Annotated in this window: 44 protein-coding genes (1 of these 44 running past the window's edge); 16 read left to right on the plus strand and 28 right to left on the minus strand. The window is 55.4% G+C overall.

Features of this window, described 5'->3' with window-relative positions; all coding sequences use genetic code 11:
- From tkt to CHB83_RS18290, 5 genes are all read right to left on the minus strand, one after another.
- Positions 1-663: the 5' end (the start) of a transketolase gene (gene tkt / locus CHB83_RS18270; RefSeq protein WP_045687902.1), read on the minus strand. Its footprint begins 1,389 nt before the window's first position; 663 of the gene's 2,052 nt are visible here — the first part of the coding sequence; it begins with the start codon at positions 661-663; its stop codon lies off the left edge, out of view.
- Positions 664-864: 201 nt separating this feature from the next.
- Positions 865-1,860, minus strand: coding sequence for an arabinan endo-1,5-alpha-L-arabinosidase (locus CHB83_RS18275; RefSeq protein WP_045687901.1), 996 nt, complete (start codon positions 1,858-1,860; stop codon positions 865-867).
- 104 nt (positions 1,861-1,964) lie between these two features.
- Positions 1,965-4,124, minus strand: a complete 2,160-nt coding sequence (locus CHB83_RS18280; protein ID WP_089333646.1) for an alpha-galactosidase — start codon at positions 4,122-4,124, stop codon at positions 1,965-1,967.
- Positions 4,125-4,299: 175 nt separating this feature from the next.
- A complete protein-coding gene (locus CHB83_RS18285; RefSeq protein ID WP_245855384.1) occupies positions 4,300-5,307 on the minus strand; it encodes a glycoside hydrolase family 43 protein in 1,008 nt (335 codons plus the stop codon).
- 12 nt (positions 5,308-5,319) lie between these two features.
- Entirely contained in the window at positions 5,320-7,395 is a 2,076-nt protein-coding gene (locus CHB83_RS18290; RefSeq protein ID WP_052695091.1) for an alpha-L-arabinofuranosidase C-terminal domain-containing protein, read from the minus strand.
- A 365-nt stretch (positions 7,396-7,760) separates the two neighbouring features.
- Here CHB83_RS18290 and CHB83_RS18295 point away from each other — a divergent pair, with 365 nt between their 5' ends.
- From CHB83_RS18295 to CHB83_RS18315, 5 genes are all read left to right on the plus strand, one after another.
- Positions 7,761-8,819: a LacI family DNA-binding transcriptional regulator gene (locus tag CHB83_RS18295; protein ID WP_055562193.1), complete on the plus strand. Its 1,059-nt coding sequence runs from the start codon at positions 7,761-7,763 to the stop codon at positions 8,817-8,819.
- A 6-nt stretch (positions 8,820-8,825) separates the two neighbouring features.
- Positions 8,826-9,536 (plus strand): 3'-5' exonuclease, encoded by a 711-nt coding sequence (locus CHB83_RS18300; protein WP_052695089.1) that lies wholly within the window; start codon positions 8,826-8,828, stop codon positions 9,534-9,536.
- Complete coding sequence (locus CHB83_RS18305) at positions 9,529-11,433, plus strand: DUF294 nucleotidyltransferase-like domain-containing protein (RefSeq protein ID WP_045687898.1); 1,905 nt, start codon at positions 9,529-9,531, stop codon at positions 11,431-11,433. The genes CHB83_RS18300 and CHB83_RS18305 overlap by 8 nt, the downstream gene beginning before the upstream one ends.
- A 130-nt stretch (positions 11,434-11,563) precedes the next feature.
- Positions 11,564-12,946, plus strand: coding sequence for an NAD(P)/FAD-dependent oxidoreductase (locus CHB83_RS18310; RefSeq protein WP_089333647.1), 1,383 nt, complete (start codon positions 11,564-11,566; stop codon positions 12,944-12,946).
- Positions 12,947-13,120: 174 nt separating this feature from the next.
- A complete protein-coding gene (locus CHB83_RS18315; RefSeq protein WP_089333648.1) occupies positions 13,121-15,175 on the plus strand; it encodes an alpha/beta hydrolase family protein in 2,055 nt (684 codons plus the stop codon).
- Positions 15,176-15,278: 103 nt separating this feature from the next.
- On the opposite strand, the gene CHB83_RS18320 is transcribed toward CHB83_RS18315, so the two are convergent.
- Entirely contained in the window at positions 15,279-15,683 is a 405-nt protein-coding gene (locus CHB83_RS18320; protein ID WP_143437185.1) for a hypothetical protein, read from the minus strand.
- Between the two features lie 74 nt (positions 15,684-15,757).
- Positions 15,758-16,132, minus strand: a complete 375-nt coding sequence (locus tag CHB83_RS18325) for a PH domain-containing protein (protein ID WP_045687894.1) — start codon at positions 16,130-16,132, stop codon at positions 15,758-15,760.
- Positions 16,133-16,574: 442 nt separating this feature from the next.
- On the opposite strand from CHB83_RS18325, the gene CHB83_RS18330 reads away from it, so the two are divergent.
- A complete protein-coding gene (locus CHB83_RS18330; protein WP_089333650.1) occupies positions 16,575-19,760 on the plus strand; it encodes a TonB-dependent receptor in 3,186 nt (1,061 codons plus the stop codon).
- A 92-nt stretch (positions 19,761-19,852) separates the two neighbouring features.
- Here CHB83_RS18330 and CHB83_RS18335 read toward each other — a convergent pair whose 3' ends face one another.
- The 3 genes from CHB83_RS18335 to CHB83_RS18345 form a co-directional block, all read right to left on the minus strand.
- Positions 19,853-20,482 (minus strand): Yip1 family protein, encoded by a 630-nt coding sequence (locus CHB83_RS18335; RefSeq protein WP_089333651.1) that lies wholly within the window; start codon positions 20,480-20,482, stop codon positions 19,853-19,855.
- Positions 20,483-20,649: 167 nt separating this feature from the next.
- Positions 20,650-23,016: a M1 family metallopeptidase gene (locus tag CHB83_RS18340; RefSeq protein WP_089333652.1), complete on the minus strand. Its 2,367-nt coding sequence runs from the start codon at positions 23,014-23,016 to the stop codon at positions 20,650-20,652.
- A gap of 207 nt (positions 23,017-23,223) precedes the next feature.
- Complete coding sequence (locus CHB83_RS18345) at positions 23,224-23,835, minus strand: HupE/UreJ family protein (protein ID WP_089333653.1); 612 nt, start codon at positions 23,833-23,835, stop codon at positions 23,224-23,226.
- A 444-nt stretch (positions 23,836-24,279) separates the two neighbouring features.
- Here CHB83_RS18345 and CHB83_RS18350 point away from each other — a divergent pair, with 444 nt between their 5' ends.
- From CHB83_RS18350 to CHB83_RS18360, 3 genes are all read left to right on the plus strand, one after another.
- A complete protein-coding gene (locus CHB83_RS18350) occupies positions 24,280-25,104 on the plus strand; it encodes a hypothetical protein (RefSeq protein WP_089333654.1) in 825 nt (274 codons plus the stop codon).
- Between the two features lie 262 nt (positions 25,105-25,366).
- Positions 25,367-25,789, plus strand: a complete 423-nt coding sequence (locus tag CHB83_RS18355; RefSeq protein ID WP_045687889.1) for a patatin-like phospholipase domain-containing protein — start codon at positions 25,367-25,369, stop codon at positions 25,787-25,789.
- Positions 25,790-25,996: 207 nt separating this feature from the next.
- A complete protein-coding gene (locus CHB83_RS18360; RefSeq protein ID WP_394340157.1) occupies positions 25,997-26,986 on the plus strand; it encodes an acyltransferase in 990 nt (329 codons plus the stop codon).
- Between the two features lie 192 nt (positions 26,987-27,178).
- On the opposite strand, the gene CHB83_RS18365 is transcribed toward CHB83_RS18360, so the two are convergent.
- A complete protein-coding gene (locus tag CHB83_RS18365) occupies positions 27,179-28,390 on the minus strand; it encodes a YncE family protein (protein WP_089333656.1) in 1,212 nt (403 codons plus the stop codon).
- A gap of 543 nt (positions 28,391-28,933) precedes the next feature.
- Positions 28,934-31,555 carry an ATP-dependent chaperone ClpB gene (gene clpB, locus CHB83_RS18370; RefSeq protein WP_089333657.1) on the minus strand — a complete coding sequence of 874 codons (2,622 nt, stop codon included), beginning with the start codon at positions 31,553-31,555 and terminating at the stop codon, positions 28,934-28,936.
- A 199-nt stretch (positions 31,556-31,754) separates the two neighbouring features.
- Here clpB and CHB83_RS18375 point away from each other — a divergent pair, with 199 nt between their 5' ends.
- Positions 31,755-32,657 carry a hypothetical protein gene (locus CHB83_RS18375; protein ID WP_089333658.1) on the plus strand — a complete coding sequence of 301 codons (903 nt, stop codon included), beginning with the start codon at positions 31,755-31,757 and terminating at the stop codon, positions 32,655-32,657.
- A 253-nt stretch (positions 32,658-32,910) separates the two neighbouring features.
- Here CHB83_RS18375 and CHB83_RS18380 read toward each other — a convergent pair whose 3' ends face one another.
- The 6 genes from CHB83_RS18380 to CHB83_RS18405 form a co-directional block, all read right to left on the minus strand.
- Positions 32,911-33,834 carry a DUF808 domain-containing protein gene (locus CHB83_RS18380; RefSeq protein WP_089333659.1) on the minus strand — a complete coding sequence of 308 codons (924 nt, stop codon included), beginning with the start codon at positions 33,832-33,834 and terminating at the stop codon, positions 32,911-32,913.
- Between the two features lie 340 nt (positions 33,835-34,174).
- Entirely contained in the window at positions 34,175-34,924 is a 750-nt protein-coding gene (bla, locus tag CHB83_RS18385) for a subclass B1 metallo-beta-lactamase (protein WP_089333660.1), read from the minus strand.
- A 508-nt stretch (positions 34,925-35,432) separates the two neighbouring features.
- On the minus strand, positions 35,433-35,897 hold the full coding sequence (locus CHB83_RS18390; protein WP_143437186.1) for a hypothetical protein: 465 nt from the start codon (positions 35,895-35,897) through the stop codon (positions 35,433-35,435).
- Between the two features lie 49 nt (positions 35,898-35,946).
- On the minus strand, positions 35,947-36,510 hold the full coding sequence (locus tag CHB83_RS18395) for a hypothetical protein (protein WP_045689659.1): 564 nt from the start codon (positions 36,508-36,510) through the stop codon (positions 35,947-35,949).
- Positions 36,511-36,995: 485 nt separating this feature from the next.
- On the minus strand, positions 36,996-37,397 hold the full coding sequence (locus CHB83_RS18400; protein ID WP_089333662.1) for an NUDIX hydrolase: 402 nt from the start codon (positions 37,395-37,397) through the stop codon (positions 36,996-36,998).
- Between the two features lie 24 nt (positions 37,398-37,421).
- Complete coding sequence (locus CHB83_RS18405) at positions 37,422-37,997, minus strand: hypothetical protein (protein ID WP_052695412.1); 576 nt, start codon at positions 37,995-37,997, stop codon at positions 37,422-37,424.
- A 271-nt stretch (positions 37,998-38,268) separates the two neighbouring features.
- Between CHB83_RS18405 and CHB83_RS18410 the strand changes: the two genes are divergently transcribed.
- Positions 38,269-38,991, plus strand: a complete 723-nt coding sequence (locus CHB83_RS18410) for a DUF72 domain-containing protein (RefSeq protein ID WP_089333663.1) — start codon at positions 38,269-38,271, stop codon at positions 38,989-38,991.
- 80 nt (positions 38,992-39,071) lie between these two features.
- On the opposite strand, the gene CHB83_RS18415 is transcribed toward CHB83_RS18410, so the two are convergent.
- The 4 genes from CHB83_RS18415 to CHB83_RS18430 all read right to left on the minus strand — a co-directional run bounded on the left by CHB83_RS18415 (position 39,072) and on the right by CHB83_RS18430 (position 42,206).
- Positions 39,072-39,749, minus strand: coding sequence for a hypothetical protein (locus tag CHB83_RS18415; protein ID WP_089333664.1), 678 nt, complete (start codon positions 39,747-39,749; stop codon positions 39,072-39,074).
- On the minus strand, positions 39,749-40,522 hold the full coding sequence (locus CHB83_RS18420) for an LVIVD repeat-containing protein (RefSeq protein WP_089333665.1): 774 nt from the start codon (positions 40,520-40,522) through the stop codon (positions 39,749-39,751). Before CHB83_RS18420 ends, CHB83_RS18415 begins: the two co-directional genes overlap by 1 nt.
- A gap of 19 nt (positions 40,523-40,541) precedes the next feature.
- The gene (locus tag CHB83_RS18425; protein ID WP_143437187.1) at positions 40,542-41,057 is read right to left on the minus strand and encodes an LVIVD repeat-containing protein; all 516 of its coding nucleotides are present in this window, start codon (positions 41,055-41,057) and stop codon (positions 40,542-40,544) included.
- Between the two features lie 204 nt (positions 41,058-41,261).
- The gene (locus CHB83_RS18430) at positions 41,262-42,206 is read right to left on the minus strand and encodes a D-2-hydroxyacid dehydrogenase (protein WP_317044810.1); all 945 of its coding nucleotides are present in this window, start codon (positions 42,204-42,206) and stop codon (positions 41,262-41,264) included.
- Positions 42,207-42,331: 125 nt separating this feature from the next.
- On the opposite strand from CHB83_RS18430, the gene CHB83_RS18435 reads away from it, so the two are divergent.
- Positions 42,332-43,384, plus strand: coding sequence for a methyltransferase domain-containing protein (locus tag CHB83_RS18435; RefSeq protein WP_089333668.1), 1,053 nt, complete (start codon positions 42,332-42,334; stop codon positions 43,382-43,384).
- Positions 43,385-43,519: 135 nt separating this feature from the next.
- Here the strand turns inward: CHB83_RS18435 and CHB83_RS18440 are convergent, their stop codons facing one another.
- The 5 genes from CHB83_RS18440 to CHB83_RS18460 form a co-directional block, all read right to left on the minus strand.
- Complete coding sequence (locus CHB83_RS18440; RefSeq protein ID WP_045689651.1) at positions 43,520-43,801, minus strand: YMGG-like glycine zipper-containing protein; 282 nt, start codon at positions 43,799-43,801, stop codon at positions 43,520-43,522.
- 182 nt (positions 43,802-43,983) lie between these two features.
- Complete coding sequence (locus CHB83_RS18445) at positions 43,984-46,443, minus strand: alpha/beta hydrolase family protein (protein WP_089333669.1); 2,460 nt, start codon at positions 46,441-46,443, stop codon at positions 43,984-43,986.
- A gap of 202 nt (positions 46,444-46,645) precedes the next feature.
- Positions 46,646-47,356 carry a pirin family protein gene (locus CHB83_RS18450; RefSeq protein ID WP_089333670.1) on the minus strand — a complete coding sequence of 237 codons (711 nt, stop codon included), beginning with the start codon at positions 47,354-47,356 and terminating at the stop codon, positions 46,646-46,648.
- Between the two features lie 3 nt (positions 47,357-47,359).
- Positions 47,360-47,938, minus strand: coding sequence for a nitroreductase family protein (locus CHB83_RS18455; protein ID WP_045690225.1), 579 nt, complete (start codon positions 47,936-47,938; stop codon positions 47,360-47,362).
- 40 nt (positions 47,939-47,978) lie between these two features.
- Positions 47,979-48,698, minus strand: a complete 720-nt coding sequence (locus CHB83_RS18460; protein ID WP_089333671.1) for a pirin family protein — start codon at positions 48,696-48,698, stop codon at positions 47,979-47,981.
- 155 nt (positions 48,699-48,853) lie between these two features.
- On the opposite strand from CHB83_RS18460, the gene CHB83_RS18465 reads away from it, so the two are divergent.
- Positions 48,854-49,192 carry a winged helix-turn-helix transcriptional regulator gene (locus tag CHB83_RS18465; RefSeq protein WP_089333681.1) on the plus strand — a complete coding sequence of 113 codons (339 nt, stop codon included), beginning with the start codon at positions 48,854-48,856 and terminating at the stop codon, positions 49,190-49,192.
- 116 nt (positions 49,193-49,308) lie between these two features.
- Positions 49,309-50,229 carry a glutamate--tRNA ligase family protein gene (locus CHB83_RS18470; RefSeq protein ID WP_089333672.1) on the plus strand — a complete coding sequence of 307 codons (921 nt, stop codon included), beginning with the start codon at positions 49,309-49,311 and terminating at the stop codon, positions 50,227-50,229.
- A 62-nt stretch (positions 50,230-50,291) separates the two neighbouring features.
- Here CHB83_RS18470 and nfi read toward each other — a convergent pair whose 3' ends face one another.
- Positions 50,292-50,978, minus strand: a complete 687-nt coding sequence (nfi, locus tag CHB83_RS18475; RefSeq protein ID WP_089333673.1) for a deoxyribonuclease V — start codon at positions 50,976-50,978, stop codon at positions 50,292-50,294.
- A gap of 190 nt (positions 50,979-51,168) precedes the next feature.
- Between nfi and CHB83_RS18480 the strand changes: the two genes are divergently transcribed.
- Both CHB83_RS18480 and CHB83_RS18485 read left to right on the plus strand, forming a co-directional pair.
- Positions 51,169-51,738: a hypothetical protein gene (locus tag CHB83_RS18480; RefSeq protein ID WP_089333682.1), complete on the plus strand. Its 570-nt coding sequence runs from the start codon at positions 51,169-51,171 to the stop codon at positions 51,736-51,738.
- Entirely contained in the window at positions 51,731-52,459 is a 729-nt protein-coding gene (locus CHB83_RS18485; RefSeq protein WP_089333674.1) for a DUF1990 domain-containing protein, read from the plus strand. Before CHB83_RS18480 ends, CHB83_RS18485 begins: the two co-directional genes overlap by 8 nt.
- The last annotated feature ends 341 nt before the right edge of the window (positions 52,460-52,800 follow it).

Raw genomic sequence — 52,800 nt, forward strand, 5'->3', positions numbered from 1 at the left:
GGTTACGCGCTGGGTGTGCCAGCCGTAGGCCTCAAAACGAGCCAGGGCATCCTCCGTGTATGAGAGATTGGTGGGGCCGTCGAGGCAGATGTCGTTATCGTCGTAGAGGTAGATCAGCTTGCCCAGCTTCAAGTGGCCGGCCAGCGAAGCAGCCTCGGCCGCAATGCCTTCCATCAGGTCGCCGTCACTCACGATGGCGTAGGTGTAGTGGTCTTGCAGCGTGTGGCCTTCCTTGTTATACACGGCGGCCAAGTGCGCCTCGGCCATGGCCATGCCTACGCCGTTGGCGAAACCCTGGCCCAGCGGCCCCGTCGTCACCTCTACGCCTGGCGTCAGGTTCGACTCGGGGTGGCCTGGCGTCTTAGAGTGCATCTGGCGGAAGGCCTTCAAATCATCCAGGCTTAGGTCGTAGCCATAAAGGTGCAGCAGGCTATAGAGCAAGGCCGAACCGTGGCCCGCCGACAGTACGAACCGGTCGCGGTTCGGCCACTTCGGGTCCTGGGGGTTGAAGCGCAGGAAGCGCGAGAAGAGCACGTAGGCCATGGGCGCCGCGCCCATGGGTAAACCTGGGTGGCCAGAGTTGGCGGCCTGCACCATGTCTACCGACAGCAGACGAATGGTATTAACGCTTAGGTCAGCGAGGGAGGAAGTCGGCTTGGTCACGAAAGGACAAGTAAGAGTGGGAAATGATGCTAAGCTAAGAGACGAAGGCACTGCTTCGGCCGCATCAAAAGGAGTTGTGCGCGAGAAAAAGGACCGTAATCGGTGCCGATAGTCGAACCTGGGAAGTTGACAGCGGAAAAGTAGAACTTATTACTGCAATACACAATCGTTTGTGTAAATATTCTGCTTCCCGCCAACCAGCTAAGGCTGTACTACAGGCCAGCCAGTAGCGTCCCAGTTTAGCTTTTCAATGCGTAGTTTGGGGTGGCCTTTGTCGCTGGCATCATACCCGTGGAAAACAAGATAATCGGCCTTGTCAAAGGTGTACACGGAGTTATGACCTAGGCCAAACCAGTTTTTGTCGCCGGCTAGCACCTGCGTGCCACCTCCTTGCTCAAGAGCTACACCAGCTTTGTCTACGTAGGGACCCATCACGTTTTTAGCGCGGCCTACCATAATCTTATACGTGCTTTGGGGGCCGCGGCAGCAGTAGTCAAACGACGTGAATAGGTAGTAGTAGCCGTTTTTACGAAACACAAACGGAGCTTCAATAGCGCCGTCGCCGGGCATAGAATCGTTGAGCTGGGGGCTGCGAGGGCGCTTGGCAATGGTGCGCCACTGTTCAGGCTGAGCGGGGGCCGTGAGGTCGGGGCGTAACTGAACCAGCTTAATGCCCTCCCAAAACGAGCCAAACGTCAGCCAGGGAGTGCCCGCGTCGTCGCGGACGAGGTTGGGGTCAATAGCATTCCACATGTCGCGCCCCGGTACTGATTGGAGCACCCGGCCGTGGTCTTCCCACTTGAAGTCCTTGGAGGTAGGATCGAGAGTCTTATTCGTGGCTAGGCCAATGCAGGAGGTGTTTTTGCCAAAGGCGGAAACAGAATAAAACAGGTAGTATACCCCGTTGTGAAAGGAAATATCGGGCGCCCAGATATGGTTCTTGAAGCCTGGTACGGCCTGCACGGCCCAGGCGGGAGCGGTAGCAAAAATGGGCTTCTCAGGTTTCCAATTCTGCCGGTCCTTTGATGACCACACGGAGATGCCAGGGCCAGTGCAGAACATATAGTACGTGCCGTTCTGTTGCGCCATCACGGGGTCGTGAGCCGGAATAAGGGGTACTTTGGATTGCGCTTGGGCGCCTAAGCTACCTAAGGCGAGGGCAAGCGCCACGCAGTGCTTTCGAAGAGAAGGATACATAAACGATTGTGTTGAATGTAGTAGGGAAGGTAGAGCCCACAACGCAGCCAAAATGGGGGGTAAGCAACTGGCGCAACTCAGCCTAGTTACCCTTCATCTGGTGATTACTCCGCTGTTAGTTCCAGCACGTGGCTAGTAAGGGCCGGGGCATTAGTAGGCGAAACCATAATGCCAATGCGCATCAGGTAGTCGCCGGAGTAGGTTTGGTTGTGCGCGGGCAGTTGCGATGTGGCACCGGGCATTAGGTTGATTTCCGTGACGCGGTAGCGTTTAGTGATGTCGAGGCCCTGTAGGCGCACGGGAAGCACGTTTTCGTTGGTGCGGGTGTGCAGGTTATAGCCAAACACAACGGCCTTGCGCTGCTGGTCCTCCACGTACATCACCGAGGGCTGGTTGCTCTCGTAGGGGGAGCGGAGGCGGTATTGCTCGCCCTGCCAAATGATGGAGCTCAGGCGCTTGTAGTCCTTCACGGCCTGCTGGCTAAACTGTAAGTCTTCGGGCGTCATTTTCTCTACCTCAATATCGTAGCCCAACTTGCCCATCATGGCCACATCCGTACGGAACTTGATGGAGTGCTGGCGATTCCAGTTGGTAACGTGGCTGCACAGCGTATTGGAAGGAAAGAAGTTGGAGAAGCCCCACTGAATAAACACGCGCTCAACGGCGTCGGTGTTGTCAGAAGGCCAAAACTCGGTGAAGTACTTCAGGCCGCCGTAGTCGGAGCGGGCACCGCCGCCGGAGCACAGCATCATGGGTACGTGGGGGTACTTCTGGCGTACCCGGGCCAGCACCTTATACAGGCCCCGCACGTAGTCAATATACAAGTGCGACTGATTCTTGCCCAGGTACTTGGAGTAGCCGTTGGTGATCATGCGGTTGCAGTCCCACTTGATGTAAGCCACGTTCTGCTTAAACTGCTCATCTACCACGCCAAAGACAAAGTCCTGCACTTTGGGGTTGGTCAGGTCGAGCACCAGCTGGTTGCGGTAGTAGTCCTCGGGGCGGTTCGGGAGCTTAAGTACCCAGTCGGGGTGTTTCTCATACAGCTCACTTTTAGGGCTTACCATCTCGGGCTCAACCCAAATCCCGAACTTAACTCCATTCTTACTAGCCGTTTGCACCAAGTGACCTACGCCGTTAGGTAGCTTGGTTTTGGCCGGTTCCCAGTCGCCGAGGCTGGTGGCGTCGTTGTTGCGCGGATACTTGTTGCCGAACCAGCCGTCATCCAGCAAGAACACGTCCACACCCAGCTTGCCCGCATCAGCAATCAGCCCATCCAGCTTCGGTTCGTTGAAGTCGAAAAACGTGGCCTCCCAGTTGTTGAGCAGGGTTAGGCGGGGTTCGGTGCCATCGAGCACGCCAAAGCGGCGGGCCCAGTTGTGCAAGTTGCGCGAGGCTTGTCCTTTGCCCTGGGTGCTATAAGTAAAGATGAACTCGGGGGTAGTAAAAATTTGGTTGGCGGGTAGCGTGTACTCAGAAGCGTAGGGGTTGATGCCCGCCGATACGCGCAGGGCGTTGAGATTATCCAGCTCAAATGCCAGCCGGAAATTGCCCGTCCAGGCCAGCGTGCCCGCCAGCACTTCACCGCTCGTTTCGGTAGCAGCTTGGTCAAAAGCGAGTTGGAATGCTGGCGTTTGGTACCAGTGGGGGCGGGTACCCAGCTTGGTATCAATCACCTTCACACCACTAGTAAGCGGTGCTTCCTCCATGCCTGCTTCCTTCGCCCAGTCGCCGTGAAACTGGGTTAGCCAGTACTGGTGGGCGTTGAAGTGCAGCATCGCCGACGCGTAGTTAGTCAGCACTACCGGCTTCTTCTCCCGGTGCCGGATTTCCGTCCAGGCTTTAATAACATCCTCGCGGTAGTAGGCAGCAAAGTGCAGCAGCACCTCTACCGGATACTGCGGGTCGCGCAGGCGGATAACGGTTTCCGTGAGGTCGTCGCCGATTTTACTGGTTTGTTTGTCGGCGAAGACTAAGCTCAGCCCCGGATTACCATCGGAGTGAACCAGCCGAATGGCTGGCTCAAACAAGTTGTCGGTGCCAGCGGGTACGTAGGCCTCGTGTTGCTTGGGCAGCGGGCCGTAGTCGGCGGGGTTGTTGAGTTTGGCGCCCAGGTAGGTTTGGTACAGCTTCTGGTTGTCGCCAACGGCTAGCACAAGACTTACGTGCTGAGTTTCGACGACGATGGGCAGGGTAGCAGGAGCCATGGCAGATGCCACGCCACTAAGGAGTAGCAGGCAGTAGCTTAGTACGGATTTCAGCATGGGCAGGGTGGGAACGGAAGAGCGGCGGACGGGAGCAGAAGATTGGCTAAAAAGCCAAAACGTCATGCTGCACTTGCTGAAGCTCTCTGCCCGGTAGCTTCATCGCTACAACGAAGCGGGCGAGATGCTTCGGCAAGCGCAGCATGACGTTCATAGTAAGACAGTGGCAGGGAGGTTACTTGGCGGCTTTAATGCCTTCCGTAGTCATGGCCACGCGCTTCATTGTGCCATCCTTGTTGTAATACAAGTAGTCGATGCAGACGGAGCGGCGGAAGCTTCCCCCATCGGTGGGGATGCTGCCGTTGTGGTAGATAAAATAGCTCTGCCCCTTGAAGTCAATGATAGACTGGTGGTTGGTGTTGGAGTTGCCCGCTACCTCGTTCAGAATACCTTTAAATTCCCAGGGCCCTTCGATGCTGCGGCTCATGGCGTAGGCAATCTTCTCCGGGAACTGGTAGGCGTAGCTGAGGTAGTACCAGCCGTTGTGTTTGTGCACCCAGGGAGCCTCCGTAAACTTAGGCAGGGTAGTTACCTTGTTGATGGGGCCATCGAGCTCCGTCATGTTTGGCTTCAGCTTCGCCCAGTAGCAGTTGGTGTTGCCCCAGTACAGGTAAGCTTGGCCCTTGTCGTCTATAAAAACGGTGGGGTCGATGTCGTCCCAGCTGATGGGACTATCGGTCATGTTATTGGTGATGATGGCCGAACCCCGGGCATCCTTGAACGGACCCGTTGGGCTGTCGGACACTGCTACCCCAATAGACTTGCCCGGAATGGTGCCATGCTCCACGGCCACGTACCAGTAGAACTTGCCGTTGCGCTCAATCACCTGCGAAGCCCAGGCATCGGCCTTGGCCCAGGCAAAGGCTTTCACATTCAGCGGCGAGGGATGCTCCTTCCAGTTTACCATGTCCTGGGAGGAGTAGCACAGCCACTCATTCATTACGTAGCGCTCCTGGCGCGCAGGGGCTTCGTCGTGGCCGGCATAGAGGTACACCGTACCCTTATGCACGAAGGCGGCGGGGTCGGCGGTGTACTTGTCTTTGATGATGGGGTTACCAGCCACGGGTTCCGGGGCTGCCTGCCCTAGCGCCGTCGTGGGCGCCAGGGCAGGAGCCGCAGCCAGTAGCAGCATACCAGCGAGTAAGGAGCGGGTAGCGGGCAAAAAAGAGAGTTGCTTAGTCATGACGGCTACCGCTTAGCGCTTACCAGGAATGCGTAGCACCGTGAAGGAGTTGGGTGCCAGCGTGTACGTCACATTCGACGACGATACTTTGAACGACTCCTCCTTGGGCGCCACGTTGGTGGGTTGCTCCAGCGTGTTCACCGCGTTGAGGTCATTGCTGGCCAGCACGGTTGCTTTGCCGGCTTTGCCCAGCTTCTTCACGCCCTGTAGGTTAATGGCTACCGGACGAGCCTCGGTGGAGTAGTTCACCAGCTTCACAATGATTTCGCCGGTTTTGTCGTCGGCCACGGCACTGCTGAAGAGGTTGTCTTGGCCATTCTTGGCGTTGCCAGCGCGCTGCACGGGCAGCATGGTGGTGCCAGGGTTGGTAGAGTACATCTTCTGCACGTAGTAGTTGGGCGTGCCGTATGCTTTCAGGTTGTCAAACCAGATCATGTCGGGCGTCCACTGCCAAGCTTCCACGTGGGCAAACAGCGGCGCGTAAGAAGCCATAACTACCTTGTCGGCATTGCGTTCCAGGCCCGTCATAAAAGCGGCCTCCGAAATGGCACAATCCCAGCTGTTTTTGTTGTCGGGGCTGCCAATGGCAACACTCTGGGCGGCGTACTCGCCGGCGAAGATCTTGGTGCCGGTGGTGGGGTAGTTGTCGTAGCGGCCTACGTTCTGGCGGAACCAGTCGGGCTTGGCGTAGTAGTGCTCGTCAATTACTTCTGCCTTCAGCTCCCGCAGGCGCTTGCTAGCTTTGTCGAATAGCTCACCATCGGGGCTGGGGCCCGCGCTCGAAACAATGTTGATAGTGGGGTACTTGGCCTTTATGGCTTTCATAAAGGGCTCGTAGCGCTCCAAGTACTGAGGACCCCACTGCTCGTTGCCGATGCCAATGAACTTCAAGTTAAACGGAGCAGCGTGGCCCATGGCTACGCGCTTGGCACCCCAGGGGGAGCTGGCGGGGCCATTGGCAAACTCAATCAGATCTAGCGCGTCCTGAATGAAGGTGTCAAGCGTGGGGTCGTCGGCGTGGTTGTGACCTTCGCCGGCGTTGGGGCCGCTGGTAGCAGTGCTAGTGGTGGGGGCTAGCTCCGCCGAGTTAAACTGGCACGCCATTCCCACGTTCAAAATCGGCACAGGCTCGGCCCCAATGTCTTCGGATAGTTGGAAGTACTCAAAGAAGCCCAGACCGAACGACTGATAATAGTCGGGGGTAGAGCGGTGCTTGAACTCCATGTTCCAGCGGTTGATCAGGGGCACACGCGAAGCCACGTCGCCAATGGTTTCTTTCCACTGGTAGCGCTCATTCAAGGTGCGGCCCTCCACAATGCAGCCACCGGGAAAGCGCAGGAAGCCGGGGTTCATATCCTTTAGCAGCTGCACCAGGTCGGTACGCAGGCCGTTCTCACGGTTTTTGTACGTGTCCTTCGGGAACAGAGAAATCACGTCGATATCAGCCGTGCCCGCGCCGTTGAGCGCCAGCCGGAGCTGCCCTTTGGCTGCCGTAGCCGATGGCTTCATCACAACCGAGTACTTCTTCCATTCGTTGGTGAGACCCGAAACCTGGCTCTGCGCCAGCATTTTGCCTTTCTCGTCTTCCAGCGTTACGGTGAGACCGGTTACGTTGCCTGGGCCGCGCCGCGCGTACACCGAGAAAGTGTACTCGTCGTTCTGCTTCAGCCCCATACCCCGGAAGCCTTCATTAATGAGGCCGGCGTCGGGGCTGGCAGTAGCAGCCGTGAGGCGCGCGAAGTGGTTGTTGGTAGCGCTAATGGGCCGGTCGCTGATAACGGTGTACGTCTTCAGAGCGGCTGCCCCGTTGATGCCTTTCCAGCCGGTTAGATAGTTGTCAGCAATTTCAAACGACTTGTTTTTTACCAGCTCAGGATATAGCCCGCCGTCGGCGGCGAAGTTGATATCCTCGAAAAACAGGCCATACATCGTTTTGGCGATGGGAGCACCCGGCTTATTTACTTGCACAGTAATGGTGTTAGCCGCAGTAGGTTTATTTTGGGCTACTGCTGGGGCTAATCCCAGGCTGCTGAGGGCCACTAGGCCGGTCGTCAGCTGCGCAAATCGGGTGGGAAAATACGTGGGCATAGGTAGATGAAGAGGGAGAAAGGGAAAGTAAGGAACCCTAAAAAAACAAGGCGTATTCGGGAGCAGATGAGCTGCTAATGCCAAGTAAGTCATAACTCACCAGGCACAATCGATTGTGTAAAGTAATGAGAAATTTCTAACATCTTACCTATTTAGTATAAAAAATACCCGGTTAATGAACGTGGGTGCGCATTCGGGAAAAGGTATAGAACCCTGTTTTCACCCCAAATAATAAGCTAGTGAGTAAATACCTCTGCTCAGATAATAGATAATGCTATCTTTACACAAAGCATTGCGTAGCGAACCGCCATATGGCCCCACGAAAAAAACAAGTCCCGGCTCCCAGTACGACCAGCCCAGTATCCATGGCCGACCTCGCCCGGGAGCTAGGGGTTTCCATGACGACCATTTCGCGGGCCCTGAGCGACCACCACAGCATTGGGCCGGCTATGAAGCAGAAGGTCCTCAAGCTGGCGAAGAAATACAACTACCAGCCCAACCGCTTGGCCTCTGCGCTACGCAAAGGCAAAAGCCAGCTTTTGGGTATTATCGTACCATATATTGAAGGTCGGTTTTTTCCCTCAGTAGTGCACGGCATTGAAACGGCCGCCAGCAAAGCCGGCTACAACGTAATCATCTGCCAGTCGAACGAGGACGTAGCACAGGAGCGGCGCAACCTGGAGATTCTACTCAGCGCCCAGGTAGCGGGCATTCTGGTGTCCCTTTCACGTACTACCCTCGATTTTCGTCACTTTGATAAGGTGCGCAGCCGGGGGTTGCCCTTGGTGTTTTTTGACCGCATCGTGGAGGGCGACAACGTAAATGCCGTGGTGCTCGACGACCAAGAGGGTGGGTGCCTATCTACGCGCCATCTGCTACAGCAAGGGTGCCGCCGCATTGCCCACCTGGCTGGCCCCCAGCATCTGAACATCTATAAGAATCGCCGCCAAGGCTACCTTGATGCTTTGCGCGAAGCGGGCATACCCGTAGAGGAGGAGTTGATGGTATACACCAACATGACCCAGGAGCAAGGCACCGAAGCTATGCGTAGCCTGCTAGCCCTGCCCTCGCCACCCGATGCCATATTTGCGGCTGGCGACTACTGCGCGCTGGGAGCCTTGCAGGAGGCGCAACGCCAAGGCCTGCGCGTACCTCAGGACATTGCCATTTCGGGGTTCAGTAACGAAACCTTCACCGTTATTACAGAGCCTTCTATTACCACCATTGATCAGCGTTGCGAGGAGATGGGGCAAGCCGCCGTGCGGTTGCTGTTAGAGTTAGTTGATGCTGATGGCAACCCCTTTGCCCCTCGGCAAGTATCGCTACGCCCGGAACTGCTCGTGCGCCGCTCCTCCGTGCGCCAGCCAGACAACGTAGCTGCTTCGGTGCAGGGCGTGGCGGCGGATGTGCTGCTGCCCCAGTAAGTAATCATGCCGCAAGAGTACCTGCTCTTTGTTGATACGGAAACCACTGGTCTTCCCCGCGGGTGGGACCAACCGTATACGAAGGAGCCCAACTGGCCCTACATTGCGCAGCTTGGGTGGGCAGTTTACACTGTAGGAGGGGAGCAAGTAAAAGCCGATCAGGACTACCTGCTGGTGCCCGCTGGTAGCATGCCGGCCTCGGCCATTGCTATTCATGGCCTCACGCCAGCTTTTCTCCAGGAGCACGGCCAGCCGCCCCACGTGGTGCTGCAACGCCTGCTCAGTGATTTGGAGACCTACCAGCCCCGCGTAATTGGGCATTTTCTGCAGCTCGATTTTCACGTGCTGGGGGCAGCCTTCGAGCGGGCGGGCCTACCCAACCCTTTGCTTGCGCTGCCGCAGTTTTGCACTATGACGGCCACCAAGCCCTCCCTGCCCAATGCCCCGCACGAGCGGCACCTGCGCCTGCACGAGCTGCACGAGCTGTTGTTCGACGAGGCGCTCGAACGTCCGCACGATGCCTACGTAGATGCGCTGGCTACTGCCCGCTGCTTTTTCGAGTTGCAGCGTCGTGGTTGGCTGACCGATGATATCTTGCTGGGCCAGTTGCCGCTGACGGCTCCTGTGGCGCCCGTGCGTAAGCTCGGGTGGCTCTGGGTGCTCGGCGTGGTAGGAGCCGGCTTGTTGTGTATTCTTTACTGGATTCTCTATGGATGACCGCCTCGATTTTCTCCGCACTGTGGAACCGTTTACCGTCTTGCCCGACGAGGTGCTGGCCGGAGTGGTAGATCTGCTGCAAGAGGTGTCCTACCCGAAAGAAACCCTGCTCTACCAGCAGGATTCTTCTAAAATCCGCAGCCTGGATATTGTTGTATCTGGAGCCTACGAAACGTTTTTCTACGATAGCGCGCAGCACAAGCGCCTACCCGAAACGTACGGACCCGGCACCTGCTACGGGGGCATGTCCATTCTGCTTAATAAGAAACGCTCCCTCCGCACCGTCATAGCCCGCCGCGACACCCGCGTGCTGCAGCTCCCCCGCCGCGACTTCCGGGCTCTATGCCTGGCTTCGGAGCAGTTCTTTCAGTACTTCACCCACAAGTATGGGGAGCGGATGCTGAACGATGAATACGCCCACTTCGTGAAGCCTGCCAGCCCGCCGGAAGCTAACTTCCTCGTGGCCGACCAGCTATTCTCCCGGCGCATTGAAACGCTGGAAGTGCGCGAGCTGCTGGCGTGCCCCGGCGCTACCCCCATTTACGAAGCGGCCCGCCGCATGGCGGCTGCCAAGGTGAGCTGCCTGTTTGTGACCGACGACGAAACGGGCACTATCAGCGGCTACTGCACCGACATTACCCTGCGCGACAAGGTGATTGCCCAGCAGCTTGACGCGGCGCGCCCCGTGCGCGACGTGGTAGCTACGCCAATTGTGAGCATCAACCAGGGCGCCTACGTGTATGAGGCCATCTTGCTGATGTTCCAAACCAAGACCCGCTACTTGCTGGTGGAGCGAAATGGGCAGTACACGGGCTTCCTGAGCCGCAACAAGCTGCTCAGCGACTTGGCGCAGTCGCCGTTCATGTTCATCCAGGCCGTGAAGCTGGCCCAGAGCACGCGAGAGCTAAAGCGCCGCTGGGAGATGGTGCCTAACATCGTAAACCAACTCCTGACGCGGGGCGTGAAGCCGGAAATCGTGAACCAGGTAATTTCCACCGTGGCCGATACCATTGCCCTTAAGGTGATTGAGAATGTGCTGGCTGAGCACGGCCCGGCGCCGGCCAAGTTTGTGTTTATGGTGCTGGGTAGCGAAGGGCGCAAGGAGCAAACCCTCGTGACGGACCAAGACAACGCCATTATCTACGAGGATAAAGCCAATGAGCAGCGTGAGTTGGTGCGCGCCTACTTTCTGCGCTTCGCCACGGCCGTGTCCGACGAGCTTAACCAGATTGGGCTCCACTTCTGTACGGGGGGCTTTATGGCCAAAAACTCGAAGTGGACGCACTCCCTTTCACACTGGAAGCGCAACTACCATCAGTGGATGAGCGAATCGAACGTGGAGACGGTGATGCAGTTTGCCACGTTTTTCGACTGCCGCTTTCTCTATGGTGAGGTAGGCCTTATGGACGAACTACAGGCGTTTCTGCACCAAGAGCTGAGTCAGCCCCTCGACCGGTTCCTGTTCTTCATGGCTAAGAATGCTTTGCAGTACGAACCGCCCCTCACATTCTTCCGGGGGTTCCGCACGTTCACCCAGGAAGGCCAGCAGGTATTCGACCTTAAGAAAACCATGAGCCCTATTGTGGACTTGGTGCGCGTATATGCCCTCCAGAACCAGATTTTCCAAACCAACACAGGCGAGCGGCTAGCCCAGTTGCGAGAACGGGGGGTGTTCAAGGAAAAGGAGTACCAGGAGCTGCTGCACGCCTACTACTACCTCATGGGCATGCGCCTTAAAAAGCAGGCTCGCCAACTCATCGACGACCGCGCGGCGCCTACCAACTACCTCGACCCCAAGACGCTGACCCAGGTAGAGCAAGTAACCCTAAAGGAAATCTTCAAGGTCATCACCGACTTCCAGCTGAAAATCAAGGTAAGCTTCACGAAGTCGTTTTAGCAGCAGTACCGGCCCTCGTACCGTCGTTGGCTCTCCCCAAGCACAACCTCAAGTAAGGTTTTGCGGTACAGGATTTTGGCACCATTGCCACCTTTCATCGGGTTGATGCCCCGCTTGTTTTTAGCTTGTTATGGATACGAATCTTCCGGTTACCTCGCAGCCACGCATTGTTATTATTGGCTGTGGGTTTGCTGGCCTGCGGTTAGCCAAGGACTTAGCCGATTCTCCGGTGCAGGTAGTCGTTATCGACCGCAATAACTACCACAACTTTCAGCCCCTACTCTACCAGGTAGCTACCGGCGCCCTGGAAGCCGACAGCATTGCATACCCCATCCGCAAGATCTTCGCCGGCCAAACCAATTTCTTCTTCCGCATGGCTGATGTGCAGCGGGTAGATGCGGAGCGCAATACGGTCGTCACCAACATCGGCGACATTCGTTACGACCACCTTGTTATTGCTACCGGCTCGCTCACCAACTACTTCGGACTGGAAAGCTTGGAGCGCAACGCTATGCAAATTAAGAGCGTGCCCAATGCTCTCAACCTACGCAGCTACCTGTTCCAGAACTTTGAGCGCGCCTTGCTGGCGGAGGACCCAGCCCAGCGCCAGGCGCTTATGAACGTGGTAGTAGTAGGTGGCGGCCCTACGGGCGTAGAAATCTGCGGGTCATTGGCGGAAATGCGCAAGGACGTACTGCCCCAAGACTACCCCGAGCTAGACCTGAAGAAGATGGAAATCTATCTGGTTGAGTCCGGGGGGGAGGTGCTGGGGCCCATGTCCGTTGATTCGCAGGTGAAGGCCAAAAAGTATCTGGAGGACATGGGTATTCATTTGCGCCTGAATACCAAAGCCACGCGGTTGGAAGAAGGTAAGCTCTACTATTCCGAAACCGAGTTCATCCGCACTGAAAACGTGATTTGGGCGGCCGGCGTGAACGGGGCTGCCGTGGCAGGCTTGCCCGAAGAGGTAGTAGCCAAGAACAAGCGCATCAACGTGGACACGGTAAACCGCGTGACGGGCTTTAAGAACGTATATGCTATTGGCGACGTCGCCAATATGGTGACGGAAGAAATGCCGCGGGGCTACCCCATGCTGGCTCCAGTAGCCATTCAGCAGGCTGAGCAACTAGCCAATAACTTCAAGCGCCTGCTGCACGGCGAAGCCCTCATGCCCTTCAAGTACTTCAACAAAGGCAGTATGGCTATTGTGGGCCGCAACCGCGCCGTAGTAGACTTGCCGGGCGACAAGCATTTTGGCGGCTTCTTCGGGTGGCTCACGTGGCTGTTCGTTCACTTAATGACGCTGGTTGGCTTCCGCAACAAAGCCGTGACGCTGATTAGCTGGGCCATCAGCTACTTCAGCTCTGATAAAGCCCTACGTCTTATTATCCGCCCCTACAAGCGCAACGACTTCAAGGATGATAAAGGGAAGAACACGGCCCAGCACAACGCTTCTACGCCCCAGTATAACCCCTCCGTGCCAACCCCAACGGCACCCGTGGTGGGTGGGTAAGCACGCTCCCGGAGTGCAAGGCTAGTCTGGTTAAGGTAGTCCTTGGTTTTTCGGAACTACCCAACTGGGTAGCGAGGGTATATAGCCAGTGATAAAGCCGAAAGGTGCATGGCCAGAGCCGCAACGTTGGGGCCTGCCGTGCGTCTTTCGGCTTCTCTGTGCTACCTTTTACTTATGAACAACCTGTATTCTCTGCTCACGGGCGCGTGCCTGCTGCCCGCCCTTGCCCTGGCGCAGGTGGCCGCGCCGGCTCCGCATCCCCTCACCGCCCGCGACTTGCAGCAACTGCGTGACGTACGCGACGCCCACTTCTCGCCTGATGGGCAATGGGTGACTTATGTAGTGAGCCAGCCCGACACGGCCGCCGACAAAGCCAACGCCGACGTCTGGATGGCCCGTTATGACGGCACCCGCAACTTGCGCGTAACCACCAGCCCCGACAACGAAACCAGTCCACGCTTCTCGCCCGATGGCACCTACCTCAGTTTCCTGTCGAGTAGGGGGGAGGGCGAAGATGGACACGCCCAGCTCTGGCTGCTGAACCGCAACGGTGGTGAGGCGGAGAAAGTCACCAAGCTCAAAGGCAGCGTGTCTGACTACGTGTGGGCTCCGGATGGCAAGCGCCTGGCCTTGATTATCCGCGACGCCGACCCGGACTCGTTGACTCAAGTGCAGCGGGCCCGCAAGAAAACGCCTCCGGTCATCGTCATCGACCGGTTCCAGTTCAAGCAGGATGTAGATGGCTACCTCAACAAGCAGCGCCAGCACCTCTACGTGTTCGATGTGGCTACTCGCAAGCTGGTAAGCCTGACTTCTGGCCGCTACGACGAGCACCTGCCCGCCTGGAGCCCCGATAGCAAGCAGCTGGCTTTCGTGAGCAAGCGCGGCGACGACCCCGACCGCCACGATAATTACGACCTCTACGCCATTGACGCCACTCCTGGCGCGCAGCCCCGCCAGCTTACTACCACCGACGTGGCCGACAGTGCCCCCGGAGGGTGGAGCGGGCGCCCAGCGTGGAGCCCTGATGGCAAGCAGATTGCCTTTGTGGAGGGTGCTGCTAAGGAGCTGCTCGTGTATGGCCTGCACCAGTTGGCCGTAGTGCCTGCTACCGGCGGCACGCCCAAGCTGCTCACTCAAGGCCTAGACCGCAATACCGGTAAACCACAATGGTCCAAGGATGGCAAAAGCCTGTACTTTCTCCTGGAAGACGATCGGGCCCAGGTGCTGGCCCGGGTGCCCGCTGCGGGGGGCAAGGTGGAGCGTCTGTTGGACGGTCAGCGCGAAATAACGGAGTTTGAGCTAGGGCCCAAGGGCCAAATGGTGGTTGTAAACAGTGAGCCTCAGCTACCCGACGAAGTCTTTGCTTTCGAGAAAAAGAGCTTACGGCCATTGTCGAAGCAGAATGACGCTTGGCTGAAAACCGTGCAGTTGGGCGCGGTGGAGCCCATTCAGGCCAAGAGCAAGGACGGTACCATGGTGAGTGGCTTTGTCGTGAAACCCGTGGGCTACCGAACTGGTCAGAAATATCCCACAGTGCTGCGCATTCACGGCGGCCCAGTGTCGCAGTTTGCCTATGGCTTTGCCCCCGAGTGGCAGCTGCTAGCGGCCCATGGCTACGCCGTGGTAGCCAGCAACCCCCGCGGTAGCTCCGGCCGCGGCCTCGAGTATTGTAAAGCCATTTACGCCGACTGGGGCAACAAGGACTCCGAAGATGCGCTGTCGGTGGTGGAGTATGCCGTGCAGCAAGGCCTTGCCGATCCGACCCGCCTGGGCGTGGGAGGCTGGAGCTACGGCGGCATCCTCACCGACCACATCATTGCCCGCGACAAACGCTTTAAAGCGGCCACCAGCGGCGCTGGCATTGCCAACGTGCTAGCTGGCTACGGCACCGACCAGTACATCCGTGACTACGAAACAGAGCTGGGTACACCCTGGGACCACCCCGATGTGTGGATGCGCATTTCCTACCCCTTCTTCCACGCCGGCCAGATCAGCACACCCACACTGTTTCTGTGCGGGGAGAAGGACTTCAACGTGCCCCTGCTGAATACCGAGCAGATGTACCAGGCTTTACAGAGTCTGAAGGTGCCTACGCAGCTTATCATTTACCCCGGTCAATTCCACGGTATCAGCAAACCGAGCTACGTGAAAGACCGCTACGACCGGTACCTGGCCTGGTACGATAAGTACCTGAAAACCGGAACGGCTACCGCCGGCGGGCAATAAATTACGGCACTTCTACCAGAAAAGGCCCGGCTTTACAAAGTCGGGCCTTTTCTGGTAGAAGGCTAACTGCCAATACTGTGCTCTTTCTACTGATTGTAGTCGCTTAGCGGCAGGGCGAAGAGGAGATGTTTTCTAAGTACATGATCTTCCCATGCTGGGGGCAAAGGGTGATGACGGGGCCTAGGGCAGCAAGCTCATCCTGGGTGGCTAGTCGCGCCCTAAAGGAAAGCTCGCGCCCAGCTTGTCGGTACGCTGCGGGCACATTTATCGCGCTTATCACGTATTCCGCGGCTCCGTTAGTGGAATTGACTTGCGTTTGCGCTTCTGGAATAGCGCGGTTGAGCTGGATAAAATAACCGGCATTGGCCGCTACTCCACAGTCAGGGCCCAATACTACCCCATCCAAACAATCCAATCCTGGCTCATCCCCGCCACATTGCCAGGCGCTAAGTAGAAGAGTGCAGCACAGCAGGCTACCAAGGCGACGTAATGCGATGGAGAAGTTCATAGTCATAACCAGGTAATGTTATCGTTGGATGCTCTGGCAACCTGCTAGGTTGCATGACTACGTAAGTTGCTCCATTACACCGCAAACTCACTCAAGGCGCGGTACACATCGTAAATGCTCTTATCGTCGCGGAAGGTCTTGCTGATGGGTGCTGCCTGGCCACGCACCCAAATCTTGAGCTCCGCCTCAAGGTCGAAGTGGCCGGTGGTTTCCATGCTGAAGCGCTCTATGCTGCGGTAGGGGATGGTTAGGTACTCCCGCTTTTTACCAGTCACGCCTTGCTTATCCACTAGAATCAGGCGCTTGTTGGTGAACACCATCAGGTCTCGAATGACGGAGTAGGCACTCCGTACCTGCTCGCCGGGGGAAAGTAACTGGCTGAGCTCTAGCTGAATCTCATTGGCATCGTTGGCAGAGGCATTGCCTAGGAAGGCGTCGAGAAGTCCCATAGTAAACACACGTGGAAGGTGGAAGAATGCGTCAAGCTAACAAGAAAATACACGAGGCAAACTAAGCTAATGCAGTGTGTCAGCAGCGCACTAACAAAGCAGGCATGGTGAACACCATGCTACATAAGTGCTATTAGATAGTATTTATGTGATAATGTAAATTGACTTATTGTAAGATTAAGTAGTTGCTTTGAGTGTTAATGACGGGTAGCAGTGTATTCGAAAAAGATAATTAGAATGATGTAATAATAGAAAGCTGTATACCCGCTAAAGAGCCGATTAATGTCGTTGAAAATAAATTTTAAGCCGTTAATAGCTGATATATAACATTATAGTAACATAAGGTAAAAGCTAATATTATAGGTATAATTCAATTTGATGAAAAGTGATATACCTTTGCGGCCCTTTTAAAAAAGGGGCTTTTTTCAACAAATATTTATCTATGAGTAACTTACGTTTACGCCATTTGGTGTTGCTGATTCTGACGTTACTGTCAGCGCGGTTGGGCATGGCGCAGAATACCACCGCTGCCATGAGCGGCACGATTACCGACCAGTCGGGTGCAGGCCTGCCTGGGGCAACGATTATTGCGGTGCACAACCCTACCAACACCCAATATATTGCTCCTACTAACTCAGAAGGCCGTTTTAACCTGCAGAACATGCGGGTAGGTGGCCCCTACAGCGTGCGAGTAACGTTCATTGGGTATAAGGATGTAACCCGCGAAAACATCTTCCTGAGCTTAGGACAGAATCAGCGCCTCGATATAAACCTGAGCGAGGCCACCGAGCAGCTAGCAGATGTACTCGTGAGCACCCGTCGCGATGGGGTCATGAACGCGAGCCGCACTGGTGCTGAAACCCGCATCTCGCGTGAACAGCTGCAGCGCCTGCCTACCCTGAACCGTTCCCTGAATGACTTCACCCGCCTTACGCCCCAAGCGAACGGTGGCACCAGCAACTCGATTGGCGGCGCCAACAACCGCTACAACAACATCACCATTGACGGTGCGGTAAATAACGACGTGTTTGGTCTGGCCCCCAGCGCTACTCCTGGCGGGCAGGCGGGCACCCAGCCCATTGCTCTGGACGCTATCCAGGAAATCCAGGTGGTTATTGCTCCCTATGACGTAACCCTGGGCAACTTCACCGGCGGCGGCATCAACGCCATTACCCGCTCGGGCTCGAACGACTTCTCAGCCTCGATCTACGGCTTTGGCCGCAACCAGAACACCATTGGCAAGAGCGTGACGGAGCCCCGCACCAAAGCCGATGAGTTCTACAACTACCAGACCGGTGCCCGCGTAGGTGGCGCCCTGGTGAAAGACAAAGTCTTCTTCTTCCTGAACGGTGAAATTGCCCGTGCCAGCACGCCGCTGGGCTTCGACCCCGGTACCTCGGCTTCCGGCATCAACCCTGCCACGTTGGCTGGGGTAGCTGCATACGCCAAGCAACGCTACGGCTACGAAGTGGGTAACTACGGCAGCGTAACCAACCGTACCGAGAGCAACAAGGTCTTCGGTCGTCTGGACTTCAACCTCTCCGAAAACCACCAGCTGACCATCCGTCACAACTACGTGGAGGCCTTCGCCGACAACCTGACTCGCTCTTCCATCAACTTCCGCTTCGGCAACAACGGCTACCGTTTCAGCAACGTAACTAACAGCTCGGTAGCAGAATTGAACAGCCGCCTGGGCCGCTTCTCCAACAAGCTGCTGCTGAGCTACAGCCGCATTCGTGACCGTCGGGATACCCGCGGTACCCTGCTGCCCTCCTTCACCATTTCCGACAACGGCAACACCTACATCTTCGGTACGGAGCGGAGCTCGGCGCTAAACAGCCTGAACCAGGACATTGTGGAAGTAACCGACAACCTGACGGCCGCTTTCGGTAAGCACACTATCACGGTGGGCACGCACAACGAGGCCTTCAAGTTCCGCAACCTGTTCATTGCTGATGGCAATGGCGCTTACACGTTCTCCTCGCTGCAGAACTTCTACCAGGACAAAGCTACCCGCGTACAAGCGGCTTACCCCACCACCGGCGACGGCGCTGCGGCATTCAAAGCCATGCAGCTGGGCTTCTACGTGCAGGACCAGTACTCGCCCATCGAGAACCTGCGCCTGACCGCTGGCCTACGCCTCGACGTGCCCGTGTTTACCGACAAGCCCGTGTACAACCCCCACGTGGCTAGCCAGACGGCTTTCGCTAAATATGGCGACATTAACACCGAGAACATGCCGAACGGCCAGCTGCTGTGGGCACCTCGCCTGGGCTTCAACTACGATGTGAACAACGATGCTAAAGTGCAGGTGCGCGGCGGTACGGGTATTTTCACGGGCCGTGTGCCCTATACCTGGATTGCCAACAGCTACACCAACAGCGGCATGATTCAGGGCAACCTCGACATCAACAACGCCTCGTACAACTCGGCTAACCCCAACACCCCCCGCTACCTCTCGACTATCGAGACGGACATCAGCAAAATCCCGACTACCTACAGCTCGGGTGCTGCTAAAACGGCCCAGATCAACACGCTGTCGAAGGAGTTCAAGCTGCCCCAAGTGTGGCGCTCAAACTTGGCCGTGGACTTCCGCCTGCCCGGCGACGTGCTGGCTACCCTAGAAGGTGTGTACTCGAAAACCCTCAACGATATCTACTACCAGGACGCTAACCTGGCGGCTCCCGTTGGCAAGCTGGCCGGCCCCGACCAGCGCCCCGTGTACGCCGGTGGCAACGCCCGCCGCGTAGATCAGAACTTCACGAACGTGTACGTGCTGCAGAACACCAACAAGGGTTTCCGCTACAACTTCACGGGTCAGCTGCAGAAGCAATTCTCGGATGGACTGAACACGATGGTGGCCTACACCTATGGTAAGTCAAAAGATGTGAACAGTGGCTTCAACACTACGGCTTCGTCGAACTTCGGCTTCAACCAGATTATCACCGACCCCAATAACCCAGAGCTGAGCTACTCGCTCAACGACCGTCGTCACCGCTTGCTGGCTACCGCTGGTTACACCTTCCACTACGCCGGCGACAAACTGGCTACCACCATCTCGGCCGTGTACGAAGGTCTATCGGGGCAGCCGCTCACCTACGTGTACGGCAACAGCACCGACCTGAACGGCGACGGCAACAACGGCAACGACCTGATCTACATCCCCCGCGATGTACGTGACGCCAACGAAATTAAGCTGGTAACCACCGATAACCGCACCCTGGCACAAGTACAGGATCAACTGGAGGCCTTCATCAATAACGACCCCTACCTGCGTAGCCACCGTGGCCAGTACGCCGAGCGTTTTGCCGCTCGTTTGCCTTGGACGCACCAAGTGGATATCCGCGTAGCCCAGGACTTCAACTTCCAGGCCGGCGGCAAGAAGAACACCCTGCAGGTGACATTCGACGTGATTAACGTAGGCAACCTGATCAACAATGAGTGGGGCCGTCAATACTCGGTACAGAACAATGCTACCGAACTGCTCCGCGTAGAAGCCACCGGCAACGGTGTGCAGCCTACCTTCTCGTTCCCCCGCACCATTGCTACCCGCACCAACGCCTGGGATATTTCTACCCTAGCGTCACGGTGGCAGGGCCAGCTGGGTGTGCGCTACATCTTTAACTAAGCGCTACCTAGTAGTACTACTCCGCACGAAAAGCGGCCGGCGAAATTCGCCGGCCGCTTTTTTTATATGGCCTGGGCCAGTTACCACGAACGTTAAAAGGTGCGAAAGAGCACAGCTAGTATGATTAGTGGTAAGACAACCACTAAAGCAGGCATGAAAAGGTTTGTTATTGCTCTTCCAGTTGTGAAGCCTTGAACCAATGAAATTCCTTTGACCAATATCACAACTGACCATAAGCTTAATCCCGCCCCTGCAAATTCTAAAATAATCCAGATAATGTGGTAAACCTTAGACTGGAAAGCAGGCTCACTTTTAAATAATTCATCGCCAAATAGAGCGACTTGAGGCACTAACAATACAAGCGTGAGAAGAGATGGCACAAGTGACCAAGCAAGGACAGATTTTAGGATGCTAAATGAGGCTCTCCCATTCAGCCATTTACCTGTTACGCTCAGTAGCCATGCATAGAGATAATAAGTAAGCCAGCCAAACAACCCACCTCCTATAATTGCCATTGGTATAATAGAGGCTGTTGACATCTTGTCTCCCATGTCTTTCAGTGAAGCACGATCAATGGCACGCACGATACCTCCAAGGCAGAGCAGTAGGGGGACATATTTATCTGGGCAATGTTGGATAATGTACTGAAGTGTGTCCTTGGGACTAAACCATATCTGGCTCAGTAAATTATCTTCTTGTACTTCTGATTTTTGAGAGTCCATCGGTGGATAAATAACAGACGCTTTGTTAGTTGATAATTAGTTGCCGTAAAGCTAGCACAACTACGCAGCGGAAAGCGATAATAAGTAAACGAGCGGATGGAAGACGCGCTAAAACAAAAACAGCCGGACCAAACGGCCCGGCTGTTCAAATCTAACAGGAAGGAAGCTTAGTTACCGCCGGTAGCACCGGTAGTGCCACCGCTCTGCTTGGGCTGCTGCGACGACACGTTGCGCTGCTGCATGGGGTTCTGGGGAGCGGCCTGCTGTTGCTGCTGGAACAGTTCGAAGCGGGAAGGCGCCAGCTTGCGCGGGAAACCGTTGTTCGAGAGGTCCGTGTCGGCAGTTTGCAGGTAGGGGTCGAGGGTGAACGAGGCCACGGGCTTCTCGGTGATGAACACCTTGGTTACCTCGGCGTTGTTGCGGCGCCAGATTTCGGCGGGGATGTTCACTACTTCGTTTGTGCCGTCAGCGTAGGTCATCTGAATGATAACCGGCATCACTAGGCCACCCAGGTTCTTCAGGTCAACCTGGTAGTAGTTTAGGCCCTTCTTCAGGATTTCCTGCTGCTCCGGCTTCAGCTTCGATACGTACTGCTGGTAGCGGGCCTTATCGGTTTCCGATACCGAGAGTGGGTCGTAGTTGTTGTAGAAGTCCTTTAGCTCGGGCTTCTCGTCTACCAGCGTCTTCTTAATGTCTTGGAGGTTGCGCTGCTGGGAGAGGCTCTTGGGAGCGGCGTTCAGCTCCTCGCGGCGGGCAGCATTCTCAATGTCGGGATTCTTGGAGTCGACTTTGTACCACTGCACATTTTCGATGCTCAGGTCGGTGTGCTCGGTGCCGTAGAACCAGCCGCGCCAGAACCAGTCGAGGTCAACGCCCGAAGCATCTTCCATGGTGCGGAAGAAGTCGGCGGGCTTGGGGTGCTTGTAGGCCCAGCGCTGGGAGTAAGTTTTGAAGGCGTAATCGAACAGTTCGCGGCCCATTACCGTCTCACGCAGAATGTTCAGGGCGGTGGCGGGCTTGCCGTAGGCGTTGTTACCCAGCTGCAGCACCGTCTCCGAGTTGGTCATGATGGGGTTCTGCAGGTTCGGGTTCATGGCCATGTAGGGCACAATCTGAGCCGGCTCGCCGCGGCGCGAGGGGTAACCCCGTTCCCATTCCTGCTCCGTGAGGTACTGCATGAAGGTGTTCAGGCCTTCATCCATCCAGGTCCACTGGCGCTCATCGGAGTTCACAATCATCGGGAAGAAGTTGTGGCCTACCTCGTGGATAACCACCGAAATCAAACCATACTTCGTAGCCGAAGAGTAGGTGCCGTCAGCCTCAGGGCGGTAGCCGTTGAAGCAGAGCATCGGGTACTCCATGCCGCCGATGGGGCCATGCACGGAAATAGCCACCGGGTACTCGTAGGGGATAGTGAACTTAGAGTAGGTCTTGAGGGTGTGCGCTACGGCCTGCGTGGAGTACTGGCCCCACAGCGGGTTGGCCTCCTTGGGGTAGTACGACATGGCCACCACCGGCTTGCCTTCTACCTTCAAACCCATAGCATCCCAGATGAACTTCCGCGAAGAAGCCCAGGCGAAGTCACGCACGTTTTTGGCGTCGTATACCCAGGTCTTGGTGCCTTTGGCGCGCCCTTGCTCAGCTTTGGTAGCCTCGTACTGCGTCACAATCACCACTGGCTTCGAAGAAGTTTTAGCCTGGTTGAAGCGCTGGCGCTGCGTAGACGTCAGTACCTGGTCGGGGTTCTGCAGGGTGCCAGTAGCGCCTACTACGTGGTCGGCGGGAGCCGTAATGGCCACTTTGTAGTCACCGAAGGGCAGCGTGAACTCACCCTGGCCTAGGAACTGCTTGTGCTGCCAGCCGTTCACGTCGTCATAGACGGCCATGCGGGGGTAGAACTGGGCAATTTCGTAGAGGTAGTTCTTGTCCTGCTCGAAGTACTCGTAGCCCGAGCGGCCACCCGTTTTCTTCTGGTCGTTGACGGTGTAATGCCATTTCACCGTGAACGTGACGGACTGCTTGGGAGCCAAAGCCTGGGGCAGGTCTACGCGCATCATGGTGTAGTTGATGGTGTGCGGCAACTGCTTGTTGCCGCCCTTCATCCGGATGTCGTCGATCTTAAACGAGCCGTCGAAGCTGGTGCGCTCCAGGTACTCCAGCGTCTGGAACGACATCTTATCCCGTAGCTCCGCCGTTTGCGTGGAGGCCGTCATCGACTTAGGATCGTAGATGTTGGCGTCGAGCTGCAGCCACAGGTAGCTGAGCTTGTCGGGCGAGAGGTTGGTGTAGGTAATATCCTCGGTGCCGCTGATGCTCTGGTCTGCATCGTTGAGCGTCACCTTGATATTGTAGTCGGCGCGCTGCTGCCAGTAGTCGCGGCCGGGGGCGCCGGAAGCAGTCCGGTAGGTGTTGGGGGTCGGCAACTCTTGGCCGAGCTGCGCAAATTTGTCGGTTCCGGAGTTGGTGTTCTGCGCCACGGCCGGGGCGGCCAGCAGCGCAACCAGCCCGGCGGCCAGCAGAGTAGGTTTCAACATAGAGAGGAGGGGAAAAGCCCGCAAAGAAAGCGAAGATACGCACCAGTACCGGGGATACCCGCGCGTGCTGCGAAAGACACGCACAGGGTGGGAGCGTTGCACAAGTGCAGCCCCATTCAGCCGATAAAGTGACAAATTAATGTCATAGCGCTCCGCATGCGCTAGTCACGTGCCGCAACAGGAGGCGTACCCTATGTGGGGCTTTTCCTACAACTGCCCCAAGAGCAAGACAACAGCAATGCCCAACGCCGCGCCGCTAGTTACCAAAAGCCAGTCGCGGCGGGCAACATTAACGACGCGCAGCAGCACAAAGCCCAGCAGCAAAATGAGGCCTACAATAACTAGTTGACCTAGTTCCACGCCAATATTGAAACTGAGTAGTTCCAGCACGGGTCGGCTCTGGCGGCCCAGCAGTTCGCGCAGGTAGCTAGAGAAGCCTAGGCCGTGAATCAGCCCAAATACGGCAGCCAGCAGATTAGGCAGGGTGAGGATGATAGCATCGGAGCGTCGCCGCTCACTGGGGCGGGCAGAAGGCTTGCCCGCGCGCGCCAGATTCAGCAGGCAGGTAAGCACAATGGTTACCGGAATCAGCACCTCAATCAGCTTTGGCGAGTAGCTTACCACGTTCAGGGTCGCTAGCGCCAGCGTAAGGGAGTGGCCCACCGTGAAACTTGTGACCAAGGCTACCACTCTACGCCAGTCTTGGAGCACATAGGGGGCGCAGAGGGCCAGCAGAAACACGAGGTGGTCGTAGGCCTGCAGGTTGAAAATGTGGTGAAACCCGAGCTGGAGGTAGGTCGAAAAAACAGACAACGACATTGTGCAAAGCTACAAGATGGCAGTCAGCAAGCAGTATCGGCGTGTTTTCGGGTCTGGCGGTACCTGCACCCTAGAGGGGTAGGTACCAACAAAGAAAACGCAACAGTATAGTGCTTATTCAATACTAAGTACTGGTATTTTTCGGTAGCTACCCTTCCTGGACTAACTAGGGCGGCAGCGGAATGTCTGCTAACACTTAGTAGCTGGGCAATAGAGCTAAAGCAAAAGAGGCCTTGCCAACGCTACTGTGACGCCTTTGGGTTGCTTGCTCACGGTAGCTGTGCTATATGGCTCCTTGACTAATAGACGCGTGTTCGCTCACTTAGCACCTTAATGGCGCCTGCGAAAAACCGGAGCATTATTTGAGTGGGCTACTTCTGCTTATATGGCTCAATGGCCTTGGGCATGTGCCGTTTACTTTTCACTTTATCCTTGTTCGTTTACATGACCATTTCTATTACCCCTCACGCCCGGCGCGCGGGTGCTACTCTGTTTTTATCCGTGGCGCTTACATTGGTGGCCCAGGCGCAAAACGTGGTTGTAAAGGGCGACGTCATTACCGTGGATAAGAAGCCCTACGCCAAGCTCACCAAGGCGGGGAGCATGATGATGAAAGACTTCACCTTGCTCACGCTTGATGATAAGGAGGTGATGAAAGCCAAAGGCAACATCACTTCTTTGCCCAACAATGAAACGTTTATCTACTACATGATGACGTTTCAGCCCGGTGGCGAAACTGCTGAGATGGGTAAGACCGGGCTGAACTTCGCCCAACAGCTAGCGGAGGCCCTGGTGAAAAATGAGGTGATGCGCGACGGGCAACCTAACCCCGATGGTATTAAGCGCTTCACGGAAGCCTACGGCGAAAAGCTCTCGGCCAAGTACGCAGCCGAAACCGCAGCTCAGAACAATGCCAAGCCCCTGGAGTATCAAATGGTAGAGCGTGCCCGCCGCGGCCCGGCCGCCATTGCTTTCAATAAGCGCACCCAGCGCACCGAAATTATCCAGGATGACAAGGTGATTGGTTACCTCAGCCTCATAAGCAATGATAAGGGGCATTCCAATTGGGCAGTGGTGTTACCCGACGGCCTCACTATTGCGGAGGTCAATATTGAGGCCTGGATGGCCGACTCTCCCGGTGCCCGTGACATCACCTATAAAATGCTGGTGAAGAAGGACAACAAGTACCACAATCGCTCCGCCGTGGGAGGGGTAGGGGCCGCCCAGCAAGACGCCGTGCAGTACCTCGTACTAGGTGGGTACCTGTAAGCCACTACCGGCACTAAGCGGTTGTCTGCTGAGTAAGAAGCAGCAAGCCTGGTACCTGGGGTAATCCGCTTAGCACTAGTAGTTTTCAACTCGAAAGTGCTGTTCTGCTTCAGAACAGCGCTTTGTGTTTGTATACCTGCCCCCATAAATAGGGGTAAGGGTAAGGTGGTGGTAATTATTATTTTATGCGGTGAAATATATAGCCAATAAAGAAGTTATATATTCGGCGAGTCAAGTTATTCTACCATATTTCCTTCGTTCAATGAAACTAACTTTAGTTGCCCTAATGCTATGGCTAGCGGCCAGTAGTACGTGTTTTGCCCAGCAAACTGCGCCTTCTCCGGCAAACTCAGTAGGTGCGTATCAAGCGGGTAGTGTATCGGATAGCACACGGCAAGTACTACACCGGCTTTTCAAGCGCGGCCGGCTGTATGGTACAATTGGCGCAGTGGCGGGCGGAATGGTGGTAGCAGGAGCTACTAGTTATGTAGCCAGAGGAGAGGGAAACTGGCAGACAGGAATAGATTACGTCTTAGGAACTAGTGCCTTGGCATCGGGGCTGACGATTAGGGTTCTGTTTAGCCGTCGTAATGAGCGGAAGCTGTTGGAAGACTTGGCGCAGGGAAAACCGCTACCCGACTATGTAGTGCAGTGGCTGCCTTTCGCGCAGAAAAGAAAGAAATAAAGCCCACCCACAGGCATGTGTTGTACAAGCAAGCTTCCTAAGGCCTGCTCTAGCAGCAGTATGCCCCATTAATACTGATTATGGATGCCATTACCCGTTGGTATGGTCTACTAATTAGATGATTGTAAAAGAATTTCGTCCTGTCTACTCCACCCAAAAACACGCAACTCAGAAGACACTTTTTCAACTCATATGCAGACAGCCATAATGCGAAGCGACGCTCGGAACTACACAATAGATATGCTGAGAGCCATAGGCGCATTCTGCGTGATCATGCTTCACATGCCCTACTCGGACCTGAGTGCCAGAGGCGTTTCTGCCATGTCCTTGTGCGCTAGGTGGGCCGTGCCTTTCTTTTTTCTGGTAAGTGGCTACTTCTTCGAAAAGAAAAGCAAAGCCAATCTAGATCAGGCCTTCATGCATGTGCTGAAAAATCTAGTCGCAATATTTGCACTTGCCAATATTGTGTACCTGTTCATTGCCCTGAAAACCGAGTACTACACGGCCGCTGATATTTTTTCGGTTAAATCCCTAATCCTGGGCGACTACATTCACCTATGGTTTATTGGGTCCATGATTTTTGGGTACATTACGTTGTGGTTTTTCTTGTCTTTGAAGATGGAAAAACTACTTCCGAGCGTTGCCGCCGGTACTCTGGTATTTATTCTGCTCTATAGCCCCTATTCTGTGCTGACGGGCCCCTACGTGGAGGGCCATTTATCCAGATTTCTGCTGTCCATTCCCTTTCTATTTATTGGGTTCATGTACTCCAGATTTCACCTGGAACAGCGGTTTAGCAAGTGGTTTAGCGTGGGTATGATGGTGGCTGGCTTTGCGCTACAGTACATTGAGAGCTATATCCTATTTTCTTTCCGCAAGGAAGGCCTGTTCGCCCACGAGTTCCTGTTCGGCACGTTCCTGTTCTCTATGGGCGTCTTTATGCTGTCCTTCGCCATTGTAACCCCCAAGGACACAATTCTCTCCAGGATAGGCCGGAATTATTCTTTGATGATCTATTTATATCACCCATTGCTAATTGTCGTTACCTTTTTTGCTATCAAGAAAGTAGGTTTGCAAAACTCCAGCTACACCCTGTGGTTTAACCCGGTGTTAATATTTATGGCGACGCTCTTAATAGTTAAATTTTTATCGAATAAATATCCGAATGTGTATAAAGTAATTAGTGGACGGGTATAATAAACGTATTCATAATGCAACTTGCTGTTAGAACGTAATTCTGAGCAGTCACAAATAAGTTTCTCTACTAATAAGAAACCCCACCGGTGCAATACCGGTGGGGTTTCTTATTGGTTTTATACATTCAGTGCTACCAGTGCTACCACTCCACGCATGACAGAGCCGTGTGTAAATAAGTGCTGGTAGCTGGGCTTAATGGTCGCCTTCCCCGCTCAGGTCCGCCCCAATCATCACGATGCGGGAGGGGGCACCTCCTACACTAAAGGTATGCTTCTCGGCCAGGGTAGCTTTGTCCAGCATGTGCACTTTTCCCTGCGTGGCGTTCGTGATATACACATGGGTCTTAGTAGCCGTGAGGAAGGGCACTACCGTGGCCACGTCGGGCAGCAGCCCCGTGAGCGACTTGTCTATTTTCTTTGCTCCAGTAGCACCATCAAATATAGAAAGCTTGCCATCGGCCTGTAAAACCAAGATGTCCTGGCCAGCCGCATCGTATACCGCGCGGGTATACTGCGTGATGCCACCCAGGCTTGTAAAGGTTTTTGCTACGGGATTTACCATGTGCAGACCAGCCGTGGCATTCATGCCCAAGAATGTTTTGGCAGATGCTCCATAGCTGAGGCTAGACAGCCAGTTCGAGCCAAAGCTAGCTGGGTAGGGAATTAGCTCTTGCTGACCGGAACTCTGAACCTTAAGAATGCCTTGCGGAGTGCCAAACACGGCCACGGAGCCATCGGTAGCGTTGCCGTGAATGTTGGTTACCGCAATACCAGAAGGGCTACCTACTTCGTTGCCCTGCGCGTTAACAATCTTTACCCGCCAAGGAGTAGCACCAGTTGTAGCCTTATCTGAGACGGCGTAGGTATTATTGGCAAACGTGATTACAGCGCCATGATGCGCACTTCCTACTGGTACCGCAGTGGTAGTAGTAGCTAAATGCAACTGTGATTCATTTGTGATGTGCAACTTGCCATCACCATCCCCGAAGATAGCAATGCTGCTACCCTGCACAGTGAAATGGGCGGGCTTCACAGCAGCTGATTTTGTGAGAGCCCATTTGGGGGTGCCCTTCGTGTGGGCATGGTCGCCGTGAGCTTCAATGCCGCTATCAAAAAACTCTACCGAGTTATTGGCACCCGACACAAAAGCGGCAAAACGCCCGCTACCTGTTGGGTACAGTGTGGCACCGCCAAAGCTAGCTTGAAAGCTTTCCTGTGCCTTTTTCTTTGGGTCGAGTAGATGTACGGCGGTACTCGTTTGGTCGGCCACTAGTAGCCGCACGTGCTGACTTTCCGTTTTCTCCGGCGTCACTACCTCCGAGTCATTTCTGTCGCAGGAGGAGAACGCACTGCCTAGAAGCAAGGCTGTGGCCGGATAAAGAATAGTACGGGTTACTGTTTTCATGAGGATAAGGGAAGGATGAATGAGGCACGAAGGTATATATGAAACAATGTTGCATAAATTAAAATATAGTTAAAAAGGCCCTGCTACTTATAAATAGCAGGGTATATCATTTGTAAAGCGCGCAAGTAGCACCGGAAAGCAAAGCAAATAGTAGCTCAAAGTAGCGCATACCAGCACTACCACTCCATGATAGTAGCCTTTAATAAACAGGCGCTTGACTACTGAAGGCTACTTCGAAACTCCGAAATTGCTCGCCTTGAAGTCGAGCACAACAGTGTTGCTAACGAAGAAGATGTTGTCCGTGAGAGCATCTATGTTCTCATTCGCGTTAAATGGGTAGATGCTGGTTGCGGTTAAACCATGTCTTAGACTTGGGTAGCTTCCGCTATCCTAAGTAAGCGTCTTGCTGCATGGTTGCGCCGTAGCAAGGTACTTGCTCTCCTCAGGAGGTTGTGCAGCCGTTGCCTGACACTAGTTTGAATACGCAAAAAGCCCCGCTGGCACTGTGCCAGCGGGGCTTTTACTATTTAACAATGGGTTGTTTTACACGCCTGGGATTTCCACGTCCACGTTCACGAAACGAATCTGCTCGTCTTCCAGCACGGCTTCCACCACGGCGTCTTTGCTCACGCGGCCCGAGAGGATATCTTTCGACAGCTCATTGAGCACAAGGCGCTGCAACACCCGCTTCAGCGGCCGGGCCCCGAACTGCGGATCGAAGCCCTGCTCACCGAGGTAGTCAAGCACCTCGTCGGTGGCTTCCAGGCGGATGCCAGCTTCTTCCAAGCGCTGCTGAATCTGCCGGAACTGGATGTCCACGATCTTGCGGATTTCCTTACGCTTGAGCGGCTGGAACATCACAATCTCGTCGATGCGGTTCAGAAACTCGGGACGCATGTGGCCTTTGAGTCGCTCCACCACTTCCTCGCGGGTACGGTCCACCACTTCGTCGTGGTTGTACTCATTCAGTTCTTTGAAGTTCTTCTGAATGATGTCGGCGCCCGTGTTGGAGGTCATAATGATGATGGTGTTCTTGAAGTTCGCCACCCGGCCTTTGTTGTCGGTGAGGCGGCCATCATCGAGCACCTGCAGCAAGATATTGAACACATCGGGGTGCGCCTTCTCTATTTCGTCGAGTAGAATTACCGAGTACGGCTTGCGGCGTACGGCCTCGGTCAACTGCCCACCTTCGTCGTAACCCACGTAGCCGGGAGGCGCCCCAATCAGGCGCGATACAGCGTGGCGTTCCTGGTACTCGCTCATGTCAATGCGAACCATGCTGTTCTCATCGTTGAACAGGTACTCGGCCAGGGCCTTCGCCAGTTCGGTTTTACCCACGCCGGTAGTACCCAGGAAGATGAACGAACCAATCGGGCGCTTGGGATCTTGCAAACCGGCGCGGGAGCGGCGCACGGCATCAGAAATGGCCGCAATGGCTTCCGTCTGGCCAGCTACACGCTTGCCTAGCTCTTGCTCCAGGTTCAGCAGCTTCTCGCGGTCCGACTGTAGCATCTTGCTTACCGGAATACCAGTCCACTTGGCTACTACCTCGGCAATGTCCTCGGAGGTTACCACTTCCTGCAGCATCGAGCCGCCGTCTTTGCCTTTGTCGGCTTCGGCCTGGGCCTGTAGCTCTTTTAGCTTGGCTTCGGCTTCCTGAATCTTACCGTAGCGCAGCTCTGCCACGCGGCCGTAGTCGCCCTGGCGTTCGGCCTGATCGGCTTCCAGCTTGTAGCGCTCAATGTTCTCTTTCTCGGTCTGAATGCTGGTGAGGGCCGATTTCTCGTTTTCCCACTGGGCTTTCAGGGTGTCGCGCTTGGCCGTTAGCTCCGCCAGGTCCTTGTTAAGCACGTTCTCCCGGTCGTGGTTTTCCTCCCGGCGGATGGCTTCGCGCTCAATTTCCAGCTGCATAATGCGGCGCTGCACCTCATCCAACTCCACGGGCATAGAGTTCAGCTCGATGCGCAGCTTGGCGGCAGCCTCGTCCATCAGGTCAATGGCCTTGTCGGGCAAGAATCGGTCGGTGATGTAGCGGGAGCTAAGCTCTACGGCGGCAATTACGGCGTCGTCGGTGATGCGTACGCCGTGGTGCAGCTCGTACTTCTCCTTGATGCCGCGCATGATGCTGATGGCATCCTCTGTAGTCGGCTCATCTACCATCACGGCCTGGAAGCGGCGTTCCAGAGCTTTGTCCTTCTCAATGTACTTCTGGTACTCCTTGAGGGTAGTAGCCCCAATGGAATGCAGCTCACCGCGGGCCAGGGCAGGCTTAAGTAGGTTGGCGGCGTCCATGGCACCTTCGCCACCGCCGCCGGCCCCAATCAGGATGTGCATCTCGTCGATGAACAGAATGATCTGGCCTTCGGAGTCGGTTACTTCTTTGATAACGGACTTGAGGCGCTCCTCAAACTCGCCCTTGTATTTGGCGCCCGCAATGAGCAAGCCCATGTCCAGGGACATGATGATTTTATCCTGGAGGTTTTCGGGCACGTCGCCAGCCACAATGCGCTGAGCCAAGCCTTCTACAATGGCGGTTTTACCAACGCCGGGCTCACCCAGCAGGACAGGGTTGTTCTTAGTGCGGCGGCTCAGAATCTGTAGTACGCGGCGGATTTCCTCGTCGCGGCCAATAACGGGGTCCATCTTACCGGTGCGCACCTGCTCATTGAGGTTACGGGCGTAGCGGTTGAGGCTCTGGTACTGGTCTTCGGCAGTCTGGCTAGTCACCTTGCGACCCCCGCGCAGCTCCTTGATGGCCGCTTTCAGGTCTTTCTCGTTGAAGCCGGCATCCTTCATCAGGGTAGCTACGGCGTCTTTACCGCCCAGCAACCCCAGCAGCAGGTGCTCCACCGACACGTATTCGTCGTCAAACTCTTTCAGGAAGCCAGTAGCGCGCTGCAGAGCGGCGGCGGCTTCGTTGGACAGGTAAGGCGAGCCCCCGCTTACTTTGGGGTAGCCCGTTACCAAGGCATCGAGGCGGGGCGTGAGGATATTCAGGTTCACACCCAGCTTCTTGGCCAGAAACGACAATACATTCTCATCGCTCTGGAAGAGGCCCTTCAGCAGGTGGCCGGTGTCAATGGCCTGCTGCTGATTGCCCCCGGCAATTTCAGTGGCCTTCTGCACGGCCTCCTGTGCCTTGATGGTATAATTATTAAAGTTCATGGCTTGCTAAGTCTAGGTAGGTGCTTCGGGTTAGGAAGTTCTACGAGTGCTTAGCAAATGGGGTGCAGAAGAACTTATGCTGACGTTTTGACTGTGTTTTTTGCTTGTGTATTAGAGTATTCGGACAACATAGCATATTTTCGACCCGACTGTTTGCATAGTACCACACCATTTTGCTAGGTTTCTCATTTTACGTTTCATGGGCATATTCTCTAATCTGCTATCCGCTGGCGGGCTATTATTCAACAGCGCACCTGATTACTCATATGGATTAATAAAGCAGACAGGCGCTGATAAACTGCTAGGCGATGGCCGCTGGGATGACTTCGACAGATTAGTGATGGGCTTAGGAAGCGAGGACTTAACTCGGCTGCTAGATGGTGTGTGTCTAGGTAGCACTTACGCCAACATGATTAATAAGTACTTGCTGGAAGGGAAGTCTGAAGTTAGGGAAATAGTGGCAGGGGCGCATAATCTATACCTTGCTTGGGAAAGGCGTGGTGGTAACTGGGGGCATACATTGTCTGGTGAGCAAGTAGATGGCTTCACGCTCCATCTACAGAAGGCGCATGATAATTTTTCTTATCGATTTAGCACCCCAGTACTTGAGGCAGAATCATTTGCTCGTCTGATTAGGGTATATATGGGATTCAGTGATGCAGAGGCGGCACAATCTAGTTTTGAAAATGCCTCTTATCTAAGACCCAACCATTTGTTGGCTCACCTCAACTATTTCAAAGTAACAACGCCTAAATGGCTTGGTGATGTGAATACAATGCAAGCCTATGTTGATCAGGTTGAGGATGTCAACTTGCGAAAGTTATTGATGCTAATGTTGCTCGTAGAATTGTATAGTGATTTTGATACTGAGGATACTGTCACTGCAAAAACTAATTTTACAAAGGAATACTCGAGTTTAGTTGAAGGTGGCTTGCTGAATGATTATGATTTCAACGGAGATTCATTAATTGTTATTTATACAAAAAATTATTTAAGCTGCTTGTATAGAATATTAGGTTTGTCAAAGAAAGAAGCTGAATTGAATAAGCAGCTTATAGGGCGTCGTACTAATTACCCCTGGGCATATTTTGGATGGAAATAGTTTCGTGCTTGAGAGACTTGCAATAATCCTGATTTTAGTTGCTTTTAGCTCCAACTGGCGCGAGCGGGTGAGGCATAGTCTCCCGCTACGAATGGGCACGAGTTATGCTACGCTAAACTCGCGCCAGCAAAACTATTTTCTCCAAGCACCTTCAGCCGCAGGTGTACCAGCTGCTGGGAGCTTTCTTAGTTTGCAGGAAACAGCCAGAATGCATGGGCCACTACCTAGCTGACGCGAGTTGGTTATTTGCAACTCATTTTTGCTTGCTGAATACCTTCTTGAACAGCAGCACGAGTTTCTCAACTACAAAACCGATCATTAACCCGCCAATAGCACAGGCCAGTGCCTTGGCAAGCCAGGCCACAGCGGGTATGTGAGCTAACGCCTGTTCCAAATCGTGCAGTAAGTGAGCGGTAAACGGAATGCCGTGGGCTATGATTTCGGCCCCTACCCACAGCATGGCTGCCGTACCCACATACCCGAGGATACGCAGGAAGTGCGGCATAAATTTCACAATACCGCGCCCCAATTTTTGCACAGCGGGGTGGTATTTGTCTTGGGCGAGGTGCACTCCTATATCGTCGGCTTTTACAAGCAAGCCCACAAAGCCATATACCGCCACGGTAATAAACACGGCCACGGCCAGCATTACGACAATCTGGTTGATGATGGGCTGGTCGGCTACCTGGCTATAGGCAATGGCTATGATTTCGGCTGACAGGATGATATCGGTGCGAACGGCTCCCGCCACCCGTTCCTGTTCCAGCTCCTCTGGCGTAATCTCTTGTAGCTGCTCGCTTTCAGCCTGCTCGTCGTGGTGCTTGCTGAACATGGAGTGCACCTTTTCATACCCCTCGAAACATAAGTAAGCCCCGCCCAACATAAGGATGGGCGTAATGGCCCAAGGAGCGAAATACCCCAGCAGCAAAGCCGCCGGACTCAGAATGAATATCTTATTGATCAGTGACTTTTTCGCTATCCGGTAAATGATGGAAAGCTCACGGGATGGGTCCAGGCCCACCACATACTTGGGCGTAACCGCCGTATCGTCGATGACAATGCCGGAAACTTTACCGGTGGTTTTGGCTACCTGGGTAGGCACATCATCTAAACTAGCGGCGCTTGCCTTTACCAAAGCGGAAATATCATCCAGTAGCGCAAAAAAACCTGAAGCCATATTCTATGTGTTCGTTTCTTGATTCTTGTTTGCAGATAGTTACGCGTTTTTGCTTCACGTAGCTTGCCAGCAAGTTATAGCGTTTTCGCGGCTGGTGCCTGATTTGCTCTTACGGCAGCAGTACCGTGCCCCTAATTGGCCCGAGCCGGTAACTCGTGACCCGTTGGGTAATAGAGGTTATACTCTACTGATGCGTAGCGGCAGACTACCTAGGAACAAGCCCGGTTGAAGTAGCTGCTCTAGAGGCGGACGGTCTGGGTTTGGTGCACTAAGCAGGCTCAGATTTCTGTATTGAGAAAGCATAGCTCTGCTATACTGGCAGCTTCCAGTAACCAATAGGCTACGGTTGCTGGAAGAGTTGGATAGTGTAGTCGAGTAGGCTTTGGTCGCCGACTTTGCCGTGCCCCGGAACGACAACTTTCACATTAGGATACTCCCGTTTCACCCTTTTCACCGTTGCGGGCCATGCTTGGGCATTGGCGTCGGCGAGGTTGCCTTTTCCAGCTTGCAACTCTTTAACTAAGCACCCGCCAAACAGGACTTCATCATCCGGGAAATAGCCCACCACATTGTCTTTGGTATGCCCCTCTCCCCAAAAAGCAGCGTAGACTTTGGTCTTGCCAACTCGTAAAGCAAGGCTATCCGTGAATCCGTGCTGCGGAACGTTGGCTCCATTCTGCTTGGCATACGCAATTGTCTTCTCGCTGGCATAAGACGGAATTTTGCTTTGTTCAAACTCCTTTAAGCCGCCAACACAGTCGTCGTGGAAATGCGTTGGGATTATCGCCTTTATCGTACAGTGAAGATCCTTTTTTATCCAGGCAATCAGTTCTTTCGATTCCTTGTCATGAGTAGGAGTGTCGAACACGACGGTTTCTTTTCCGCTTTTCACGATTAGGCCGTTGCAAGGCACTTTGCCGAAGCTTTCGGTGCTCAAGAAAGAAGTATGAACAAAGGTGCCTTTAGAGACTTGCACGATGGTTAAGTCCCCTGATTGATAAACTACTTTGCCGGCTGCAGCACTTACTTGGTGGAGATAGGGCTTTGCTTCAACAGCAACTAGCAGCAAAAGGGCAAGTGAAAACTTCATGGTTCTAGAGTTGATAAATACTGCGTGTAATAGCTTCGCTGGCTGTCATGCACCTACAATAGTGCTTCATAAACGGAGGCTGCGTTTGCTCTCATATTCTGCTTCACTCTGAGCTCCGTCTGACCAAGAAGTGTAACGGAATATACTCTAGGAGGGAAACAGCTCTATCGTTCAAACTTATATGATTCGGTTAGTTGCCTGACTAGTATAAGCGGGCTGCGAACTGCGCCAAGGCAAATCCATTTGCAGGTAGTGCGAACGGTAGGATGCACATTCTCCCTGAAACTATTCAGCATGAGATGAGGTGGTATGCAGCAGTATGTTCGTGCAAGTAGGGTAGCGCCTATAGCAACAAACGAAACGCACCAAAACCACTTGGGTCTTGGTGCGTTGCTTATTTCTGTAATAACGATATGATATGACGTGAGATGTCTATAGCGTAAGGATATGGCTTGTAGAATAGTTGGCTACTGCATTGTCGAGCTGATGCCATTTGTGGTCCCTCTCACTACGCCATCTGCCGGCCTATTCCCGAACTAATAGTGGTGGCACGGCGGAATAGCCATCCCGCCGCCACCCACAGCCCAGCAAAAACAGTATTCAGCACAATCACCCACAGTACACCCATGTTAAGCTCAGGCCGCTTGATCAGGAGAGCGACAAACGGCACAGCAAACTGAGTAAGCGCGGCGGCAAACATAGCACGAGCCATACCCTGGGGCTGAAGCCGGGCCACTGCCGCCCCAATGAAGCCAACGGCTAGCACCGCTCCATACAGCAGATTCATGGGGTTGTCTTCGCTGCCGATGAAGCCCACGGCCAGGTTGCCCCACACCAGCAGGAGGGAAGCCGCCGTGGCTACTCCTGCAGCCAGTTTGTAGGTGCCATTGCGGCCCCGGCTGGCTACTAGCAGATATAGGAGGCCCAAGACCAGCAGCAGGATGCCTGCCATTACAAATTGGGATATCGCCATAGGAGTATCAGGTAAGGTTCAGGAATGATGGGGTTCAGAGTCTGTTCCTCTAAGCCAGTTGCCGGTGCGAGTTGGTGGCGCGGCGAAACAGCCAGCCCGAAACCGCCCAGATGGCGGCAAAAGCACCATTGGCAACCAGCACATTCAGCAGCTTCACCTGGGGCTCCGCCGCCACACCCGTTGGGGTCCAGACAAACAGCGCCACGGCAGTAACCACGATGTAGGTGAGCGACGCCGCAAACATGGCATTCGACATGCCCAACGGCCGGAACCGCGCCACAAAGGCCCCGATGAGCGCCACGGCCAGCACTCCCAGGTAGAGCAGATTAGCAGGGTTGTCTTCGCTCCCGACGAGGCCCACGGCCAAATTCGCCCACACAAGCAAGAGCCCGGCCGCTACTGCTACGCCCACGGCCAATCTATACGCGGTGCTGTCGCTCATTCGCGCAATCAACACGAACGTGAGACCAGCCCCGAACAGTAGAATGCCCGCAGCAACAAAGTCGCCCACACTCCAAGCCATTTCGGCAATAAACAGCTTGGCTGTCAAGGGAATGAGCAACAGAAGCCCCGTAGCCAAGGCAACGCGAGTAACGCTTTTAGCGAGTGTCATGACAGTAGTGTGTTTGACGTACAACAGATGAGAAAAGCCGTAGGAAGCAAGTAGCAGCAGCAGAAGACACAGATTCTATTAGAAGCCTTTGGTAAGCATCCTTGCAGTAGAAGCGTAGCCCAGAGAATCAAGCTTGTGTGTGTTTCTGTCTCCCAGCAGCTGCCGGTCCTGGTAGTAAGCCGGAGTGATGCAAAGGATATAAAAGAACTTTGCATTTCAAAGTAAACAAATATTTTTTTGTTGCTATCCGGCTATTGGAGTAGTCAGGAAAGTAAAGCAGCGTAGAACCCGCGCAAGAGTCTGCTACCCCTGGCACTTTACCAGGTACCACGCCAGCCCTACTACCAGCGCTGCCGAGCCAAACCGGAGGAGCAAGAAAACCCAGGTAGGAAGTTCGGGTTGCTGAGGCGACTGCATAGCGCGTAGGGTAGAAGTGAAAAGTGTGCAGCCGCTAGCGTATCCTCGCGAAGCAAGCTGCGGGTACTTTAGTCGGCGAGTTGATATTGTGCGCGCAACCAATCAAAGATGACTTGATCTACAGCAGACACCAGCGGGCGGTGGCGGTAGGATAGCCACAGAACTTCCGCAATTTCAGCGGCGGGCTGCAAGTGGCCAGCGTAGTGTCCGGAGTAGCACGTCATCTGGACCAGTACCCCATCCGGATGACCGTGGGCTGGCGCCGTAAAGGTGCCTACATGCACGAGGGTGCCCGAGTCCAGTTCTACTGTTAGCTCCTCGCGTATTTCCCGCACGAGCGTTTGGGCATCGGTTTCGCCGGGCTCCCGCTTTCCACCGGGCAAGTAGTACCGGTCTTTGCCCCGGCTGCGGGTGCTCAGAATGCGCCCTTCATGTAGGTGAAGCCAGGCAATCTTATCAATAAGGGACATCAGCGTTGCTGTGAGAAGCAGTACTTAGCGTCTGCTGGGGTTAGCAGACGCTGGCGACAAATGGCGTAGCAGGGTCAGGAGCATGTGGTAGATTTCTCGCAGGGCCTCGGGCTCCACAATAGCCTGTTCTTTGATAAACGTTAGCCACACCCCGCCGGGAGTATCCTCGGGAGCCGCCACCAAATCTAGGCGTAGCTCTTGGTATTTCAGCAGAACTGCACGCACACCAGGCTCTGCCAGCAGTTGCTGCAAGCGGCCCGGTTCATTGGTTTTGATTATGTACGCCGCATCCAGCTCCGGGTCGCCCACTTGCACATCTTGCATGCCCAGGGCCTTCCCCAGCTGATGTATCCAATCCTGCTCGTGTAAGGCGAAACGCAAGGTGGGGGCCCCTGGTACCAGCGCCATGAAGCTGGTTGTTTCATAGCCGCCCTCAAAACCGCCACCCAAGTCCACCTCCAACTCCAAACGCATCTGGTAGCCTCCCTCGTGTAAGTCGGCACTATACTCAAGGATGTCTTCTTGCTGCTGAAGATCGGCTGCAACTTGCTGCCAAAGGGCAGTTTCAGATTCGGCGTGGAAGGAACGAAGGCTACTCATAGCGGGCAAGGCGGGGAAAAATAGAAACGGCCACTTTGGCGAGGAAACGGCCCGGGCAGCACCAAGCTACGGCTTAGGAGTTTCGTACGTGAAACGCCTGCTCTGTGTTGAGAGGTACCAACCCGCAGCGCCAGTTGGCATCTGGGAAGGTAAGAGCGTAGGAAAACTGCCTTGCCTACCGTGGAGCTCGTGGTAAAACAACAGGGCAAGGTGTCACTTACTGGGGGTTGAAAGCGTAGGAACAAGCACTTATTCGCTACATGCTCTGCCCATGCCTACCTACCATATTGGTTGCTCAGGTTATCATTACCGCCATTGGAAAGGAGTATTCTACCCCGAAAAGCTGCCCCAGCGGCTATGGTTCGACTACTACAGCCAGCACTTTCGTACGCTGGAGCTGAACGTGACGTTCTACCGGTTTCCACAACTGTCTTTCCTGGAAAACTGGTATCAGATCAGCCCCGCCGACTTTACTTTTTCGGTGAAAGCGCCGCGACTAATTACCCACTACAAGCAGTTCAACAACGTCAGCCAGCTTCTGTCCGACTTTTATGGTACTCTGCAGGAAGGCTTGCGCGAGAAGCTAGGGCCGGTACTATTTCAGTTGCCGCCCAAAGCTGCCTACCACGAAGACCGTCTCCAACGCATCCTCGACAGCTTGGATCCAGCCTTCGCCAACGTGCTCGAGTTTCGGCACCCCAGCTGGTGGAATGGGCACGTGTACGCCGAGCTTGCTCGTCGCCGCGTGACTTTTTGCGGTCAGAGTCACCCTGATCTGCCCGATGAAGTAGTCACGAACACGCCCCTGCTGTACTACCGCTTTCACGGCGTGCCCCAACTCTATCACTCCCCTTACAGTTCCGAGGCTCTGCACCGCATCCAAGAGCAAGTGCAATCTGCGCCGGGCTTACAGCAGGCCTACTTGTACTTCAACAATGACATTGGGGGCTCGGCTATTCATAATGCCCGCCAAATGCTACAGCTCACGGCATAGCAATAGTAAGCGTGGGGCGTATTGGAGTAAGCCGGTAGTATTACCAAGTATCCCAACACACCCCGCAAGAGGTTCTAGTATCAGAGGGCGACGCCCGCTCGAAATCCAATACTGATGTAGCGGCCTTCGCTGCCGTAGTTACTCATCCCACTCTCGTAATAGTTGCCGGGTATGGTAGCGCGGGAGGATGCTTTGCGTACGCCTAGGCCCAGGAAAACATCAAACAAAACGGGTAGCTCGGGCAAGAAAAACTGGTTGCCTACCACGAGGGTGGCACCGTACCGGTCAATGGTTTCTGATTGCCTACGCAGGCGGTATTCGTAGTACGACAGTCCATCGGGGCTGCGCTCCGCTGCCCAGCTTTTGGCGTCAAACTGCATGCGGAAATGCTGGTAGCTCGGCCCATACGCTACATAAGGCCCTTGGGCTCCTGCGGCGCGCCCACTTAGATAAATACGGTGCTGCGCCTCCAACCCATAGCCCCGAACCCGGTCGTGGGCGCCCTCGCTTAAGTCGGAGGTAAGAGCCTTGACGGCGCCGTGGTACAGTTGGGGCGTGAGCATCAGGGCGTGGCGAGATGTCGCCCGCCACATCTTCTCGACGCTGACGTGGTACCCGCCGGCAACAATAGGGAACAAGTTCAGCTTGACGTTCAGCAGGTGCTCCGGCTGGGGAGTTGCACCTCCTTGACCATGAGCGATTGTGCTAGTACCTAGCAGCCCGGCACTCAGCCACCCTGCTACAAAAATGGCGCGCATTAGTTGGTAGGTGTGATGGGCAAGTGGCTCAAAGGAGTAAGCTTACCACCCGTGTAACGGTACTGGTACAAGCCGTCGGGTCCAATAGCCAGCAGTTGCCCGCGGTGCGGAATCACATCCGACACGTTGATGCTGAAGCTTTGCGGAGCTGGCAACACGGGCGTGGTGCTGGTGCTAAATACCTTAAGCTCGTCTTTATCGCACACAAATAGTAGGGTGCTGTCTACGCCCAGGCCCATTGGGTGGCGCATGGGGTAGGACTGGGCTAGGCGTGGGGCACTCAGGTTGCTGAGGTCAATTACCTGGAGTTGGTTGGGGCCACCACCACATGTGCGGCCGTCGCGTAGAGTTACGTAGGCGTAGTCATCATCTACCACTACGGGGTCGCAGCTTACTACGTGCTCATAAAACGCCACTCGTTTGGGCTGGGCCGGCACACCAGCATCGAAGATGTACATACCCCGTTGGGTACCCAAGAACAGGTAGGGTGCCCGCGGGTAAATAGTTTCGATACCGAACCCCAGCGGCACCACGGCTCCCCGCTCCGGAGCAGCCGGATTGGTAAGGCTAAACAAGCGGAGGCTGTTGTTATCGACGACGTAGAGCGTGTTGTTGAGCACCGAAAAGCGGGCCAATGAACCAGCTTTGCCATCATTCCCGGCGGCCAAGTCGGCGCTGGCGGGGCTGGCGTCGTTGTTGGCGCTGCAGCTACTAAGCGCCACGGCCAAGCTGCCGGCCAGGGTAGAAATAAGGAGGGTAGATAGGAACCGCATAGGATGGGGGAAGAATAGATTATAGTTTCTGCCAGCCCACCACTACCGCATCGGCAGGGCGGTTTTGGGGTTGGTATTCAGTGGGAACATCCCCGGTTTCGGGCATGGGTAGCTCGGGCACGGCCTCGCGCACGCGGTGGAGAAGGCGCGCTTCCTGCACGTTCGAAAGGTCGAAGGTGAGAAGGTCGGGGCCACTGTCGGCATAGAGCAGGTTGCCCTTCATTGCCACATCTACATTGCCAGGAATGCGCAAAAAGGCAACTGGGCGGGGGTGGCTTGGGTCTTGGTTATTGATGATGTGAACTCCCTGATACCGCTCGTTAATGAGAATATAGGGGTCGCGGAGGAAGATTTTGCCGGTGTTGTGCATGTCGCGAGGTGGCAGCACGGCCACCGCCTGCTCTAGCTGAGGCCGGGCCATCAGCAGCGGCTTGTAAACGGGTATCGGTATTCGCTCGATGGGAGAAATGAGGGGGCAGGCCGTTAGGCTGGTTAGCAGTACTCCGCCCAATAGAAGAGAGTAGTATCGACGCATATATACAGAATAAGAGATGGGTAGTAGCTAGAGCATCTCGTGCATTCTAGGGGTTGCATCGGGTACAAGCGAAGTAAGAAATTTCTTAGGCGCTGTCCTAGCCTAAGAACTATCTGCATTAGGCCTGCCAATAGTTCTCAGGCTAGCTCGTGCACCCGCGGGTAACGGTATTTTAAGCCGGTGACAAAGGCTTGGAGGCCGTACCTAGTAGCCGCGGCCCAACTCTACCAGGTTTTCTAAGGGCTCTTGCTGAAGCAAGTGGTGCAGGTTGCGCAGAAGGACAGCTACTTTTCCTTCGTCTTCGCCAGGCTGGCCGCCGCCGCTGTGCTGAGTAAGCAAAACCCGGGGAAGAGTCCAAAGCGGGCTGTCGGTAGGTAGGGGCTCCTGCATCGTCACGTCTAGCACGGCCCCGCCCAAGCGGCCTGCCTGCAAGGCCGCAATAAGTGCCACTTCGTCGGTGGTGTTGCCCCGGCCCACGCTGGCGTAGATGCTATGCGGTGGCATAGCCGCAATCAGGTCGGCAGAAAAGAAGTTGTCGGCGCTACCAGGTAGGCAGTTCACTACAATGTCCGTGTCGGGAAGGGCGGCTCGTAGTTCTTCCTTGGAATGCAGCTGCGCCTGCGGATCGGTGCGGGCCAGGAAGCGCACGGCGCACTGAAACCCGCTGAGCTGCTGGGCCACGGCCTGCCCAATAGTGCCGCTACCCAGAATAATAACGCGCTTCTCGCGTAGCAGTCCCATGCGGTTGCGCAGGGGCGCGCCTACCCAGTGGTGTTGCGTTTGCCACACGGCCAACTCTGGTACGTAGCGGTACAAAGCCAGCAAGCCGGCTACCATGGTTTCGGCGCAGGGCCAGGCAAACAAGTCGCCCACGTTGGCTACTGGTGCCGAAACGCGCAAGTGTTGGTACCGGTCGACACCCGCCGAGTCGATTTGCCAGAACTGTATGTTCACTAGTGCGTCCTCCGCTAGCCACTCGAGTGGTGGGTTGCCCAGTAGTACATCGGCTTTTTGCAGCGCGGGCCGCTGCTCAGCATCGGGTAAGTCGTGGCGGAAAGTAGCCTGAACGTTGGCGGGAAGCTGACCGAGCAGGTAAGCGCGGGCCGAGTCGGAAAGGGAAGAATACACGAATAGCTGCATTTTCCTCATACTGCCTTAAGTAGGCACGGGGTTGCATTCGGCCTCCAACACAAATCCGGGGGGTTGTGTGTTGCGTATTGTTGCGTATACTATATTCGGCTAGAAGGCATCCAGCCGCTTACACGAACCCATCCATGGAAACCCTCACCCAACAACAGGTACAGGAGTACTACGGCCGCCAGCTTCGCACGCAAGACGACCTGCAAACCAACGCCTGCTGCACCGATGATATTCCGCTTGAGCACCGACAGATTCTAGCCCAGCTTGAGCCCGAAGTGCTAGAGAAATACTACGGCTGCGGCGTGGCCGTGCCCCCGGCCGTGGAAGGCTGCACCGTACTCGACCTAGGCAGCGGCAGTGGCCGCGATGCCTACCTGCTGTCGAAGCTGGTGGGAGAGCAAGGCCACGTAATTGGGGTGGATATGACGGAGGAGCAGCTAGCCGTAGCCCGTCGCCACGTGCAAGCGCACACCGAGCGTTTTGGCTACCAGCAGCCTAACGTTGAGTTTCGTCACGGCTACATTGAAGACCTGCGCACAGCCAATATCCCCGACAACAGCGTGGATGTGGTAGTAAGCAACTGCGTCATCAACCTGAGCACCGATAAAGAAGCCACGTACCGGGAAATCTTCCGAGTGCTGAAGCCCGGCGGCGAACTACACATCTCCGACGTATTTGCCGACCGCCGTATTCCCGAAGTGCTGCGCCAAGACCCCGTGCTGTACGGGGAGTGCCTCAGCGGCGCCATGTATACCGAAGACTTTCGCCGCCTGCTTCACCACATCGGTATTCGCGACTACCGACTCACGGCCAGCCGCCTTCTAACCATCGGCAACCCTGAGATTGAGCAGAAGGTAGGCAACATCAAGTTTTACTCTCTCACGGTGCGGGCTTTTAAGCTCCCGCACCTGGAAGACCGGTGCGAAGACCACGGTCAGGTAGCAACCTACTTGGGCACCTTGCCCGGCCATCCGCACGCCTTCTCTCTCGACGACCATCACCGGTTTGAGACGGGGCGACCCATGCTGGTGTGTGGCAACACGGCAGCTATGGTGGGCGAAACTCGTTATGCAACCCACTTCCGCGTCATCGGCGACCAAAGCCAGCACTTCGGCCTCTTCGACTGTGGCCCCAGCCCAGCGGTAGGAGCAGATGACGCAAGCGCGGCGGGTGGCTGCGGTTGCTAATAGCCGCAAGCTTCACGAAGACGCCTAGTCCGTTTGCCCGGCTACACCGGATGCCCAGCTGCGGGTAGGTGGCAACTAGCTTCAACAAAAAGCCCCGCTCTGAACAGAGCGGGGCTTTTTGTTGAAGCTAGTTGCTTATTTTTTATATGCTTCGTAGCGGGCTGGGTCTCTCTTCTTGTCCTTTTTCCGGCCAATTACGCCACCTGCGGCGGCGCCTACTACACCGCCTACTACGGCGCCTTTACCACCGCCTACTACAGCACCAGTTACAGCACCGGCACCTCCACCAATGGCCGCACCTTTTGCTTTTTTGCTCCAGCTTTTCTTAGTCTGGGCGTGTACTTCTGGAGTAGCTACAGTGCTGCCAAGTACAAAAACGGCCGACAACATGGCCGCATATATTTTGAGCGTTTTCATGACGTCTAGAGTTAGTGAGAAACTATATCTGAGGTCTAAAACGCAACAGCTTACAGTTGGGTTATACTTCTATTGTGAAATTTTATTTAGCCCGGCATGTAGCTACTGTTCAGCTGTGAAACAGGCCAAAAAAGAAACCCGCACTGGGAAAGGGCGGGTTTCTTTTTTAATACTCCTGACAACTACTTCACCGGGGCCGCCGATGCGCCGTCGGGTGTTGTAACGGCGCCTACACTGGCGGGATTTTTCACGTACTTGTCGAGCCACGTGTTCATTTCCCACAGCATGTGCATTACCGACTCGCGGGCGGCATAGCCGTGGGCTTCGGCTGGCAGCACCACGTAGCGCACTGTAGCTCCGTGGCCTTTCAGGGCGTTGTAGAACCGCTCACTCTGGATAGGGAACGTGCCGGAGTTATTGTCAGCTTCCCCATGGATAAGCAGGATTGGCGTCTTAATCTTATCCGCGAAGTTGAAGGGCGACATGTTGCTGTAAACCTCGGGCGCCTGCCAGTAGGTACGCTCCTCACCTTGAAACCCGAAGGGCGTAAGCGTGCGGTTGTACGCTCCGCTGCGTGCAATACCCGCCTTAAATAAGTTCGTGTGGGCAAGCAGGTTGGCCGTCATAAAGGCCCCGTAGCTGTGGCCCATTACGGCTACCCGCTTTGGGTCTACCACTCCCAAACGCTGTCCTTCGTCGATGGCGGCTTTGGCTGATGCCGTTAGCTGCTCCACGTAGGTATCGTTCGGCTCCTTATTGCCTTCCCCTACAATAGGAATGCTAGTGCCTTGTAGTACGGCGTAGCCCTGGGTTACCCAGTACACTGGAGAGCCCCAGTTTAGGCGGGTGAACGTGTAGGGAGACCCTTTCACCTGACCAGCGTCCTTTTTATTCTTGAACTCTACCGGGTACGCCTCCATAAGTGTGGGCAGCGGGCCATCCTCCTTCTTGTAGTTGGGGGGGAGGTAGAGGTTTGCAGTGAGGTCTACGCCATCGGCACGCTTATATTTCAGCACCTGCTTCTGCAGATTGCCCAAGCTGGTGTAGGGGTTTGTGAACTTGGTTAGTGCAGTGAGCTTGGTAGTGCGAGCATCGCGCAGGAAGTAGTTGGGCACCTCCTGAGGCGACTCGCGGCGCGTGACCAGCACGTGCTTGCTGGGGTCCAGAATGGTAATGGGCACCTCATAATAGGGGGCCGCCGAACGCCACCACCGGGCGCTTTTCTTAGTACGCACATCGAGCTCGTCCACAAAAGGTCGGTCGCCTTCCGCCGAGGCCCCGGCACCCAGCAAATAGATAGTTGCGCTGTTGGCGTCGGTGGCAAGTACGTAGCGGCCCAGGGCATTGCGCTCCATAAACGGCGTACCAGGGTCGGTGTAGGTATCCTGCGCCGAGCGGTCGAAGAGAGGTGTGAGCGACGTTTTGGTGGCCAGATCGAGGGTCCAGGTGGTTTCGTGCCGGTCCGACCAGCGCGAGCCCTCCACAATAGCCAGCTTATCGGTGCCCCAGCGGATATTCTGGAAGCGCAACGGTAAGGCCGCCAGCTCCTGCGCTTGTCCATCGAAAGGAGCGGGCAGGGCGTAAATTCGGTCCCGCACGGCAGCCTCCGTCTTGGGGTCGCCACCATCCTGTGCTTCTACCCAGAAAACAGTGTTAGGAGCATCTTCGCGCCAGCCGTGGGAGCGAGGACCAATAGGAACCGCATCAAAGCTAGTAGGCACGTTGTCGGCCAACGGCTGATCCGACAGCTCTTTTACCACGAGGCCCTCCATATTCATTACCTCAACCCGCAGCGGGAAGCTGTAGAAAGGTAGAGTGTAGGAGTAGGGGCGGTGGCGGCGCTTTACCAATACAAAGCGGCCGTTGGGCGAAGTAGATACTTGCTGAATAAGGCCGGGCTGGCCCAACGGGTGCATACGACCATCGAGGCCTACTTTCACTACCTGGGTCAGGCCGTAGTAGTCGAACAGGCGCTCATCGGTAGAGTTTTTCAGCAAGTCTTGGTAGGTGCGCGCGGCAGCTGTGCGACCACTATTTTCTTGCACGATGGGGCCACTAGGAGTGACTAGCGTGTTAGGTGCCTCACCCCGGCCGCTTACTACAGCTTTGGCTACCAAGGTCTTGCTATCCGAAACCCACTCGTACGGGATGCCAAAGATGCCGTTCAAAAACAGGTTGGGTACCAGCCTAGCCGAAGCGGAGGCCACGTCCACTATCCACAACTCAATGTGGTCGGCGGTGGTATGGGTGAAAGCTACTTTGGTGTTGTCCGGCGACCATTGCACGTCACTGATGCGCGCTTTCGCTGGCAACCCTTGCACCAGCAGTTCTTTGCCCTCGGGTAGGCGGCGCAATCGTAAGTTGGTAGCGTAGTTTACCCGGCTAGCTCCGTTGGTGCGCGGGTTGATGCGCAGGCCCGCTACCCGCAGCTCCGGCTGCGACAAATCCTGGATAGCGGGCATGGCCTGCACATCCTGTAGCAGCATCCACTGCCCGTTGGAAGCAAAGCTGACGCGTGGCGTAGCAGGAGCGTCGGCCAGAGCGGCAATAGCTCTGGGTGGCATCTGGTAGGGAAGGTCTTGAGCTAGGGTAGACCCGAGCGTAGCGCCCCACAGCGCCAACGTGAGACAGTATATTTTCATAGCTGAGCTTAAGCAAACACGAGAAAATTATAAACGAAGGTCGGGACAAACCAGCGGATTTTCAGCATGGTGTCAACAACCAATCAGCTAGTTGTCTCGTATAATGCCCGGTTTTCTTACTTCTAATAAGCCAAAAAAGCCCTTCTGCATGCAGAAGGGCTTTTAAATATGTGTGAAAGCTCCGCAGTAAACGGTCTGTATATTAGTGGTTTATTGGAGCTTCGATGAGAATAAATTTACTCTCTCTGTCCACGGCTACACTAACCAGGTCGGTTTCCCAAAGGCCGATGCTTTCCCGCTGTTGTACCACCTGGCCGTTCACTGTAAGCTGGCCTTCGAGTACAAATAGGAAGACTGACTTATTGAGCGGATTTAGACGGTAATCTACCTGCTGGCCGGCATCAAAGAACCCTAGACTAAGCTTGGCGTTCTGGTTGATCCAGCAGTGGGCGGTGCCTTCCTCATTGCTCACAATAGTTGTGAGCTGATTACGACGCTTCTCGGCGGGGAAGTGGCGGCGCTGATAGCGTGGCGTTACGTTCTGCAGCTTAGGCTCAATCCAGATTTGCAGGAAGTTTACCTGGTCGTCGCCTATGTTATACTCTTCATGGCGCAACCCCGAGCCGGCGCTCATAATTTGCACCCAGTCGGTAGTGACTTCCTCGGAGTAGCCAAGCGAGTCCTTGTGGTTCATGCGGCCAGCTAGCATCACCGAAATGATTTCCATGTTGCTGTGCGCGTGCAGGCCAAAGCCTTTACCGGCTTGCACAAAGTCGTCGTTGAACACGCGCAACAGGCCAAAGCCAGTTCGCTCAGGGTTGGCGTACGGGCCGAAGCTCAGGGAAAAATTGCTCTGAAGCCAACCCGTGTCTTTCAGGCCCCGGTCGGCGGCTGTGGTGATGCGAAATGGCATGGCTTAGGCAGGAAGTTGGTTATGGAAGGCAATATCGGAGTAGTGCTTGCGCTGACGGGCGGCTTTCTCCCGGCTTAGGAACGGCTCGTCTAGCTGCTCAGCGGCGCCTACGTACCCCAAGGCAATAAAGCTTACGGGTTGCAGCGTAGCGGGGATTTGAAACGCCGCCCGGGTTTTTTCGGCGTCGAAGCCACCCATGAAGTGACCGTGCAACCCTAGGGCCGTGGCTTCCAGAATCAGGTTAGCATTGGCTAGTCCTAAGTCGTGAAGGGCGGCGCCGTTGGGAGTACCATTATCGTAATGGGTTTTGGCTAGCGCCAGAATAAGTACGGGCGCGTGTTTGGCCCAGGGTTGGTTGCCAGGTAGCAGGCAGTCAACCATCTTCTGAAAGGTTTCCTGGTCGGTGTGGTGGGCGTAGATGTAGCGCCAGGGCTGCTCGTTCATGGCGCTGGCTGCCCACGAGGCCGCTTCAAATACCTGATGGAGCGTTTCGGGAGCTACTGGGTAGCTGGCAAAGGCCCGGGGGCTCCAGCGTTTGCGAATATTTTCCTGAATAGGAAAGGTAGTGAGTGCGTTTTTCATCGGATGATAAGACTAAGGCAGTTCGTGCGTAGCGAGCAAGTTAGTTAAGCGACATAGGAACTTCCATCAGCAACAGACGAGTGTTGGAATTGGCTTGTACGGTAAAAGAAGCCGTATCCCAGATGCCAAACCCGTCGCGCGGATGCAAGGCTTGGCCGTTGATGGTCACGTCACCTTCCAGCACAAATACGTAAACGCCGTTGCCAGGCTTCTTTACGTGGTAGTCAGTGCCGAAGCCGGAATCAAAATCGGCGAGGTGAAACCAGGCATCCTGATGAATCCACACGCCCGCATCGTCGGGATTCGGCGACAAGACCTGCTGAAACTGGTTGTGGCGGTCCGCGGCGCGGAAGGTCTGCTGATCGTAGCGGGGCTGCACGTTGCGCTTGTTGGGGAATACCCAAATCTGCAGAAACTTCACTTGCTCCGTCTGGCTGTGATTTTTCTCGCTGTGCGCAATGCCCGTACCGGCACTCATCACTTGTACATCACCACTCTGAATGATGCCGTGGTTGCCGGCGCTATCCTTATGCTCTAGCGTGCCGCTCAGCGGAATGCTGATGATTTCCATGTTGTCGTGCGGGTGGGTACCGAAGCCCATCCCGGCTGCCACGGTATCATCGTTGAGTACGCGCAGTACACCGAAGTGCACGCGCTGTGGATTGTGGTAGCCCGCAAAGCTGAACGTATGGTAAGAGTTCAGCCAGCCGTGGCTAGCGTGGCCGCGGGAGGTAGCAGGGTGAAGGAGGGTCTGAGCCATGGTGAGCGAAAGTGCAGAAGTGATGTAATCCGCAATTGATGTATATACATTAATCGGCTCTCAAAGTTCACTTGCTCACTATATATTTACAAGTAGTTACACCATTGTATACCAATATACTGGATGTAACCAATGTTCATAATCAAGTAGATACTATGGCAGTTCGCGGAAAAGAATTTCCAAATTGTGCGTTTCGGCAGACGCTGGACGTGCTAGAGGGTAAGTGGAAGTTTGCCATTATCCACAGCTTGTTGCTGCACGGCACCATGCGCTTTAAAACGCTGGAACGAGATGTAGCCGGTATTACCGCTCGTATGCTCGTCAAGGAGTTGAAACTGCTGGAAGCTCATGGCATTGTAAGCCGGCGCGCCTACGCTACCGTGCCGCCCACGGTGGAATACACGCTGACGGAGTGCGGACTTAGCTTAGAGCCCATAATTGAGGCCATTCAGGCCTGGGGCGAGAAGAACCGAGCCGTTATCAGTCAGGCTTAGCTCAGCAGGTAGCCTGAAAGGAAGGGCTAGAAAATCACCCTCGGAATACTAGCCCAGCTACTTTATGGGGTGCACACTGCATCTTGCACTGTCTTTAATTGCCGGGCCTTTTCCTCATGTTGCAGCTTCCCACTTTGCCCATCGTTTCGCGGCTGGCGCCCACGCCCAGTGGCTTTTTGCACCTAGGCAACGCCCTCAACTTTACCCTAACATGGCTGGTAGTGCGCCAGGCTGGCGGCACCTTGCACTTGCGGATTGACGACTTAGACCGAGCCCGGTTTCGGCCTGCCTACCTCGATAACATCTTTCGCACCCTGGCATGGCTAGGGCTCGACTACGACCAAGGGCCCGCCGGACCCGATGCGTTTGAGCGGTACTTTTCCCAGCGGCATTTTTTGCCTGAGTACGAAGCAGCTCTGCAAAGTGCCCAGGCTGCCCACCCGGGCTTATTTTATGCCTGCCGCTGCTCTCGCACTGAGCTGGCCCGCTTGGCTCTGCCCGATGGACGCTACCCCGGTACGTGCCACACTACCCACCTGGCGCTGGCCGGCCCCGATACTGCGTGGCGAGCCCACGTGCCGGCTGACGCTACCGTGTCGTTCCCAGACCTGGGCAGCAGCGCGGTGCACGTCAGCCTGGCCCAGGAGCTAGGCGACTTTGTCGTGCGCAAGAAAGATGGTACGGCCGCCTACCAGGTAGCATCGGTAGTAGACGACGTGCGGTTAGGTGTTACGCTTATTGTGCGTGGGCTTGACCTGCTGCCCAGCACGGCGGCTCAGTTATGGTTGGCACACTACCTGCCCGGCGCGAGTCGCTTCGGGGCTACTCAGTTTTGGCACCATAGGCTGTTGCTAGACGAGGTTGGACAAAAGCTGTCCAAATCAACCCAGGCCAGCCACCAGCGCGGCATTATGGAGGCTGCCGGTAGCCCCCGCGTAGTGTACGCCGCCGTTGCCCGCCTCCTCCAGCTGCCCGCCGCTGCTGCTGAGTCGTTGGAAGCGTTGCAGCAGTATTTCAACCAGTGTACTACCCAATAAGCACTGCGCATACAAGGTGGGCCTTCGTGCTAACGTGTTGTACTCGTCATATTCCGCCACCCCTAGCGTAGCTCCTTCTTAAATTCTTCGGCCCAGTGGTCAGCGAGGCGGGTAGGCTCGGGGAGCTTGTAGCCGCGCAGGCAGGCCAGCGTGAGGCGGGTGGCGGTGGCTTGGTCGCAGCGGTGTCCAGGACTCACGAAGAGCGGATTCACCTTGTCCTTACTGCGGATGACTTCGCCCAGCAGGTCGCCGCTTTTGTCGGTGAGGGGAGAGATGCTGCCCTTGGCAACGTCGGGGTCTTGGTATACACCAGTTAGCTTCTGCTTGGCCACCCCGAAAGTGGGCATATCGAGCATTACCCCAATATGAGCGGCAATACCCATGCGGCGCGGGTGCGCGATACCGTGCCCATCGACCATAATGATGTCGGGTTTTTGGTGCAATTGCTGGTAGGCGCGCAGCACATTGGGTGCCTCCCGAAACGATAACAACCCCGGAATGTAGGGCAGTTCTACGGTGCTGGTCTGGTACACCTTCTCCACAAGCTCCAGGCTCGGGAATTTCAGCACCACAAACACGGAAAGGATGGTTTCGGGGGTGGGAAAGGAGGAGTCGCAGCCCGCAATAAAGCGCGGCTCCTGCGAGAGGGGCTCAAGGCGTACGCGCGTGCGAAGCTCTTCCTGCTGCTGGGTGAGGTCGCGCACAATGCGCGGGTCCGCGGGGGGCGTATAGGGGCGGTAGTAGGCCATAGTAGGGTGGGAGGGTGTGGGTAGTGTACTGCCCCACCTGCCCGTAGGTTGGCATCTGGCGGCCGGCTTCGAACTAAACACGGAAGCTGGCTGGCCGCGCCATGCGGTAACTCCGCCTTAACCCGGCCCTAGGGGCGCACGTTACGACACCCAACCGCTGCGTATGCGGCTGACCTTTCCCCTCCGTGCTATGAGCAAATCCGAACAACCCGCCCACACCGGCAGTGGCCCCCTATTTGAGCGGCGCTACTGGGTAGATGTGCAGAAGCCGCGCCGTACGGCGGCTGAACTGTTTGAGCACATCAAATGCAACTTGCCCGAATTCTCCCCCGATTTGCTCGCCGATTTCGAGAAAGCCAAAGGCCAGGCCCATGAGTTGCGCGTGGACGATGAGTTTCGCATCAAGATTCTGGGTCCGTGGAACGGCGACGTTCGGGTAGATGAGATTGGCAACGACTACTTTGTACTGGTCACACTGGAAAGCCACCCCGAAGCTGGGCGCATCCGGTTCTCGCTGGGCCCTCATCCGCAGCTGCCCGATGCACTTCGCTTTGAAATTCACTCCTGGGCCCGCTCCCGCGACGGGCTGGTGGCCTTCACGTACGATACTTTGGGGATGGGCAAGCGCGTGCAGCAGCAAACCTGGGAAACCTTCTGCGAGCGGGTGGCTGAGGCCAGCGGAGGCTTGCTACTAGGCCCTGTGCACGTAGAAACCGTAAGACAATCGGATACGAACACTGAAGTAACGCGCGATGCCTGAGTCCCGGCCCCTGTATGAGCTCCAGAAAGCTCGCCTTGAATCGTACGCCAAAGCAGGCTACAATTTCGACCTCGACCGCACCGACGAGTACACGGCCGAAAACGGCTGGCGGGTAGACGACTACGAAACGGAGTTGCCCCACGAGATGCCCGGTCCCCCGGACCCGCATGGGGCCTGGGCGGCCGCGCGGGAGGTGCTGCGTCGGTACACCTTTCCGCCTCCCGATCTTATTACGGGTATCTTCCTACCCGATCAGCCCTTGGAACAGCGCGTAATGGTGCTGCGGGGGCAGTTTTTATTCTTTACCTTCTGGTTTGGGGTACGCATTGGCGGTGTTACCGACGAAGTGCAGACCTTACCCAGTGGGCAGCAGGAACAAGTCTGGGGCTATAACTACCGCACTTTGGAAGGACACTTCGAGCGGGGGCAGATCGACTTTACCGTTCACAAAAATCTTACTACTGGTCGCATCCGCTTCCATATTCACGCCTTTTCGCAAACGGGCCGTATCAGCAACCCCTTTTACTGGATTGGTTTTCGTCTGTTTGGGCGCATGCTCCAGCGCAAGTTTTCTACCGAGTCGATGAAACGGCTGCGGGCCCAAGTAGAAGAAATGCTGCGCAAAGGCTGGACGTCCCCCACAACTACTGCTGGCCCACCCGTGCAGGCCGCCGCAGGGCATGAGGATGCCACCGAGCAATTGCGCAAAGCCACACAGTAGCCCTACTACTGCGCGGCTTACCCGGTAGTAAGCGCATAGGTCGTAGCCTAGCGGCCCCTGGGTTACGGGTTCCGGTTGGCTCGGTAAACGTTTTCCTGCTAAGCCGCTGTACCATCTAGCACTAGGAAGGAGTAGCTAGAAACCAGGGCACAAGGTTCTCCACTTCTACCGTAACGCAGAGGGTAGGCGGCTGGGGTAAGAGAAGGTTGACGGTAAAAAGGCGTAGCCACCTTGGCCGTAAACAATTAAGTAGCCATACAGAAGTAAGCGTATAGTGCGCAATTGGTAGCTTGCGGCATGCGACGACCTGCCACCGAGTTGAGTTCGGAAGAAGTGACGTG

It is taken from the genome of Hymenobacter mucosus (assembly GCF_900188255.1).
Taxonomy (GTDB): Bacteria; Bacteroidota; Bacteroidia; order Cytophagales; family Hymenobacteraceae; genus Hymenobacter; species Hymenobacter mucosus.

Excerpts from the sequence above, each read along its gene's own strand:
- CHB83_RS18275 (WP_045687901.1), bottom strand. The coding sequence starts at position 1,860 with ATGTATCCTTCTCTTCGAAAGCACTGCGTGGCGCTTGCCCTCGCCTTA.
- CHB83_RS18280 (WP_089333646.1), bottom strand. The coding sequence starts at position 4,124 with ATGCTGAAATCCGTACTAAGCTACTGCCTGCTACTCCTTAGTGGCGTG.
- CHB83_RS18285 (WP_245855384.1), bottom strand. The coding sequence starts at position 5,307 with ATGACTAAGCAACTCTCTTTTTTGCCCGCTACCCGCTCCTTACTCGCT.
- CHB83_RS18290 (WP_052695091.1), bottom strand. The coding sequence starts at position 7,395 with ATGCCCACGTATTTTCCCACCCGATTTGCGCAGCTGACGACCGGCCTA.
- CHB83_RS18295 (WP_055562193.1), top strand. The coding sequence starts at position 7,761 with ATGGCCGACCTCGCCCGGGAGCTAGGGGTTTCCATGACGACCATTTCG.
- CHB83_RS18300 (WP_052695089.1), top strand. The coding sequence starts at position 8,826 with ATGCCGCAAGAGTACCTGCTCTTTGTTGATACGGAAACCACTGGTCTT.
- CHB83_RS18305 (WP_045687898.1), top strand. The coding sequence starts at position 9,529 with ATGGATGACCGCCTCGATTTTCTCCGCACTGTGGAACCGTTTACCGTC.
- CHB83_RS18310 (WP_089333647.1), top strand. The coding sequence starts at position 11,564 with ATGGATACGAATCTTCCGGTTACCTCGCAGCCACGCATTGTTATTATT.
- CHB83_RS18315 (WP_089333648.1), top strand. The coding sequence starts at position 13,121 with ATGAACAACCTGTATTCTCTGCTCACGGGCGCGTGCCTGCTGCCCGCC.
- CHB83_RS18320 (WP_143437185.1), bottom strand. The coding sequence starts at position 15,683 with ATGAACTTCTCCATCGCATTACGTCGCCTTGGTAGCCTGCTGTGCTGC.
- CHB83_RS18325 (WP_045687894.1), bottom strand. The coding sequence starts at position 16,132 with ATGGGACTTCTCGACGCCTTCCTAGGCAATGCCTCTGCCAACGATGCC.
- CHB83_RS18330 (WP_089333650.1), top strand. The coding sequence starts at position 16,575 with ATGAGTAACTTACGTTTACGCCATTTGGTGTTGCTGATTCTGACGTTA.
- CHB83_RS18335 (WP_089333651.1), bottom strand. The coding sequence starts at position 20,482 with ATGGACTCTCAAAAATCAGAAGTACAAGAAGATAATTTACTGAGCCAG.
- CHB83_RS18340 (WP_089333652.1), bottom strand. The coding sequence starts at position 23,016 with ATGTTGAAACCTACTCTGCTGGCCGCCGGGCTGGTTGCGCTGCTGGCC.
- CHB83_RS18345 (WP_089333653.1), bottom strand. The coding sequence starts at position 23,835 with ATGTCGTTGTCTGTTTTTTCGACCTACCTCCAGCTCGGGTTTCACCAC.
- CHB83_RS18350 (WP_089333654.1), top strand. The coding sequence starts at position 24,280 with ATGACCATTTCTATTACCCCTCACGCCCGGCGCGCGGGTGCTACTCTG.
- CHB83_RS18355 (WP_045687889.1), top strand. The coding sequence starts at position 25,367 with ATGAAACTAACTTTAGTTGCCCTAATGCTATGGCTAGCGGCCAGTAGT.
- CHB83_RS18360 (WP_394340157.1), top strand. The coding sequence starts at position 25,997 with ATGCGAAGCGACGCTCGGAACTACACAATAGATATGCTGAGAGCCATA.
- CHB83_RS18365 (WP_089333656.1), bottom strand. The coding sequence starts at position 28,390 with ATGAAAACAGTAACCCGTACTATTCTTTATCCGGCCACAGCCTTGCTT.
- clpB (WP_089333657.1), bottom strand. The coding sequence starts at position 31,555 with ATGAACTTTAATAATTATACCATCAAGGCACAGGAGGCCGTGCAGAAG.
- CHB83_RS18375 (WP_089333658.1), top strand. The coding sequence starts at position 31,755 with ATGGGCATATTCTCTAATCTGCTATCCGCTGGCGGGCTATTATTCAAC.
- CHB83_RS18380 (WP_089333659.1), bottom strand. The coding sequence starts at position 33,834 with ATGGCTTCAGGTTTTTTTGCGCTACTGGATGATATTTCCGCTTTGGTA.
- bla (WP_089333660.1), bottom strand. The coding sequence starts at position 34,924 with ATGAAGTTTTCACTTGCCCTTTTGCTGCTAGTTGCTGTTGAAGCAAAG.
- CHB83_RS18390 (WP_143437186.1), bottom strand. The coding sequence starts at position 35,897 with ATGGCGATATCCCAATTTGTAATGGCAGGCATCCTGCTGCTGGTCTTG.
- CHB83_RS18395 (WP_045689659.1), bottom strand. The coding sequence starts at position 36,510 with ATGACACTCGCTAAAAGCGTTACTCGCGTTGCCTTGGCTACGGGGCTT.
- CHB83_RS18400 (WP_089333662.1), bottom strand. The coding sequence starts at position 37,397 with ATGTCCCTTATTGATAAGATTGCCTGGCTTCACCTACATGAAGGGCGC.
- CHB83_RS18405 (WP_052695412.1), bottom strand. The coding sequence starts at position 37,997 with ATGAGTAGCCTTCGTTCCTTCCACGCCGAATCTGAAACTGCCCTTTGG.
- CHB83_RS18410 (WP_089333663.1), top strand. The coding sequence starts at position 38,269 with ATGCCTACCTACCATATTGGTTGCTCAGGTTATCATTACCGCCATTGG.
- CHB83_RS18415 (WP_089333664.1), bottom strand. The coding sequence starts at position 39,749 with ATGCGCGCCATTTTTGTAGCAGGGTGGCTGAGTGCCGGGCTGCTAGGT.
- CHB83_RS18420 (WP_089333665.1), bottom strand. The coding sequence starts at position 40,522 with ATGCGGTTCCTATCTACCCTCCTTATTTCTACCCTGGCCGGCAGCTTG.
- CHB83_RS18425 (WP_143437187.1), bottom strand. The coding sequence starts at position 41,057 with ATGCGTCGATACTACTCTCTTCTATTGGGCGGAGTACTGCTAACCAGC.
- CHB83_RS18430 (WP_317044810.1), bottom strand. The coding sequence starts at position 42,206 with ATGAGGAAAATGCAGCTATTCGTGTATTCTTCCCTTTCCGACTCGGCC.
- CHB83_RS18435 (WP_089333668.1), top strand. The coding sequence starts at position 42,332 with ATGGAAACCCTCACCCAACAACAGGTACAGGAGTACTACGGCCGCCAG.
- CHB83_RS18440 (WP_045689651.1), bottom strand. The coding sequence starts at position 43,801 with ATGAAAACGCTCAAAATATATGCGGCCATGTTGTCGGCCGTTTTTGTA.
- CHB83_RS18445 (WP_089333669.1), bottom strand. The coding sequence starts at position 46,443 with ATGAAAATATACTGTCTCACGTTGGCGCTGTGGGGCGCTACGCTCGGG.
- CHB83_RS18450 (WP_089333670.1), bottom strand. The coding sequence starts at position 47,356 with ATGCCATTTCGCATCACCACAGCCGCCGACCGGGGCCTGAAAGACACG.
- CHB83_RS18455 (WP_045690225.1), bottom strand. The coding sequence starts at position 47,938 with ATGAAAAACGCACTCACTACCTTTCCTATTCAGGAAAATATTCGCAAA.
- CHB83_RS18460 (WP_089333671.1), bottom strand. The coding sequence starts at position 48,698 with ATGGCTCAGACCCTCCTTCACCCTGCTACCTCCCGCGGCCACGCTAGC.
- CHB83_RS18465 (WP_089333681.1), top strand. The coding sequence starts at position 48,854 with ATGGCAGTTCGCGGAAAAGAATTTCCAAATTGTGCGTTTCGGCAGACG.
- CHB83_RS18470 (WP_089333672.1), top strand. The coding sequence starts at position 49,309 with ATGTTGCAGCTTCCCACTTTGCCCATCGTTTCGCGGCTGGCGCCCACG.
- nfi (WP_089333673.1), bottom strand. The coding sequence starts at position 50,978 with ATGGCCTACTACCGCCCCTATACGCCCCCCGCGGACCCGCGCATTGTG.
- CHB83_RS18480 (WP_089333682.1), top strand. The coding sequence starts at position 51,169 with ATGAGCAAATCCGAACAACCCGCCCACACCGGCAGTGGCCCCCTATTT.
- CHB83_RS18485 (WP_089333674.1), top strand. The coding sequence starts at position 51,731 with ATGCCTGAGTCCCGGCCCCTGTATGAGCTCCAGAAAGCTCGCCTTGAA.